Here is a 57,487-nt window from a genome sequence, read left to right as displayed (position 1 = left end):
GGATTTAAATTTAATACAAAATATTGATTTTGCCAATGTAGCGAATGCCTTTGCCTCAGGTACTGGAGATTATGTTCAATTATTCGAACCTACGGCCTCTGTCTTTGAGAAGGAAGGGAAAGGTCATATTATTGCCTCCTTTGGTGAAGAGTCTGGAAGTGTTCCATATACAGATTATATGGCAAAGGAAAGTTATATAAAGGACAATAGTGAAACCCTTGAAAAATTCGTTCGTGCCGTATATAAAGCGGCAAAGTGGATAGAGGAAAATGATTCAAAAGAAGTGGCGAAAGTGGTTCAACCATTTTTTGAGAATATAGACTTAGATATACTAGCTACTTCCATAGAAAGATATCAAAAACAAGGATCTTTCGGAACAGATCTTATTTTAAATGAAGAAGGATGGAATAGACTTCAAGATATTATGGAGGAAGCTGGTGAGCTTCCAAAAAGGGTAGATTATAAAACATTAGTTAATACATCTATTGCTGAAAAAGCATTAAATAACAAATAAAGGAGGTTTTTAGCCTTATGAGCTTCCTAACTGTAGAAAATATCCATCACAGTTATTTCACCCCCAAAACAGTAACAACTGCATTAAAGGACATAAACTTTAGCGTAGAGAAAGGAGAATTTATTTCGTTAGTTGGCCCAAGTGGTTGTGGTAAAACGACTATGTTATCAATTCTATCCGGTTTAATTCAACCGACACAAGGATCTGTCATCATTGACGGTCAGTCCCCGGATAATCAGGTTCGTTCGATCGGTTATATGCTTCAACAAGATTACTTATTCCCCTGGAAAACGATTGAAGAAAATATTTTATTAGGATTAAAACTTAAAAATAAATTATCAATAGAGTCAAAACAAAAATCATTAGAACTATTAAAGGAAATAGGTTTAGAAGGTGTGGAAAAACAATACCCTCGCCAACTTTCTGGAGGGATGAGACAACGTGCTGCTTTAGTTAGAACCCTTGCCATTAATCCTAAAATTTTGTTATTAGATGAACCGTTCTCTGCGCTTGATTACCAAACAAAGTTAAAACTTGAGGATTTAGTATTTGAAACACTGAAAGCCTACCAAAAAACAGCCGTCTTAGTTACACATGATATCGGAGAAGCTATTTCAATGAGTGATCGGATCTTGTTATTTGCTGCTAAACCAGGCAGACTCCATAAAATATTTACTGTACCTGAACAGCTAAGAGAGCTTCGCCCATTCGATGTTAGAAGTAAAGAAGAATATTCTACATTATTTCAAGAAATATGGAAGGAGCTGGAGTCACTTGAAAATAGTGAATAAAACTGATTCCTTTCATCAAAAGTACCTGCAAAATATAAAAAAAGAAAAAAGATGGGTGCGCATGTTTCAAGCAATTATTTTAATTGCCTTCTTCGCACTATGGGAAATGGCGAGCAGACTCCATTGGATTGACCCTCTTATTTTCAGCTCACCTTCTAAGATATGGAATTTATTTATTGATAAGTTAGCTGATGGATCCCTATATATTCATACTGGTGTAACAGTCTATGAAACAATACTAGGCTTTGTATTAGGAACATTATTAGGGGCGATTATTGCAGGAATTCTTTGGTGGTCCCCAATACTCTCAAAAATTTTTGATCCCTATCTAGTTATTTTTAATGCGATGCCTAAAGTTGCATTTGGTCCAATGCTAATAGTTATATTTGGAACTGGAGTATCATCAAGTATTGCTATGGGAATCATCATATCCGTTATTGTAACAACCATAGTCATTTATTCCGGTTTCCGTGATGTAGACCCAAACTATATAAAGGTACTAAAAACATTTGGTGCTACACGAACCCAAATATTCAAGGAAGCCATATTACCAGCCACTTTTCCTACTATTATTTCAACTTTAAAGGTCAATGTAGGATTATCATGGGTTGGAGTAATCGTTGGAGAATATTTAGTCGCTTCTAAAGGACTAGGATATTTAATTATCTATGGATTTCAAGTTTTCAACTTTACCCTTGTTATGCTTTCATTAATGGTAGTGGCCGTTATAGCAACCATTATGTATCAATTAGTAGATCTACTTGAAAAGAAATTGGTGAAAACTGGATCATAGAGACAAATACAGGGTGTCTATTAAATTGGCTTGTCTTTTAATAGATGCCCCTTTTTTCATACATAATTTCCATTTTATTCTAGTTATGTGTGTACATTTCATTATATATATCTTTTCTTTAAAATTTTGTACCATTTTTTGAAACCTTTACCAAATGAATGCGTATAGTTTATAGAATTAGAAAAAGGAGTGGTGTTTTTTTTATGAAAAAAATATTTATTAGTTTCTTATCATTGATGGTGATTTTTGTACTTGCAGCCTGCAGTGATAAGGCGGATCCAGTAAATTCAAATGTAAAATCAAAAAAAGAAGACAGTCTTACTTTACAGGAAGTCTTCGAAAAGACAACAGAAGCTTCAAAAAATCTGAAAAGTGTTCATTCAGATCTGGAACTAAAACAAACGATGAGTGTACCTGGACAATCTGATAATATGAATATTAATTCTACGGTTTCTGTAGATATGGTTTTAGATCCTATTGCGATGCATCAAAAAATGAAAATGAATATTGAAGGTGGAGATGAAAGCGTCCAAGGCCAAGCAATGGATACGGAAGCATACTTATCTAAAGAAGGATTTTTTATGTTTGAACCAACATCAGGAGTGTGGATGCAGTTACCTAAAGAATTATCAGATACTGTATTACAAATGCCTGAACAACAAATGAACCCTGCAGAACAATTAAACCAATTAAAAGAATTTGCAGATGACTTTTCTTTTAAACAAGATGATGCTCAATATATTTTATCTTTAAAGGCTTCAGGTGATAAATTTGATCAGTTCCTAAAAGATAATGCAAAACAATTAATGCCTGATCAATTAAAGGAAAATGAAGAATTGTTTAATAATCTTAAGTTCAAGAATGTAGAATATGAAATATTTATTGATAAAAAAACATTTGATATTACAAAGCTTAATATGACTCAAGAGTTAGAAATGGCTATTGAAGATCAAAAAATGACCATGAAACAAGAAATGAAGAGCACATATACTGAATACAATAAGATTAAAGAGATTAAGGTACCACAAGAAGTGTTAGATAATGCTCAAAAAATAGAGCAATAATTAAAATAACAATAGCTAGGGACTGTCTCAGACAGTCCCTAGTTTTCATTCTGAAGTAAAATCCTTTAGAATGCCAATTTGGTCTATATGCTGTCTAGCTGTTTCATCACCTAAATCATAAATCATTTGATATACCTCAATCATATTTTTATCATAATCATCATTTGATTTATCATGATGATATTCCAATGCAGGAACATGTGATCTGAAAAAATTTGCAATTTCTACATCATAATTCGCATCAAAAATTTGCCTTAGCTTTGTTATTTCATCATCTGTTGCCTCAATTTTAAAATTCCAAGGTGAGTCAGTAGAACTTCTTGAAATTTCTCCACTCCCAATATTTATATAATACGTGTTTTTTGGTTGATCCATTCCCAACACTCCTCGTAAAATTTCTAAAAATGATTCACTATGTATCGTTTCCCACAAACCAAGCCAAAATATTCTTACGAAGATAAAAAGGATGATGAAGATGAGACTTGTAGATGAACTATTTGAAATTTACCATAATCGGCTGACAGCAGATGATGAGGATATAGATATTATTACATTTGCCGTTCTTGAGGAATCTGATCGTGGGGATTTAATGAAAATAGTAGAAGAAATGAAGGATGATGAACTTCAATATTTTATTCGACTCTATTTAATTGAAAGCTTAAAAGGGAAATTTTCTAATCATCCACCGGAATCTGATCCATTCAAAAAAAAATACTTGCATTAAAAGGAAAAGGAAACTGCAATCAATTTACAGTTTCCTTTTCACTTTATTTATTTATTTATTTATTTATTTAGATAAATAAGCATTTAGCATCCATACATGCTTTTCAAGTTTTTCTTGGAAAGCAGTAAACATATCAGCAGTTACATCATCCCCTGCTTCATCCGCTATAGATATTCCCTCTTTAAGCTCCCCAATAATTTGTTTAAAATCACTAACGACCTCTTTTACCATCTCATCTGCAGGAGCTTTCGTTTCTGCTTCCTTTATACTAGCCAATTCTAAAGATCCTTTTAATGTTGATACAGGTTGTCCTTCTATTGCCAATAATCTCTCTGCTATTTCATCAAGGGCAGCGTCTGCTTCATTATATAGTTCCTCAAATTTCTCATGTAAGGAGAAAAAATGATGTCCTTTAACATACCAATGAAAATGATGAAGTTTTGTATACATTACTGTCCAATTTGCTACTTGTTTATTTAATACATCCTGTAATTGTGATTGATTTGCCATATTTAATCATCCTCCTGTTATTTATATACCCTAAATGAAGATGTCAAAACATATACATATATCTTTCACATCTATAGTCCATTCCATGCTAAAATAATGAATAGGAATAAAGAGGTTGTAGGAGGTTTATTCATTGCTTACATTTATTATGATTGTATCCATTATAATCATTATCGTCATTATTGCAGCTGCTGCTATTACAACATCAAAGGCATATGCATTTAAACATACAATCGATCCAATTGAAAATAACCCGAATATTAGAACTGAAATGGATGAAAAAAATAATACTCATGAACGATCCGATACGTAATGGATCGTTTTTTGATTGTTTCTTCATCTTTGACACTTTGAGTATTTGACTGATATGCTAATTGAAACTCACTATAAGGAAGTTTTCCTAATGTTAAAATTTATTTTTATTAAAATCATACGGTTTTATCAAATCTGTATTTCACCATTAAAACCACCATCTTGCCGTTTCTATCCTACATGTTCGCACTATGGACTAGAGGCGATTAAACGCTTCGGAGCCCTACGTGGAGGCTGGTTAGCGGTTAAAAGGATACTAAAATGCCATCCTTTCCATCCTGGTGGATTTGATCCAGTTCCAGAGAAAAAACAGGAAAAAATATAATTAAAGGAACATAAAGCCCTAGACTTTCCAATCATAGTTACCACTCCAATACAAACACTATAGTTGTATCATAAAATCCATTAAGGAGTGAGGTACAATGGCAAAGGACGTCTTATGTGAAGTAAACAATTGTCACTATTGGGCAAAAGGAAACCGTTGTTCTGCAGATGAAATTTATGTTGTCAGCCATAAAGGGGACACCGCAAAGAAAACAGAAGAAACAGACTGTAAAACTTTTAAGCCTGAAGGAAATTGGTAAAGGTTTATTATATAGCTTTTTTGTTTAAAAAGTTAATAAGCGCAGGGTTGAGATCTGCGCTTATTTTTTATATTTTTCTATATATGTCGTTACCTCTTGTAAACGTTTAGTATTTATTTCAAATCCAATCCCCGGTTGAATAGGTGCCTTAACGAACCCATGCTTGACTTCAACTTCTGGAAGGATAATATCCTCATTCCAAAAACGACTGGACGCTGAAATATCTCCAGGGATCGTAAATCCTTCTTTTGTTGATAGCGCAATATTATGGGCTCGCGATATCCCAAATTCAATCATCCCACCACACCAAACTTGAATTTGATGTTTTTGGCATAAATCATGTATAGCTAAAGCATTGCTTAGTCCACCTACTCGGCCAATTTTTATATTAATTACCTTACAACTATTTAATAATATCGCGCTTTTCGCATCATGATAGGTAATGATGCTTTCATCTAAGCAAATAGGAGTTTGTATTTCTTTCTGTAAAAAAGAATGTTCTACAATATCATCGACAGCTAAGGGCTGCTCAATCATCAACAATTCAAATTCATCGAGTGATTTTAATAAATCAATGTCATCAAGTGAATAGGATGAGTTTGCATCTGCCATTAAAGGGATAGTTGGAAAATGGTTGCGAATTTCTTTTAGAAGTTTATAATCCATTCCAGGTTTAATTTTTACTTTTACTCTCTTATAACCTTCTTGCAAATACGAATCAATTTGTGACAGGGCATCCTTTATTTCATGGGTACCAACTACCACACCTGATGGAATTTCACTCTGAACTCCATCAATGAGCTTCCATAAAGGACGATCTACCTTTTTAGCATAAAGATCCCAAATAGCAGTTTCAATCCCTGCTTTAGCCATCTGATTACCTCTTATATGATCAAAATATTTTTTGATCTCATTTGGGTGCTTAATCGGATTGTTCAAGACAATAGGAATGAGGAAATCCTTTAGCATATGATAACTGGTTCTTACCGTTTCCTCTGTATACCACGGAGTAGAGAAAGCGACAACCTCGCCATAACCTGTTCTCCCCTCCTCATCCAATACTTTAATAATAATTCCTTCTCGATCATTCACCGACCCTAAAGCCGTTGAAAAAGGACTTTTTAGTGGCATTTTTATGATAGACAATTGCACTTCTTTTATCATCATCCTCATTCATCCTTTTGGCATTAATTCGTGTAGCTTACGACGAAGCAGTTTATTAGACGCATTTCTTGGCAGTTCATTGACAATATAAATATGATGTGGAATCTTAAATTTAGCTAATTTATCCTTACAATAATTAATTAAATTAGCTTCATCAACTAGCTCAGATACAACAACAAATGCGTAGGGAACCTGTCCCCATTGTGTATGTTCAATTCCCACAACACCCGCTTCTTTTACAGACGAATGAGATAATAAGACCTCCTCAATTTCAGCAGGGTAAATATTTTCTCCTCCAGAAATAATTAAATCAGAGCGACGATCCATTACAAATAGATAGCCATCTTCATCCACATAGCCGATATCACCTGTGTAGAACCAACCATCTTTAAAATTTTTCTTATTTGCTTCGTCTCGATTCAAATACCCTTTTGTCACATTGGGTCCCTTAACAACAATTTCTCCGGGTTGATTTGGTAATAGTTGCATTTGATTATTCATTATTTTTAATTGAGAAGGAAATAATGGCTTTCCAGCTGAACCAAGCTTTACTATACTATCTTCAGGTGCTAGTGTTACAATTTGGGAGGATGTTTCTGTCATCCCATAAGACTGAAATACTGGTATGTTTTTTTCTAGACAAGCATCTAGTAAAGGCTTTGGAGCAGGTCCCCCGCCTAATAGCATACAACGAAAATTTGAATGATATCGCTTATCTCCTAGATCATCAATCATACGAATTAGCATTGTACTTACGACCGACATAATCGTAACCTCACCTGCTTGCAGGACTTGATTGATGGTCTTTTCATTAAATTCCTCATATAAATAAACAGGCATTCCATATATGACACTTCGCATTAGAATGGATAAACCACTTATATGAAATAAAGGAACGGCGCAAAGCCAGCCATCCTTCTCGGTTAACCCAAGATTCAAAGCGGACCCAACAGCACTCCACCAATGGTTCCCATAGGATTGTAATACACCCTTCGGATTACCAGTTGTTCCAGAAGTATACATAATTGAACAAACTTCATCCAAAACAAACTCGTTTACTAAAGGAACCTTTTTAGTCTCGAGATGATCTATTTCTACGATTGTTGTCATTGGAAGCTCATGAAACAATCCTTTAATACCATTCATCTTTTCCTTAAAAGCATCTTCACTTATTAATAACCTTGTACCACTATCTTTTAACTGAAATACCATTTCCTTTGCAGTTAAACGATGATTTAAGAACACCGCTGATACACCTAGTTGTTGCAATGCATGGATAATAAAGACTGTATGGGGACGATTAGTTAGCAGAATAGCAACGGAGTCCTTTGCCTGTATACCTAGAGTTGCAATTTTTTGTGCTAATGTTTCAACCGTACGATACATTTCCATAAAACTCCATCTCTGATTATCAAAAACGAGTGCGAGGCGATTGGGAGTTAAAAAAGCTCTCTGATTTAAAAAATTAGGTAGTTGTTCCATAAAAAATCACCTTTTGTTAAAGAATTCTAAAGAAAAAGGGGCAGTTCCTTTATTGACACCCCCTGGATTGTTACATAATTTCCTTACATTAATACCAGTGGTCTAAATTCTTTTTTAAAACATCTCATATAATATAGCTTTTCAGGTGAAATTTTGAATAATAAAAAGATTGAATACCCTCAAGCATTCCTTCCACTGTGAAAAGAACCACAAACTATGAAAATCTCCTTTGAAAAAAGCTTGATGGATGAAACCACCAAGCCTTTAATTCCCGAGATTGTACGGGAAAACTCATTATATCCCTATTAAATCAAGGGAAGCGAGGGAATTGTCCAAAATCAGGCTTACGTTTTTCTTTGAATGCGTCACGGCCTTCCTTCGCTTCATCCGTTGTATAGTAAAGTAGAGTTGCATCTCCACCAAATTGTTGAAGACCTGCTAAACCATCAGTATCGGCATTAAATGATGCTTTCAAGAAACGAAGCGCAGTTGAACTCTTCTCTAAGATTTCTTCACACCATTTAACTGTTTCTTCTTCAAGTTTTTCTAAAGGAACCACAGTATTGACAAGTCCCATCTCTAATGCATCTTGTGCATTATATTGACGGCAAAGATACCAAATTTCTCTAGCCTTTTTGTGACCTATAATACGAGCTAAATAACCTGCACCATAACCGGCATCAAAGCTACCAACCTTTGGTCCTGTTTGTCCAAAAATAGCATTGTCTGCTGCAATTGTTAGATCACATACAATATGTAGAACATGACCGCCTCCAATAGCATAACCTGCTACCATTGCAATCACTGGTTTTGGTGTAAAGCGAATTAATCTTTGTAAGTCTAATACATTTAGTCTTGGGATATTGTCTTCACCTACATACCCACCATGTCCACGAACCTTTTGATCTCCTCCAGAACAGAATGCTTTCTCTCCAGCTCCAGTTAGGATGATGACACCAATTTTTGAATCATCACGTGCACGTGAGAATGCATCAATCATTTCATTTACTGTTTTAGGAGTAAATGCATTATGTACCTCAGGACGGTTAATTGTTATTTTTGCAATTCCATTATACGATTCATAAAGAATCTCATCATATTCTCTCTCAGTTATCCAATCAATTGCCATTTGAGAATCCTCCTTTTATTTTTATAATTGTAAATGTCGAATATTCTTCACTTATTCGACAAAAACTCCTCTATTATTGTACCAAACTTTCGAGAATCTTCCACATGAATTGCATGACCTGCATCAAGAATAGTTTCATGTCTAGCATTTGGTATCCATTTTTGCATTTCCTTAGCAATAAGACAAAACTTTTCATCTAAACTGCCAGTTATTAGATAAACAGGCATTTCAAGCGTAGAAAGTTTTCTCCATAAAGATGGCATGCTTCCTGTCCCCATACCTATTAGACTATTTGCTAAACCTAAAGGATTATTTTGTAAACGCTGCCATCTAATTTGTTCTATCCTGGCTTTATCTAATCTTTTCTGTGTCTTAAATAATGGAATATCAGTCCAATAATCTACGAAGGATTCAATTCCTTCTTCAATTATTCTCTTCGCTAATCTCTCATCTTGGTGACGTCTTTCAATTCTTGCTTCCTCCGTTTTTAATCCAGGAGAAGCACTTTCTAAAAGAAGCATACTCACCATATCTGGAAAACATGTAGCAAATGTTAGTGCCAATCTACCACCCATAGAATAGCCTAATACTTTTATTTTGTTTATTTTTAATTGAAAGAGAATGTCTTTAATATCATGTGCTACTAGTTCTATCTGATAACGCTCTGCAGCTTTAGGACACTCTGTTTTGCCATGACCGAGTATATCTATAAGGATACATTGATAACGTTTATTTAAAAATTGAACAACTGCGTTCCACGTTGTACAATCTCCAGTAAATCCATGTAAAAGTAATAAGGGCTCACCTGAGCCTATTACTTCTACATGATAGTTTACTCCATTTACATGAATGTTCATAATTGATCACCGCGTAAATAATGATCCACTTCCATTGAGACATGCTTCCACATTTTACGATGAACCTCAACATTCTTTTCACGGTTGGTAGGAACTTCAATTACATGTAAACCTTTAGTTTCAACCGAGGCTTCAATCGATTGTTGGAAGTCATCCCAATTTCTTACTTTAGAATAATTACCATTATACATTTGAACCACATGCTCAAAGGCTAAGTCAGTTGGAGTCCCAAAAAGGACTTCAAAATGCTTTTTTTCACTTGACTGCGGAAGGTAATGAAAAATTCCTCCACCATTATTATTTATAACAATAATGGTGATATTTAATTGATACATTTTAGCAGCAAGTAATCCATTTAAATCATGGAAAAATGATAAATCACCTATTAATAAGAATAGTGGTTCACCATATAGACTTGCGCCCAGTGCACTTGAAACAACCCCATCAATCCCATTTGCTCCTCGATTTGCCATAACACGTATCTTTTTACTGTTAAAATGGAAAAATGTATCAACATCACGAATAGGCATACTATTCCCTACAAATAAAGTACTATTCTCTGGCATACCTTTAATTAATTCTAAGACAACTTTCCCTTCGTCCAATTCATTGATATCTCCAATTTCTTGTATGACAGTACTTCTTGAAATATTATTTAAATGCTGCCACATATCGAGCCACTGAGCATTGTCTTTTTTATTTACTTTCTTACATAGCTCATTACAAAAAAGAGCCTCATCACAATAAATCATTTGCGTTGCTTTCTTGATTGGATCTCTCCAACCTCCATTTCCACTTTCAACAATGAAATGCTCCGTATCAGACAAGCTTTTCATGAATAGTGTAAGTGGCTTCGAAACTGGCATTCCACCGAATCGCAAGATGACATCCGGTTTTAATTTTTCTTTATATTGGGTGTCCTTTAAGATTGCATCATAATTATCAATAATATAGTCCCCGGAAAAATTACCACTTCGTAATTGTGACAATGGATCCGCTAAAATTGGATATCCTAATTTCTCAGCTAATTCTATAATTGAGTCCTGTAGATATGGATGATCAAGCACTCCACAAATAATGAGTCCTTTCTCGGTATTCTTAAGCTTTTCACTTAAATCCAGCATAACGTTCTCATTTGGCATAAGATGCCCGTGAGTCACAGTGACACTTGGCTGATCATCCAAGTCTGCATATGGCGATGGCTCAATAATCGGAATAAGTGGTTCCCTCAATGGAAAGTTCAAATGGACAGGTCCAGCAGGCTCTAATAACGCGATACTTACTGCTCTAGATGCTGTTGTGCGCACAAAGCTAAACATCTCTTCATTCGCTTCTGGAATGGCCATTTCCGTAAACCATTTAACATGTTCACCATATAAATGAATTTGGTTAATAGCTTGGGGCGCACCAATATCCCTCAGCTCATGAGGGCGATCAGCAGTTAATACAACAAGTGGTACTCTTGCTATTCTAGCCTCTACAATTGCTGGGTAATAATTGGCTGCAGCCGTTCCAGAAGTACATAGTAATGCCACAGGCTTTCTAGTTTGTTTTGCTATCCCCAATGCAAAAAAAGCAGCAGAGCGTTCATCAATATTAATGTAATAATTTAGTTTGGGATGCTCAGCAATGAGCATAGCTAACGGTGTTGATCTAGAACCAGGACTAATAACTACATTTTCAATTCCAGCATTCGATAGTTCCTGAATAAACATTGCTAAATATTTTGTTAAAGTTTCTTGATGTATCATAGTTGTTTTCCTCCTAATGCTCGAAGCATCGGACGAAATTTAATTCTTGTCTCAAAATATTCATCCTCCGGGATTGAATCAGCCACTACACCACACCCGGCATATAAAAATGCTTCTTTTCCCTTTATTAGACTTGATCTGATTCCTACTGCAAATTCACCATTTCCCTGATAGTCCAGCCAGCCGATTGGAGCAGCATAGAAGCCACGATCCATATTTTCCACTTCACGAATGATTTGCATCGCATCCGTTGTCGGAACTCCCCCCATAGCTGGTGTCGGATGTAAATCTTTAGCTATAGATAGAATCGATGTATTTTTATTTTTAACTGTCCCTTTCACTGGTGTGAAAAGATGTTGAATGTCGCGCATCTTCATTAACGTCGGTTCGATAGCGATTTCTAAATCCTGACAATATTTATTCATAATCTCTTGGATCATTGATACAACGAATTGGTGCTCTTGTCTATTCTTATCGTCATTTAATAGTGCTTGTCCTAAGGCAACATCTTTTTTCTCATCTTTATCTCTTTTTATTGATCCTGCAATACAGGCAGATAAAATGTTATCCCCTATTTTTTTCACAAGCCTTTCAGGTGAAGCACCTGTAAAACAACTATCTAACCATTCTAACGCAAAGATAAAACTTTCATGCTGTTCATTCCATAAATGATTCAATACATGGTCCGAAGAAATCTCTCCATTAAAGGTTACATTCATTTTTCTAGCCATAACAACTTTTCTTACTTCATTATCATCATTTAATAGACGAACTACATTAGCGACAGCCTTTTTCCACGCATCAGGATTTACTTCTTCTTCTTGATGTATGTCTACCTTTAATATATTTTCTGATGCACTTGATGATAGAATTTGTTCTTTAATTCTAAGTAATTGAGCCAATCTATCTTTATCTTTGATTGAAGAACATCGTATATTTATCGTTAAATACGAACCTTGTTTATCGATTACTAACATTAATTCAGGTAAATGGAATAATGCATTAGTGAATGAACTCCACTCTGGTTCTTCTACACTATCAGGATCAAAAGAAAAGCCTCCGAATATAAGAGGTCCTGTGCCTTGTACGTTATATGGATTAAAAATATGAGCATCTTTAATGAGATCATTCCATTCAGACTGAATCGTTTCAAATCGATGTTCCCCTAAAGATGTTTGTAATGTATAAGTACTTCCTAAACCTACGATGATGGTTTCATCATCAGGTACTTTCCAAAAAAACCTTTTCCCTTGAAATAACTGCTTAGCAGAAGAATAAAATGAAAGGGGGTTCATATTATTCAAAATTTCTGTATAGCTAAATAGAATGGGATACTCTTTATCCTTAGCTCTACCAACAGCAATTTCAAACTCAGTTTCAATTTTTGAATGTTGAATACTTGTCAACTTTATCTCCCCCAAAACTACCTTACGTTAATTACTATGATCATTGCATTCTTGTTCTATATTATGCCCAACTTTTAAGATACACTTCTAAATCGACGGAGTCAACGAACATATCTTATGAAACTTTTTCCCTACCTTATTATATGACAACTAGACAAAAAAGTTCAGTAATCTATGATTCAAATATTGAAATGGGAATTTTTCTTTCCATTACATATAAAAATTGATTGACACCTATCCTTCATTTACCTACACTTTAGAGTGTACTCCTATTGTCATTTCGATGGACAATAGGAGGACTAAATCTGCATTAACAATAGATTTGCACGCCTTATGGATAATGCTGGGGAACAAAACCAGATGAACTTTTTCAAGGTAAAGATATGTAAAGGGAGAGACATAACAATGAGTTCACATTCTTCACCATTGGTGAAACCAGACAAAGGATGGCGAATTTGGTGGCAATTAACGCGACCCCATACGCTTACTGCTTCTTTTGTTCCTGTATTATTAGGGACAGCCTTTGCCATGCAAAACTCAAAGATTGATATTCCAATATTCATTGCAATGCTAGTGGCTTGCCTACTAATACAGGCAGCGACAAATATGTTTAATGAGTATTACGATTATGCTAGAGGACTAGACCATGAAGAATCAGTTGGAATTGGCGGTGCCATTGTCCGAAATGGTGTAAAACCAAAAACTGTTCTAAATCTTGCTCTGATTTTCTATGGGATCTCAGCATTATTAGGACTGTATATTATCATCAGTAGTTCCTGGTGGATTGCAGTTATTGGAGCCATATGTATGGCTGTTGGTTATTTTTATACTGGAGGACCCTTACCAATTGCATATACCCCTTTTGGAGAAATTATTTCAGGGTTCTTTATGGGGATTGTTATTATACTAATTTCTTATTTTATTCAAACCGGTAATATTACGACAGATAGTATTCTTATCTCTATTCCTATATTCATTTTAGTAGGAGCAATTATGTTATCCAATAACATTCGTGATTTAGATGGAGATAAGGAAAATGGACGGAAAACAGTTGCTATTCTAATAGGAAGAAAAAATGCAATTACATTACTTGCTACCATGTTTATAGTCTCATATCTATGGTTAATTGTTTTAGTGCTAATGCAGATCGTCACACCTTGGACTCTCATTACACTTTTAAGCCTTCCAATGCCTATTAAAGCGGTAAGAGGCTTCATAGGAAAGACAGAACCTATTCAAATGGTTCCTGCGATGAAAGCAACAGCTCAAACAAATACTTTCTTTGGTTTACTAGTAACAATTGGGCTTTTCATTTCATTTCTTATCAAGTAGTGAAATTCCATTTTTCATTTTTTGCTATTCCTTATAGCAACATAACATTAAAATGAGATTCAATGCTAAATGTGGGAGAAGTTATTTTTACTTCTCCCCTTTTTCTTTTATTCTAAGAAGATAATAGTTTTTGCTCAAAGCTTTCGTTCAGTTGATTCAACAGTCTCTACCAATTGTTCAAATCATTTCACTTTTGTTAAGGCTATACGTATACCCATGGGCTTTTGACAGACAGGAAAAAGGATTTTTTATAAGCCTGTTGAGATGGGCTTTGATTATTCTCCTATACTTTTTTATAATCAAGTAATATCATGTTAAAATTTCTTATGTATAGTTGATACTGGTTTCTTGAAAACTCACATAATGATTACGAGCATTTTTTATGTCTTAAAATTGTGTAAATCCCTACATCATATAGTATAGAACCAATATTACCTCTAGACAAAAAAAGGTAGTTTAAAAGTTTCTATTTTAGAAATCTTTTAAACTACCTTTTTTCTTAATAATGAATGACCCGTACGGGATTCGAACCCGTGTTACCGCCGTGAAAGGGCGGTGTCTTAACCGCTTGACCAACGGGCCGACAATACGGAGAAGGAGGGATTTGAACCCTCGCGCCGGTTACCCGACCTACACCCTTAGCAGGGGCGCCTCTTCAGCCACTTGAGTACTTCTCCAATTATATGGCTCCGCAGGTAGGATTCGAACCTACGACCGATCGGTTAACAGCCGATAGCTCTACCACTGAGCTACTGCGGAACAAGTAAATTATCATTATGGTGGGCCTAAATGGACTCGAACCATCGACCTCACGCTTATCAGGCGTGCGCTCTAACCAGCTGAGCTATAGGCCCACAAAAATTATGGAGCGGGTGATGGGAATCGAACCCACGACAACAGCTTGGAAGGCTGTAGTTTTACCACTAAACTACACCCGCATGATGGAGCCACTAATCGGAATCGACCTCACAAATGTCTGAGCCACAATCCAATTTTTAACCACTTTGGAATAGCCGTCATGTTCAACTAAACATTGGATTACATGTAGTTATTAGCCACTTAAACACATAAAATGGTGGCTCGGGACGGAATCGAACCGCCGACACATGGATTTTCAGTCCATTGCTCTACCGACTGAGCTACCGAGCCATATTATAAAATGGCGGTCCGGACGGGACTCGAACCCGCGACCTCCTGCGTGACAGGCAGGCATTCTAACCAACTGAACTACCGGACCAAATTTCTTTCAAGTTTACTTGAAAATGATTGCGGAGGCAGGATTTGAACCTGCGACCTTCGGGTTATGAGCCCGACGAGCTACCAGACTGCTCCACCCCGCGATGATAGTATAATAAATTTTTTAATCCAATCTTATCATCAACTGTCCCGATTTCAATATGCTTACTCTAGTAGCAGCTCAATCGGTACAACTCGTAGTTGTTCGATGAAGTAACGCTCGTTGCTCCACCCCGCGACGATAGTATAAAAAATCTTTTAAAGAAATAGTTATGGCGGAGGAAGAGGGATTCGAACCCCCGCGCGGTGTAACCCGCCTGTCGGTTTTCAAGACCGATCCCTTCAGCCAGACTTGGGTATTCCTCCAATTATATATGGTGGACCTTGTAGGACTCGAACCTACGACCGGACGGTTATGAGCCGTCTGCTCTAACCAGCTGAGCTAAAGGTCCTCTATGGTAGCGGCGGAGGGGATCGAACCCACGACCTCACGGGTATGAACCGTACGCTCTAGCCAGCTGAGCTACGCCGCCATAGTATATTTTAATTTTAAATATTGGTGGAGCCTAGCGGGATCGAACCGCTGACCTCCTGCGTGCAAAGCAGGCGCTCTCCCAGCTGAGCTAAGGCCCCAATTATATAATGGTCGGGAAGACAGGATTCGAACCTGCGACCCCATGGTCCCAAACCATGTGCTCTACCAAGCTGAGCTACTTCCCGTTCATGGCGCGCCCGAGAGGAGTCGAACCCCTAACCTTTTGATCCGTAGTCAAACGCTCTATCCAATTGAGCTACGGGCGCATGATTTATATCGTAAGATATTTTATGGAAGAATCTTTTGCTGCGCAAAAATTCTAAATGCCGAGGACCGGAATCGAACCGGTACGGTAGTCACCTACCGCAGGATTTTAAGTCCTGTGCGTCTGCCAGTTCCGCCACCCCGGCAAGGGTTGTTTGGAGCGGAAGACGGGATTCGAACCCGCGACCCCCACCTTGGCAAGGTGGTGTTCTACCACTGAACTACTTCCGCGACTTTATTTTATAATGCGGGTGAAGGGAGTCGAACCCCCACGCCTTGCGGCGCCAGATCCTAAGTCTGGTGCGTCTGCCAATTCCGCCACACCCGCGTTATGAAAAAATGTTTTTCGTTTAACAAAAAGGTAAGTTATGTTTCCTTACAAAAAACAATGGTGAGCCATGAAGGACTCGAACCTTCGACCCTCTGATTAAAAGTCAGATGCTCTACCAACTGAGCTAATGGCTCTTTATGAATATAATTAATAGTATAAGCATGTACTTCGAATATAAATGCATCTACGACGTCCCAATCTCAGCAAGATTATTCAAGCTGTATCTCGATTGGTACGCTGATGTTACTCTTCGTAGCGTACTCGATCGTGCTCTACCAACTGAGCTAATGGCTCGTAATGACCTGAGTGGTGCCGGCCAGAGGACTTGAACCCCCAACCTACTGATTACAAGTCAGTTGCTCTACCAATTGAGCTAGGCCGGCATTAGTATATTATAATCCCCAAACAGAGATTAGTTATAATAGTCGTCCAGCTTTCAGTTTGCTTATTCAAGCAGCAGCTCAAGCTGTACGCTGATGTATTTCAAAGTAGTTTATTCGGTCGTGCTCTACCAATTGAGCTAGGCCGGCATTATATATGGTGGAGGATGACGGGATCGAACCGCCGACCCCCTGCTTGTAAGGCAGGTGCTCTCCCAGCTGAGCTAATCCTCCGTAAATGCCTGGCAACGTCCTACTCTTGCAGGGGGAGAGCCCCCAACTACCATCGGCGCTAAGAAGCTTAACTTCCGTGTTCGGGATGCGAACGGGTGTGACCTTCTTGCCATAGTTACCAGACTATATTTTGTTAAGGGTTTATTCCCTCAAAACTAGATATATAAAGAAGTAACGGTTCATAACCTCAAATCTATTTGGTTAAGTCTTCGATCTATTAGTATTCGTCAGCTCCATGTGTCGCCACACTTCCACCTCGAACCTATCAACCTGATCATCTTTCAGGGATCTTATTTAGATAAACTAAGGGAAATCTCATCTTGAGGGGGGCTTCATGCTTAGATGCTTTCAGCACTTATCCCTTCCGCACATAGCTACCCAGCGATGCCTTTGGCAAGACAACTGGTACACCAGCGGTGCGTCCATCCCGGTCCTCTCGTACTAAGGACAGCTCCTCTCAAATTTCCTACGCCCACGACGGATAGGGACCGAACTGTCTCACGACGTTCTGAACCCAGCTCGCGTACCGCTTTAATGGGCGAACAGCCCAACCCTTGGGACCGACTACAGCCCCAGGATGCGATGAGCCGACATCGAGGTGCCAAACCTCCCCGTCGATGTGGACTCTTGGGGGAGATAAGCCTGTTATCCCCGGGGTAGCTTTTATCCGTTGAGCGATGGCCCTTCCATGCGGAACCACCGGATCACTAAGCCCGACTTTCGTCCCTGCTCGACTTGTAGGTCTCGCAGTCAAGCTCCCTTGTGCCTTTACACTCTGCGAATGATTTCCAACCATTCTGAGGGAACCTTTGGGCGCCTCCGTTACCTTTTAGGAGGCGACCGCCCCAGTCAAACTGCCTGCCTGACACTGTCTCCCACCCCGATTCAGGGGTGCGGGTTAGAATTTCAATACAGCCAGGGTAGTATCCCACCGATGCCTCCACCGAAGCTGGCGCTCCGGCTTCAAAGGCTCCTACCTATCCTGTACAAGCTGTACCAAAATTCAATATCAAGCTGCAGTAAAGCTCCACGGGGTCTTTCCGTCCTGTCGCGGGTAACCTGCATCTTCACAGGTACTATAATTTCACCGAGTCTCTCGTTGAGACAGTGCCCAGATCGTTGCGCCTTTCGTGCGGGTCAGAACTTACCTGACAAGGAATTTCGCTACCTTAGGACCGTTATAGTTACGGCCGCCGTTTACTGGGGCTTCAATTCAAAGCTTCGTCTTGCGACTAACCTCTCCTCTTAACCTTCCAGCACCGGGCAGGCGTCAGCCCCTATACTTCGCCTTACGGCTTCGCAGAGACCTGTGTTTTTGCTAAACAGTCGCCTGGGCCTATTCACTGCGGCTCTCTCGGGCTTGCACCCTAACAGAGCACCCCTTCTCCCGAAGTTACGGGGTCATTTTGCCGAGTTCCTTAACGAGAGTTCTCTCGCTCACCTTAGGATTCTCTCCTCGCCTACCTGTGTCGGTTTGCGGTACGGGCACCTTTCACCTCACTAGAGGATTTTCTAGGCAGTGTGGAATCAGGAACTTCGGTACTAAATTTCCCTCGCCATCACAGCTCAAGGTATCTGGTGACGGGATTTGCCTCGTCACCCCTCTAACTGCTTGGACGCACTATTCCAGCAGTGCGCTTACCCTATCCTCCTGCGTCCCCCCATCGTTCAAACGGTGAAGAGGTGGTACAGGAATATCAACCTGTTGTCCATCGCCTACGCCTTTCGGCCTCGGCTTAGGTCCCGACTAACCCTGAGCGGACGAGCCTTCCTCAGGAAACCTTAGGCATTCGGTGGAAGGGATTCTCACCCTTCTTTCGCTACTCATACCGGCATTCTCACTTCTAAGCGCTCCACCAGTCCTTACGGTCTAGCTTCGCAGCCCTTAGAACGCTCTCCTACCACGGACACCTGACGGTGTCCATCCACAGCTTCGGTGATACGTTTAGCCCCGGTACATTTTCGGCGCAGAGTCACTCGACCAGTGAGCTATTACGCACTCTTTAAATGGTGGCTGCTTCTAAGCCAACATCCTGGTTGTCTAAGCAACTCCACATCCTTTTCCACTTAACGTATACTTTGGGACCTTAGCTGGTGGTCTGGGCTGTTTCCCTCTTGACTACGGATCTTATCACTCGCAGTCTGACTCCTAAGGATAAGTCATTGGCATTCGGAGTTTGTCTGAATTCGGTAACCCGATGAGGGCCCCTAGTCCAAACAGTGCTCTACCTCCAAGACTCTTACCTTAAGGCTAGCCCTAAAGCTATTTCGGAGAGAACCAGCTATCTCCAAGTTCGATTGGAATTTCTCCGCTACCCACACCTCATCCCCGCACTTTTCAACGTGCGTGGGTTCGGGCCTCCAGTAAGTGTTACCTTACCTTCACCCTGGACATGGGTAGATCACCTGGTTTCGGGTCTACGACCTCATACTTAATCGCCCTATTCAGACTCGCTTTCGCTGCGGCTCCGCCTCTTCAGCTTAACCTTGCATGAAATCGTAACTCGCCGGTTCATTCTACAAAAGGCACGCTATCACCCGGCGTTTTTCCAAAGGAAAATACGCACAGGGCTCTAACTACTTGTAGGCACACGGTTTCAGGTTCTCTTTCACTCCCCTTCCGGGGTGCTTTTCACCTTTCCCTCACGGTACTGGTTCACTATCGGTCACTAGGGAGTATTTAGCCTTGGGAGATGGTCCTCCCTGCTTCCGACGGGATTTCACGTGTCCCGCCGTACTCAGGATCCACTCTGGAGGGAACGAAGTTTCAACTACAGGGTTGTTACCTTCTTTGACGGGCCTTTCCAGACCTCTTCATCTACTCCGTTCCTTTGTAACTCCGTATAGAGTGTCCTACAACCCCAAGAGGCAAGCCTCTTGGTTTGGGCTTCTTCCGTTTCGCTCGCCGCTACTCAGGAAATCGCAATTGCTTTCTCTTCCTCCGGGTACTTAGATGTTTCAGTTCCCCGGGTCTGCCTTCCTTACTCTATGTATTCAAGTAAGGATACTACCCCATTACGGGCAGTGGGTTCCCCCATTCGGAAATCTCCGGATCAAAGCTCGCTTACAGCTCCCCGAAGCATATCGGTGTTAGTCCCGTCCTTCATCGGCTCCTAGTGCCAAGGCATTCACCGTGCGCCCTTACTAACTTAACCTAAAAGGTTATTTAAAACTACTTAATGGATTCATCCATAAAGTGGCGATTCTCGGTTATTACTTGGTTACTTCTTATATTATCTAGTTTTCAAAGAACAAACATATCTATTGAAAGGATTAACCTTTCAAAACTGAACAAAACAGAAGACGTCTGAACCACGTAAGTGGTTTTCCATATTCCTTAGAAAGGAGGTGATCCAGCCGCACCTTCCGATACGGCTACCTTGTTACGACTTCACCCCAATCATCTGTCCCACCTTCGGCGGCTGGCTCCAAAAGGTTACCTCACCGACTTCGGGTGTTACAAACTCTCGTGGTGTGACGGGCGGTGTGTACAAGGCCCGGGAACGTATTCACCGCGGCATGCTGATCCGCGATTACTAGCGATTCCGGCTTCATGTAGGCGAGTTGCAGCCTACAATCCGAACTGAGAATGGTTTTATGGGATTGGCTAAACCTCGCGGTCTTGCAGCCCTTTGTACCATCCATTGTAGCACGTGTGTAGCCCAGGTCATAAGGGGCATGATGATTTGACGTCATCCCCACCTTCCTCCGGTTTGTCACCGGCAGTCACCTTAGAGTGCCCAACTAAATGCTGGCAACTAAGGTCAAGGGTTGCGCTCGTTGCGGGACTTAACCCAACATCTCACGACACGAGCTGACGACAACCATGCACCACCTGTCACTCCTGTCCCCGAAGGGAAATCCCTATCTCTAGGGAGGTCAAGAGGATGTCAAGACCTGGTAAGGTTCTTCGCGTTGCTTCGAATTAAACCACATGCTCCACCGCTTGTGCGGGCCCCCGTCAATTCCTTTGAGTTTCAGCCTTGCGGCCGTACTCCCCAGGCGGAGTGCTTAATGCGTTAGCTGCAGCACTAAAGGGCGGAAACCCTCTAACACTTAGCACTCATCGTTTACGGCGTGGACTACCAGGGTATCTAATCCTGTTCGCTCCCCACGCTTTCGCGCCTCAGCGTCAGTTACAGACCAGAGAGTCGCCTTCGCCACTGGTGTTCCTCCACATCTCTACGCATTTCACCGCTACACGTGGAATTCCACTCTCCTCTTCTGCACTCAAGTCTCCCAGTTTCCAATGGCCGCTTGCGGTTGAGCCGCAAGATTTCACATCAGACTTAAGAAACCGCCTGCGCGCGCTTTACGCCCAATAATTCCGGACAACGCTTGCCACCTACGTATTACCGCGGCTGCTGGCACGTAGTTAGCCGTGGCTTTCTGGTTAGGTACCGTCAAGGTACCGCCCTATTCGAACGATACTTGTTCTTCCCTAACAACAGAGTTTTACGATCCGAAAACCTTCATCACTCACGCGGCGTTGCTCCGTCAGACTTTCGTCCATTGCGGAAGATTCCCTACTGCTGCCTCCCGTAGGAGTCTGGGCCGTGTCTCAGTCCCAGTGTGGCCGATCACCCTCTCAAGTCGGCTACGCATCGTCGCCTTGGTGAGCCGTTACCTCACCAACTAGCTAATGCGCCGCGGGTCCATCTGTAAGTGATAGCCGGAGCCATCTTTCAATTCTCCTTCATGCGAAGGAAAAAGTTATCCGGTATTAGCCCCGGTTTCCCGGAGTTATCCCAGTCTTACAGGCAGGTTACCCACGTGTTACTCACCCGTCCGCCGCTAATCATCAGGGAGCAAGCTCCCATCAGATTCGCTCGACTTGCATGTATTAGGCACGCCGCCAGCGTTCGTCCTGAGCCAGGATCAAACTCTCCAAAAAGATGTTTGATATAGCTCTTTATAAATAAAAGTAATTCATTGACGTTTCGTTTTGTTCAGTTTTCAAAGATCAATCATCAGTCTTTTTTCCAAAAAGACGACTTTTATATTCTATCATCCATCCGATTCACTGTCAACATCTTTTTTTACGTATTAAATGAGATTTTTTATTCTTCTGTATCGGACGAATAATAATATAACATGGATAGAATATCATTGCAATACATTTTTATAAATTTAAATTTATAAAAACATAAACATACTTTGTACAATTAATAAATATATTTTATCAAAATCATAAAAATTAAGGAAGGTGTAAATGTGTGAATATTTTAGGATTATTGCTTTCTTTTTCAATGGCTATCTATTTATTCATTTACTCTTTCATTAGTGAATTAAAACGAACTAATCATCATGCTCCACGAGGAACTACATTTCTACTTTCAATGATCATGGCATTTATTTTTTCCGGTTTAACCTATCTTTTTATTCGATAAAATTTATTTCAAAGCTTTATAAAAAAAGGGATTATAATAGTAATTTCATAATCCCTTTTAACAAATCTATTGTGCATGAAGTGCATGTTTATCTAAAGCTTTTGCTTTACTTTTTTTCTCATCGATAATAAATAAAGAAATACTTATTATAATGACTGCACCACCCATTATCTGAGTCCACAAAATTTTCTCTTGTAAAATAAAGTACGCTAGAATAGAAGCACCGATAGGTTCAAATAAAATAGCCATCGAAATAATAGATGTACTCAACCATTTAACAACCCAATTAAAAAGACTATGACCTAATAGCGTTGGTAAAATCGCTAATAGTATAAAATAAATCCAATCAGTTTGTTTAGTAGGTAGTAATGATTCTCCTGCAAACAAAACATAAATAATTAGGACGATTGAACTGATTGCATAAACAATAAATGTATAGGTCATTAGCGACAGCCTCTGACGTACATTTTGGCCAAACAGTAAATATGCTGTTACAAGTATACATGCCAAGAATGCCAAGAGGTCACCAAACAAAGCCATTCCACTAACAGTGAAATCTCCCCAGCTAATTATTACGCTCCCTACGACAGCACAAATACCACACAAAATTGCTTTTAAAGAAAATGATTCTTTGAAGAAGAAGAAGGTTCCTATAAATGCAAATAATGGCTGTAATGTAACTAATACAGTCGAACTAGCAACTGAAGTGTAGTTTAATGATTCAAACCATAGAATAAAATGGAATGCTAAACATACTCCTGAAATTATTGAAAAGATCCAATCCCGCTTAGTTATCCCTTTCAATTCCTTTATATTTTTCATTAGGAATATCGGTAACATGATGATAACCGAAAAGAATAGACGATAAAATGCTATTACTCCTGAATCAGAAGTACATAGTTTTACTAGTATAGCTGATGCGGAGACGGTGATCACCCCTACAACTAAAATAAAATAAGGGTTTATTTTTGGACTGTTCATACAATTCTCCTTCAATATGATAAAATATACTCACTATTTTATATTGTCTTATTAATATTTTCTAGCATTGATTTTTTTATAGGGGAAAAGGGGGATTTAATGGAAGTTATAAATATAGATGTATTCATTAAGCTAGGTATCTCAGCAATACTTGGATTAATAATTGGTTTAGAGAGAGAATTAAAAAGGAAACCGTTAGGATTAAAAACTAGTCTTGTAATCTCAATTATTAGTTGCCTTTTGACCATTGTTTCGATTCAGTCTGCTTATCAATTTCCTCACTCAAATGGAGTTCCTATCCAGATGGATCCATTACGACTTGCTGCACAAATTGTATCAGGAATCGGTTTTCTAGGTGCTGGAGTAATCTTAAAAAAAGGAAACGACAATATCACCGGCCTAACTACTGCGGCAATGATCTGGGGAGCTGGAGGGATTGGTATTGCAGTGGGAGCAGGCTTTTATTATGAAGCAGCTGCAGGAGTTATTTTACTAATGATCAGTGTAGAAATTATTCCATCTATTTTAACAAAATTTGGTCCAAAACAATTAAGGAAAAAGGATCTGCAGCTTAGACTGATTGTTATGGATAAAAGGAATATTGACAAAGTAATAGAAAAACTCGAAGCCAATAAGATAACGATTGAAGGTATAAGAATTAAAGATCTTCAAAATGAAGGTCATCTTATCATTTTAAGGGCTGTTGCAAGCTTCAGAAAGCCAACTACTGAAATCTACCATATTATTTCTAGTTTAAATGAGATTGAAAGTACAGAAATTGAATATTAAAAAATTGAAAGAAACGGCTCTCCAAAATTATGAGCCGCTTTTTTCTTTTGGCTCTTTTCTCAAGCATTGCTGTTATTTAAATAAAGTTTTAATGAATAACGATCGGCTAAAGACCTACACCTTCGTGTCTTCTGAAAAAAGTGCTCCAAACTCTCCATAAGAAAACTGGTCTTCCTTTTACATGATTTAACCTACATGTCTTTTTCCTAAATACGCTTCTTTTATCCGATCATCTTCTAGTAATTCTTTTGAAAAACCTTCAATTATTATCTCTCCCCTTTCCATTACACAGGCACGATCTGAATGTTTGAGCGCTGATTGAACATTTTGCTCAACTAGGATGATTGTCGTACCGAAATTATCTCTTAATTGTATTAATATATTCATAATATCTTTCACAATTAATGGAGCTAGACCAAGGGAGGGTTCATCAAGTAACATTAATTTAGGATTTGCCATTAATCCTCTAGCGATGGCAAGCATTTGTTGTTCCCCACCACTTAATAATCCCCCAAGCCGTTCCTCCATTGACTTTAATGGGGGAAATAGTTCAAAGCACTGGTCCATTTCCTTCATTACAGCTTTTTTCTCTTTTTTATATCGATGATAAGCACCTAATAGAATATTCTCCTTCACTGTTAAGGAATCAAAGATTTGTCTTCTTTCAGGAACAAGACAGACACCCTTTTTAATCATGCTTTCAACCTTTTGTGCTTCTACAGATTCATTTTCAAGAAGAATTTCTCCTTTTTTAGAACGGTACAATCCACAAATCGTACCTAATAATGTACTCTTTCCAGCGCCATTTGAACCAACAATCGCAAAGATTTCCCCTTTAGATAGTTCGAAGCTAACACCCTTTAGCACATGTAAATAACCGTGATACGTATGAATATTCCTTACTTTTAGCATAATGTTAACTCCCCACCTCTTCACCCAAATACGCAGATATAACCCTCTTATTCATATAGATTTCTTCAGGTGTTCCTTCAGCAATTTTCTCACCATAATCCAAGACAATGATTCGATCAGAATTATTCATGACCGTTTCCATATCATGTTCAATAAATAAAAATGTCATCCCATCAGACCTCATTCGGCGAATAACTTCTACTAATTGGCGTGATTCTTCCGGATTTAGTCCAGCCATCGGTTCATCTAATAAAATCATTTTAGGATTAGCTGCGGCAGCTCTAGCAATCTCAACTAATCTAAGATTTCCATATGGTAATGATTTCGTCTCCTCGTATGCTAAATGGCGAATACCAACCATATCTAAACATTCCATTGCAATTTCGATTGCTTGACTTTCTTCCTTTTTTACATGTGGTAACCTAAATCCAGCATGTAAAATCCCTGTTCTAAATCGTATATGCGTTCCCGTCATTACATTCTCAACTACATTCATGTTTTCAAAAATTTGCAGATTTTGAAAGGTCCTTGTAATACCTTCTGCAGCTATAAGAAATGGCTTCATACGTGTAATGTTTCTACGATAAAAAGTTACATAACCTGAACTGGGGGGGATCACACCTGTTATCATATTAAATAAAGTAGTTTTTCCCGCTCCATTTGGCCCGATAATCGCTACAATTTCCTTTTCACTAACGTGAAAATCTACATTATTAATCGCCAATACTCCCCCAAATGATTTGGTCAGCCCCTTAATTTCCAAAATTGGATCAGAAATCATCATTATTCACCTCCTGTTTGATTCTCGATCGCTTTATTTCTACCTTTAAATAAAAAGCTAATTTTATCCCCTAGCTTTTTTAATGGAGATATAAATCCTTTTGGCATAAAAATTAACATCACTACAATTAATAAACCAAAGAAAATGATTTGAAATTCCCCACCCACATTAGGAAAAATAGTTGGGGTAATTTCCTTTAACCATTCACTTAAAAATACATATAATGCTGCACCAATGACACCACCCCAAACACTAGCAGATCCACCTATAACGACAATAATTAAAAAATTGATTGATTCCATTGCTGTAAAAAGATTTGGATTAATAAATGTAATATAATGTGCATATAAGCTACCTGCAATCGAGGCATAGATTGCACTTAACACAAATACTTGAAGCTTATATTTTTGTATATTTATCCCAATAGAACTAGCTGCCACTTCACTTCCATGAATCGAACGTAGCGCTCTACCAACTCTTGATTGAATCATATTATTTGCAAATATAATTCCAAGCAGTACAAGAATCCAGGTTAATAGGTAAAACTTTATGTCCGTATCAAAGAGAAATCCAAATACGTTGAACACGGGGATACCAAAAAAACCGTTAAGTCCCCCTGTCAATCCTTTAAACTCTTTAAAAAAAGTGAAAATAATAATCCCAAACCCTAATGTAGCAAGGGCTAAATAATTTTCCTTCAATTTTAATGTCGGGTGACCGATGATATAAGCAATAATCCCTGCAATGATCAAACCAACAATAATTCCAATTACACTTGGCAAGCCATATGTTCCAGTTATAATTGCGGTTGAATAAGCACCAATTCCATAAAAAGCAGCATGCCCCAAAGAGATTTGACCTGCATATCCCATTAACATTGTCAATCCTGTTCCTACCAATGCATATAAGCCAATAAGTATCATCATACCTAGGAAAAATGAATTCGAGATGAAGGGTAAAATAATAATGACGGCAACTAAAATAATCCATTTAATATAATGTAAAAGATTGCCCATGCGTAACACCCTCCCTAGACTCTTTTTCCTGATCTTTTTGAAAATAGCCCATTAGGCATGAGAAATAAAACAAGCAATAATAAAGCAAAACTAATTGCATCCTTATATCCACTTGACCATAAACCCTCTGTAAATGCTTCTAATAACCCGATTAAAAAGGCACCAATGATTGCAGCTGGAGCATTAGTTAAGCCGCCTATTACTGCAGCAACAAAAGCTTTCATCCCCAATGTTAATCCCATATCATACGAAGCACCAGATATTGGTGCAATAATAATTCCTGCAATGGCACCTAGTCCTGCACTAATAATAATTGATATAAATGACATAAACTCCGGTTTAATCCCCATTAAACGCGCAGCAAACCGATTGACAACGCAAGCTGTTACTGCTTTTCCAATAAGGGTATAATTAAAAAAGTAAAACATTACAAGGAAACTTATTAAGGAAATTCCTATTGCCCATAAGCTTTGTGGTAAAATTACTGCATTTAACATAGTAATCGGATCATTTTTTGAAAAAGCCGGTAGCGCTCTTGATTGGGTTCCCCAAATAAGGATCCCTAGACCTCTAAATGCAATGGCTACACCAATGGTAATAATAATAAGAGTAGGTAAGGAAGCGTTTCTAGCTGGATAAATAGCAGCTCGCTCAAATATGCCACCGATACACGCAACGATCAAAATGCTTAAAATAATAGCTAAAAGCATTGGAACCTTCATTAAAAAAAATGAAATGGCAATCATAGCACCTAGCATCGCGAATTCACCTTGTGCAAAATTTAAAACTCCGGTCATGTTGTACGTTAAAACAAATCCAATGGCAATTAACGCATAGATACTCCCTATAGTTAAACCAGAAAAGATTAGTTGAATGATTTGGCTCGAGACATCCATCCTCAATTCCCCCGTTCGAAATACAGACAAGGATAAATTATCTCCTTGCCTGTCCTGACTTAGTACTTATTCACCGATGCTCCATTTCCCGTCATCATCAATTTTAACCATTATTAAACTATCTGGCCCTAAACCATTATGATCATCACTTGTCATATTAAATTCGCCGGATATTCCAATAAAACTCTGTGTTTTTTCTAATTCATCACGAATTTTTGCTTTATCACCTTTAGATTTTTCAAGAGCTATTTTTAAAATGTGAAAGGCATCCCATGTGTGCCCGCCAAATGTACTTGGTTCCTTATTATATGTCTTTTCAAACGCAGCTTTATATTTAAGTAGTGTCGATTTTTGTTTGTCACTCTCTGCAAGTTCATCGACTACTAATAATTTTCCTGCAGGAAAAATGACCCCATTTGCTGCATCACCAGCTAATTCAATAAAATCTTTTGAACCAATTCCATGACTTTCAATAATCGGCATCTCCATACCTAATTCTCGAATATTCTTCGTAATAACTGCTGATTCTTTTGCTGTTCCCCAAACAATTATTGCTTGAGGGTTCTCCTTCTTAACCTTGGTTAACATTGCTTTTGCATCATTGACCGTTGCTTCGAATTCTTCCTCTACAATGGCTTGAATCCCGTATTCAGGGGCCAATTTTTCAAACTCCTCATGTCCACTAGTACCATAGGAATTGGCTACACCTAACCATGCAACATTCGTTAAATCTTGGGATTTTAAATATTCCAGCAGTTTAGGGATAACAATATCGTCCCCTTGGGCCGTCTTAAAAGTCCACTTTCTTGAAGAACCATCATCAGGGTTATTGACTTGTTTACTTGCAGCTAAAGAGATATATGGAACTCCTGCTTTTTCAATTAGCGGAATCATTGCTAAACTATTGCCACTAATCGTTCCCCCAATAATTGCCTGAACTTTTTCCTGATCAATTAATTTTTTAGTTGCTAAAACAGCTTCATTTTGATCGGATTTGGAATCAATCGAGATTAATTTTATTTTCTTTCCTCCAATTCCTCCTTCCTCATTAACTTGTTCAACAAGCATTTTTAATGTTTCCTCTTCACCTTTTCCTAAAGGTGCCGAACCACCTGAAGAATCAATCACCGCTCCAATCTTAATCGTATCTTCACTGCTTGCTGATTTTTCACTACATGCACTCATCCCAAAAGCAACTAAAACAACCATCAATCCCATCAACCACTTTTTCATACTTTCGACCTCCTTTTTCCATAATCGTCTAAAGTTTTCTTTTATAAGTAATGAAGTTTAATAGCATGATTTGTCCAATCTACAACTAAATTTATTCATCGTTATAAGAAATTATGTTCACCCCAATATATATATAAAGGCTGTTTTCGTATAGTTTGTTGCTTTTGTAAAAGCCTAACTGCCGACTTTTACTCCCAATGAAAGATTCTAGCTGTTCTTATAAAGATTGCAGCTCTTTCTCAGTAAAATGATACGTGTAGCGATCCTCAGTCGATATTTAATAGTTATAACTTAACTTAAATAGCAACAATGTTTGAGAAAAAAAGCCAAAAAAAACGACTCTATCATAGAGTCGTGCTTATCATTTGGATGTAAAAGGAAAAAAGTCCAATTAAGATAGATTTTAATGATATAATTAAATTATACTTCTATTTAAGGAGGAATAACGATGGATATTGCAGCTATGTCAATTGGGATGCACCAAGCACAATTACAACAAAACATTAGCCTAGCGTTAACAAAGAAAGTCATGGATCAATCGGAAACGCAAATGGAGGGATTAGTGCAACTATTACAAACATCTGCACCTGCTCCACATCCGACAACTGGTAATACAATCGATATTAGTATTTAAGGCTGTTTTCGTATAAAGTATTGATCTAATTAAATTTTTTCATCAGTAAAAAAAAAGCAAAGAGGATAACCATATGATTATCCCCTTTGCATTTTTTTGTTATCTTTTTATTTAACCGAACCGACCTGCACATGTACTCTTTCTCTTCTCAGCATAATCATATATAAAATAATTGAAATAACTACTGAGATTGCTGCTGTTTTATATATACTGCCATATCCAAACATATGACCAATTTGTCCAAAAACCATGGCACCAATTCCGACACCTAAATCAAAAAATGAAAAGAAGGTAGCATTCGCCATTCCCTTACGATTCTTCGACGCTTTATCGATCGACCATGCTTGTAAAGCTGGTTGAACAGAGCCGAATCCAAAACCATAAAGAAAGGCAGCAATAAATAATACATACGTGTTTGGGAGCCAGGCTAATAGAATCATCGCAAATACAATCAGTATTGCTCCTGGAATAAAGATGGCACGATGGCCTCTTTTATCATATAATCTTCCAGCAAATGTTCTTGTTAACATTAATGCTAATGCGTAAATAAGGAAGTACCATTGAATACCAGAAATTCCTTTTTCAGCAGTATATAAAGGAAGAAATGATGCTATTCCGCCAAAAGTAACGGTAATAAAAAATAATAATAAAGACGGTGGTAATGCAGATTTTTCATAAAAGTCCCATTTAACCGTTTGTGTTTGAGCTACAGGTTTTTCCACTTTTTTATAACGAATTCTTGATGATAATAATAAAGCAGCTAATCCTAAAATAGCACAAATAAAAAATAACTGTTGAAAGGATAAAACCCCAGACAAAGCTAAACCGAGAGATGGTCCAAATGCCAAGGCTAAATTCCCGGAAAGACCATAGTAGCCCATTCCTTCTCCTCTTCTTTTTGGAGGAATTAAATCAGTGGCAATAGTTCCCGAAGCAGTTGTAGAAAATCCCCAGCCTACCCCTTGGATAACTCGTAATACAAATAAAAAAGCAATGCTAAATGCAAAGCCAAAAGAACCGACCGATAGTACGAAAATGGCAAGACCTATTAAATATACAAAACGTCTCCCCTTTGATTCTAATGCATGACCAGCTATAGGGCGTAAAAGTAATGCAGAGAATGTAAAAATACCAACAACAAATCCAATTAGTTGATCATTACCTCCTAAATGTTCGACAAACAAAGGAATTGTCGGTAATGTCATTTGAAAACCAAGGAAAATAAAAAAGTTAGCTAGACAAATTAATACAAAATCTTTCGTCCAAATCTTTTCCTTTCCTGATTTCATCTGAAGGTCTTCATTATTTAAACTCATGGATGTCCTCCTTCTTATTAAGTTGTCATTTTACATTTTACATAAAATTATTTCGATTGGCTAATTAAATGATTATTTTATTATTTCGGATTTATTACAAAGAACAATATGGTTAATTAAAACAACTTCATTCCTTATCAAAAATAGTTAGTTGTAGAGTAATTTATTTCTAGCCATTAAACAAATCAGACATATTATCTTAAAATTCATAGGATGACAGGTCACAGTTTGATTTACAAATGACATACGAATACCCTCTTGAGTTATCTAATACAAAGTGATTGTCATACAAGACATAACAGAACGAGTAACCGCCTAACTTGTAAATTTACTCAGATTATCACAGATAACAGATTCTTATCCAAGAAATACACAATAAAAAACGACATTGTCTCTCACAAACGAGAAACAATATCGTTAATAAAAAACTGGAGCATAGGGGGATCGAACCCCTGATCTCGACGCTGCCAGCGTAGCAACTCATTTTTGATGGTTTGAGATTATCTTTGAATAAGACTTGATTAAAATTGTTTTCGTAATCGTGTATAGGAGCAAAAGGAACGAAAATGAAGGTTGTTGACAAGTTTAGTCAACAATTCGTCAACAAACCCTTTTATCTCGTTTCTTCTATATTATTACCTGTATCAACGGTATAATGAGAACAGCTAAGATTAAATAATCTGGGGTGAATACTATGACCATAAACATAGATATATATTTAAAGTTAGAGGATAAATATTATCAAAAAGGTGGCAGTTTCTCCACTCTAACACCTTTCAATGGTGCTGTTGATGCTGCTAAATATGCTTATATTTACATTAAACAATTCAAAAAGGAACATGGTAATAAAGAGGTGCAAATTTATAAAGTTATTTATGAGGAAACAATTAATATTACTGAAGAAGTTCAGAAGTTATATAAGAATAGAAATTTATATCTTGTGAAATAAACAAAGACCTCTCTCCATATAGAAAAAATCTATAAATGAGTGGGAAGCAGTAGTGGAAATAGATAGACAACAAATTGACCATTTTACATTCGCGACTTATTATGGAAAATTTATTGATTAATTCAATTTATCTAATTTGTTTTTAATCTACTCACATGTTATACTTACTGTAATATTTTTTATTCACGATTCTTTTTTAAAGAACTCAACCACACTATAAAAGAATTAAATAGTACCATCTTTCTATTAAAAAAATCCATTCATTATTCCACATAACTCAATTAAGATTTATCCATTCAATTATCCACTACCACGAATAAATTTTAATTTTGACTTTTTAATAAGTTTAATTCACACTTCTACGCTCTGGGAATCATTAGGGCGAAAGGAAGATAAGGCATTTTTTTTATTTGATAGGTCAATATTAATTAGGAAGTTACAATTTTATGTGAATTTTAGTATTGAAAGGAAATGATAATTTGGCAGCTACTCATTCATTCTCTAAGGGAGAAGAATTGGCAAACTCAATTACACATGGTATAGGAGCAATATTAAGTATAGTAGCATTAGTTCTGTTAATCATATTTGGAAGTATTAAAGGGAGCGAATTGCATATTGTAAGTTTTGGCATTTTCGGCATTACAATGCTGTTTTTATATATTTCGTCCACACTTGTTCATTCGCTCAGACAAGGCAAGGCAAAAGATATATTTGAAATATTAGACCACTCTGCAATTTATTTTTTTATTGCGGGGACGTATACACCTTATTTATTTATCATTGTCCAAGGATGGCAAGGGTGGACGATATTTGGAATCGTATGGGGTTTAGCCATTTTGGGTACAGTATTTAAGTGTTTTTTTGTTAAGAAATATTTATATACTTCAACTATTTTGTATTTATTAATGGGCTGGTCCATTATAGTGATTTGGAAGCCGATTATACAAAATTTAAGTATAACAGGAATCGTACTTTTAGTTGCAGGTGGGTTAATTTATAGTATTGGTTCCATATTTTATATGTGGAGAGGATTTAAATATCATCATGCCATATGGCATGTCTTTGTAATTGCTGGTAGTGCATGTCACTTTTTCGGAGTATTATTATATTTATAGTTAATTAAATCTCTTTTAAAACAGTATAGTACGCTTAGTTGAATAAGTAATAGCCCCTCTCGATTTGGAGTGACCCCTGTCAAGTAGACAGTATTAAGTAAGCACCACTAAATAACCTGAGTTCTATATTCATAAGGACTCAGGTTATTTAATTTCTTTTGAAACCTCTGATGATTATAAAATCGTATGTATTTTTGTACGGCAAACTTAACGTCTGCAGCTGTTCGGAAAGAATAGAGATTAAAACATTCCGATTTAAAGTGACTAAAGAAGCTCTCCATACATGCATTATCCCAACAGTTCCCTTTCCGAGACATAGACTGTTTCATCTGATTCTTTTTAAGAAGTTGATGATATAAACGCGATGTATATTGAAATCCTTGATCACTATGAAGGAGGATTCCTGTTACATCATGTTTCATTATTGCTTTCTTAAGTGTATCTACTACTAATTTTAAATCATTTCTACTACTAATTTGGAAAGCGACTACCTCATTGTTATATAAATCTATAATGACGGAAAGATAGAGTTTTTGCCCATTAAAAATAAGATATGTAATGTCTGTAATCCATTTCTCATTAGGTTTTGAAGCTTGAAAAGCTCTATTTAAATGGTTGTTTGAAACAATATAAGCTTCCTTTTTTCCGTAGTATGGTCGTTTCTGTCTAATTCTTGCGCGAATGTCAAGTTCATTCATTAAACGTTTCACACGTTTATGATTGATGCACAGATTATAAGTTAAACGTAACCACACTAGTATTCTTCGATATCCGTAAATACCCTTTAATTTTCTATGACACTCTAAGATCTTTTCTTTGATCTCTTCATTTTCTAATTGTTTTGGAGAAAGGCATGACTGCCTTTTAACCCACTTATAATAGCCACTCCTTGAAACTCCGGCAATCTTACATAATAATTGGAGAGAGAAATCTCCTCCAGCCATATCTTGAATCACCTGATACTTCTTTTTCTTAGGTACTTCATCCATTCCTCCTTTCACATTTCTAAGAGCTTTTTTAGCATTTCGTTCTCTGCTTGAAGTAATTTTATTTTAGTTTCTGGATCTTCTGAAAGAGTTCTAGGTCTGCCCATACCGATTCCTTTAGACTTCCCCCGTTTCTCTTCAAGTCCCATCATTCCTTCATTATTAAAGTGGTTCACCCATCTTCTTACTTGATTTTTATCTATCCCTAACTCTTTAGCAATAAGGTTATAACCCATTCCTTCTTCTAGATGGAGGTCCACCACTTTTTTCTTGAAATCTATATCATAAGTTTTTCGCTTTTTCTCCATAAAAAAATCCCCTCCATAGTAGACATTAATGTGCTTTCTTTTTTCTGTCTACTATTAGGGCATCATATCAATTGAGAAGGGCTATTTATGTGGCATCGTGATGTTAATTTATTTTGTGAGACAATCAAACATTCCATATTCCTCCAGTTTTTATTCACTTTATAATCTATTCTAAATTATGTTTATGGATTGTGTAATTCACTTTCCTTTTCAATGTCCTTCAACTTTGCTTCCAATTTTTTAATAACTTCCATATTAGTCAATTAATTGTAAATGTTTTACATATTTGTTCCCAACCGAAGTTACCTTACTTCAATATCTCATTCTTATGATGAATTATTTTTAATATTAAAAGTCGAGACACCCTCGGGAGACATCTTTGTACCGGCTTCCTTGGCGCTCCGTACTGCTATCGTGTTCAAGAAATAGTAGCAGCGAAAAGCATCTTTTTTATCAAGTTCAATGGTAAGTGCTGACCGTATGAGGCAAATAATGCGATAGAATCAGTTGTAGATAGACGAAATCTAAATAGGATCACTTTATGTCTAAATAGTGTATTAAACGCATAAACATAAAGATCATTTTAAATTGAGAAAGGGCTGTAACTTCCCTTAAGTAATTACGTCTTATAGGAAAAGGAGCTGATGTTTTGACAAGATGCATTATCCTTTTATTCGCAATTGGACTTGTATTAGTTGGGTGTAGTTCAGATAAAACAAATGGTAATATCGAAAAAAATACTTCTGTAGTCTCGGGAGATAGCAGCACAGATAGTTCAATAAACACAGAAATTACTCCTAGCATGGGGCAGAATGTATTACAAGATTCACCTGTGTATGTAGCAAAGAGCGAAGGGAAAGTAATTGTTCAGGATTCTGAAGCCGCTTATGAGATGTGTGTTAAAGCGCTGATTGACTATTATAAAGCGGTCTGGAACGGTTCAGACATTAAATTGGATACATTTATCGATAACGATAACCTTAAACAGTATATGCAAATAAAAATTCAATCACAATATGATTTACATTCAGAATTTACTGATTCTAATGAGGTGCAAAATCTTAATATCGGCGCTTGGGAAGTGGAGTATACGGATGATGTGGATGGAGGTTTTCTCTATTTAAAATTACCTGTACAAATTAATAAGACTATAGGTAGTTATGGTGAAGTCACTGAATTTCTCGTACGTAATGTAAACGGGAAGTTAGTTATTGTCGATTGGTATACTGGTGCCAAAGATAGTTATGATTTCCTGGTGCGTGGAGAAAATCTAACGATTGACAACCCAAATATTTGGAATGAAAGTGAATGGGTAAAGAAGTCAGATAGAAAACAAATTGAATTTTCAGGCTCAACTCGATAGCAGTTATTTAATTTATTTAATTCATAATGGTTACAAGTTTTTTAGACTATCAAGCGCTTTATTTACGAATCATCTCTTTTCAAATTCAACTAAAGGGAAATAAAGATGAAAATACGTTTAGTGAAAGGGTCAAATTACTATGTAATATCCCCACTAATCAATAAGTGTTGAGGAAGGCAAATGTCTGATAAGTTACCGAAATTATTCTTTGACCATTTTACAAATACAAGTTTCGTTGTTGAAAAGGTTGGAGAAATTGTAGGTTTCCTAATAGGCTTCCTTTCTCAATCACATTCTAATGAGGCGTATATTCACTTTTTAGGAGTTCATCCTAATTATAGAAAATATAGCCTGGAAAAAATTATACAACGAATGTTCTAATAAAGTTTAACAAAGTGGTTGCAAAATTGTCCGTTGTGTAACGTCTCCTGTCAACAAAGTTTCAATTGCTTATCATACTAAGATGGGGTTTGTCATTGAAAAGGGAGATAAAACAATAAATGATGTTTCCCGTCAATATAGACTATGATGGACCAAATCAAGACAGATTATCATTTATGAAAGAGTTAATTTAATTAATAAGCTATTTATTCCATTTAAAGGGCGCGATTGTGGAATAAAACATAGATTTTTAAATGACCATAATTCAAAATGCAGGACTTGGTTATGTACTTATTCAGGTTCCTCCATTAATACTAAATGTTCTAAAACAAGTATGAAATACGTTTTAAAAATAACAAAAATTTCATTTCGGCGCCAATTCATCAATAAATACAAAATTTTTATGTTTAGAAAAAATAAAAAACCCTTAGAACCTATGTGGCTCTAAGGGTTTATTTATGGAGCATAGGGGGCTCGAACCCCTGACCTCGACGCTGCCAGCGTAGCGCTCTCCCAGCTGAGCTAATGCCCCTTAAGCTTACTCCTTAATTATATTTGATTCTATAAAGCAAGAGCAAGCAAAAATTTTAAAAATGTTATAGATTTGCCTCAAAACGGGGATAATGGTCTATGCAAAGGGTATGAAGGAGCGGGGTATATGTTTCAGCAAATCTATTATCGTTTTTTACGTTGGCCAGTCATTTTTAGAGTTTTCCTTTTAGCTTTATTGGTCATATTTATCTTTGGAGCTGCGATTCATTATATTGAACCTAAATCCTTTCCCTCGATATTCGTAGGAGTGTGGTGGGCTGTGATTACTACAGCCACGGTTGGCTACGGGGATGTCTATCCTGAGACGGTCAAAGGAAGAATTCTTGGAATGCTGCTTGTGTTTATTGGGGCTGGTGTTGTTTCCGCATACTTTGCATCACTTGCAGCAACTACAGTAAGATTACAAAATTCACAAGTAAAAGGAAAAAGCATGTTTAATGGAAAAAATCATATCATTATTATTGGTTGGAATGGCCGATCACAAAGTGTTATTGAGCAGTTATTACAAACTAAATTTCTTCATCCAATTGTTTTAATTGACGATACACTTGAAGAAAATCCTTATCCAAATCGACAAATACACTTCATTAAAGGAAAGCCCTATATAGATCAAACATTAAGAAAGGCAAATATTAGTGAGTCCGAATTTGTTTTAATTACATCAGATCAAAATAAAACTGAGACCCATGCAGATATGGGAACCATTCTTACTTTATTGGCGGTGAAAGGAATCCATCCCGCTGCTTACTGTGTTGTAGAGATTCTAACGAGTGAAAATTTTATGAATGCAAAACGCGGTGGTGCTGATGAAGTGATTCAAACAAATATGCAATCCTCCTATATAATGATGAACAGCATTCTTTCTCATGGTATGTCAGATACAATCATTACTATGCTTGATCATTTAAATGACAATCACTTAAAGTTAATTCCGGTATTACCCGAATGGGAGGGACTCTCTTTTCAAGCATTAAGCAAATTGATCCAAAAAGATGGAATGCTACTTATTGGATATAAACATGGGGAGAATACGAAAATTAATCCTCCCCTCTATTATAGAATTAAAAAATCAGATCAATTATTGGTTATTTCTAAATGATTCAAGATAAAATATGTTCTAATTCGCGAACAAGTTCCTTACCAAAATCAATATACTTTTTGGGAATATCTCCATCTCTATCTTTAGGTTCCGCGAATTGATCAAAGCCTGCAGCTGCCACCCCAACTCCTGCTTCATCATCTACTGCTTCTTGATAGACATGATTCAAGATAAAGGGTTTGCCAAGTTGAACAACGACACCTCTCGTATCCAGTTCTCCATCAACTGGTGTAAAGGGGACTCTTAAAAATTGATAGCCCTCATCATTTGCCATTTTAAAATCAAAATATCCTTGATCATAATCCCAGCCACCACCAATCGAATACCCAATTGGTTTTAATGCTTCTTCCAATTTATATAAAGAATATTGCTTACCTTCTATTTTTGTCGGGATCTCATACATACTCTGCTTACACTCCTTCTTGTTTTTCATAGTTTCCCTAAAGAACGCTTAGCATATTCTAAAAAAATAAAAACCTCCCTTAAGGAGGTTTTCTTTTACTTTAATCGATTTTCTAATTCTATTTTCTTCGCTTCATACCCTGGCTTGCCCAATAGCGCAAACATGTTTACCTTATAAGCTTCAACACCAGGTTGATCAAATGGGTTTACTCCTAATAAATATCCACTGATGGCACATGCTTTTTCAAAGAAATATACTAGATATCCAAATGTATAAGCATCCATTGCAGGAATTTCTACAATTAAATTAGGTACATTGCCATCAGTATGTGCTAACAATGTTCCTTCAAATGCTTTGTTGTTTACGAAATCAATCGTTTTTCCAGCAAGATAATTTAAACCATCCAAATCCTTATCTTCTTTTTCGATAACTATTTCATGTCTAGCTTTCTTTACCTTAATTACTGTTTCAAATAAGTCACGACGTCCTTCTTGAACATATTGACCTAATGAGTGTAAATCAGTAGAGAAATTCGCTGAAGCAGGGAAGATACCTTTTTGATCTTTACCTTCACTTTCTCCAAATAATTGCTTCCACCATTCGGAGAAATATTGCAAACCAGGCTCATAATTAATGAGCATTTCAATTGTTTTTCCTTTATTATAAAGAATATTTCGAACCGCAGCGTATTGATAAGCAGGATTCTCTTTCAATTCCTCTTGAGCAAAGTCACTGCTAGCTTTAGCTGCACCCTCCATCATTTCTTGAATATTTACTCCACTGACAGCTATCGGTAATAATCCTACTGCAGTTAGAACTGAATATCTTCCACCAACATCGTCAGGAATAACAAATGTTTCATATCCTTCTTCATTTGCTAATGTCTTTAAAGCACCCTTAGCTTTATCTGTCGTTGCATAAATACGTTTTTTAGCTTCTTCTTCCCCATATTTCTCCTTTAACAGCTTACTAAAAATACGGAAAGCAATAGCTGGTTCAGTAGTCGTACCGGATTTTGAGATGACATTAATTGAAAAATCCTTACCGTCTAATAATTCAATCACATCTGCCATATATGTTGAACTAATATTATTCCCAACAAATAAAATTTGCGGAGATTGACGTTTTTCTTTTGGTAAAAGATTATTAAAGCTATGATTTAACATTTCAATAGCTGCACGTGCACCTAAATAGGACCCTCCAATACCAATAACTAAAAGGATGTCTGAATCATTTTTTATTTTATTTGAGGCAGTTAAAATGCGGTTAAATTCCTCTTTATCATATTCAGTAGGTAGATTTATCCATCCTAAGAAATCATTACCTGCCCCAGATTTTTCATGTAAAGAACGATGGGCAGCCTTAACAGCTGAATCTAAATATGTAAGTTCATGCTCACCAAAAAAGCTTAATGCCTTTGAATAATCAAAACGAATGTGTGTCAAGGTTAATTCCTCCATTTCATGTTCTACTTTATCACTTTATCCAAAGAAATCATTTTTTTCAAGCATCCACACTTACAGATTGACCAGTTGCATAATATTTATGTATTTACATCATTCTATAAATGTACGAAATCTTTTCTCAGTGGCTTGTCAGATCCAAAGGCTATTTTCGTATAGTTTATTTTATAAAAGCACTTTTCGGCTTTTGTACTATAAGGGAAGTGATTTTTATGAAGTATTGCAACTCTTTTTCAGTGATAGAGGGAGTCAGCAATTTTTTAGCGGATATTTATTAGTTAAAAACTTTACCTAAATAGCAACAATGTTTGAGAAAAGACCCTATCCAAAAAGGAAAGGAGGGAGAAAAAAATGAGTACTACTCAACGTATTGCATTAATTTTCACTATTATTGGGGCTATTAACTGGGGGCTCATTGGCTTTTTCCAATTTAATTTAGTAGCTGCTATTTTTGGTGATAATACGATTTTGTCACGTATCATATATGGATTAGTTGGTATTGCTGGACTTATTAATTTAGGATTGCTATTTAAACCGAATGAGGAAGTAGAGCGTTCACCTGAGGCAAGAACAACAAAATAAGTAAATGAAGAAGTATGAAAGAGGTGGATCAAACAAAAAATGCACTTTGTTTAACCCACCTCTTTTTTTAGTATTATTTCTTTCAACGAAATGACGAAACTTTATTATGTCTTATGATAAATTAAACCCAGCCTCTAAATTTCGATGCCTCAGCAGCATAACGAAGTCCAACCATATATGCAGCTAATCGCATATCCACTTTCCGTGTTTCAGAAGTATGATAAACATTATTAAAAGCATCCACTAGTTTATCACGAAGCTTATCATTCACTTCATCTTCTGACCAATAATATCCTTGGTTATTTTGAACCCATTCGAAATAAGAAACCGTGACTCCTCCAGAGCTTGCAAGTACATCTGGTACAAGGAGAATGCCTCTTTCAGTTAAGATTTTCGTTGCTTCTGTTGTTGTTGGTCCATTAGCTGCTTCAACGACAATAGAAGCTTTGATATTTCCTGCATTCTCTGATGTAATTTGATTTGAAATGGCTGCAGGAACTAAAATATCACAATCCAATTCTAATAATTCCTTATTCGTTATTGTATTTTCAAATAATGTAGTAACTGTACCAAAGCTGTCACGACGATCAAGTAAATAATCGATATCTAAACCATCAGGATCATGAAGTGCACCATACGCATCAGAAATTCCAATTACTTTTGCACCTTCTTCATGCAAAAATTTTGCTAAGAAACTTCCTGCATTTCCGAAACCTTGGATGACGATACGAGCCCCTTTAAGGCTAAAGCCTTTCTTTTTCGCTGCCTCTTCAATACAAATAGTAACTCCCTGAGCAGTTGCCTTTTCACGACCTTCAGACCCTCCAAGAACAATTGGCTTTCCAGTTATAAACCCTGGGGAATCATTCTCACGTAAACGGCTGTATTCATCCATCATCCAAGCCATTATTTGTGAATTGGTATAAACATCAGGTGCAGGAATATCTTTAGTCGGGCCTACGATTTGACTAATCGCTCGAACATAACCGCGGCTTAACCGCTCAATTTCTCCCATTGACATTGTTCTAGGATCACAAATAATCCCACCTTTACCACCACCATATGGAAGACCCACGATTCCACATTTTATCGTCATCCACATTGATAAGGCTCTTACTTCATCTTCATCCACCTCTGGGTGAAAACGAACACCACCCTTTGTAGGGCCCACAGCATCATTATGCTGTGCACGATAGCCAGTAAATACCTTTACTGTTCCATCATCCATTCGAATTGGCATTCTAACCGTAAGCATGCGTAATGGTTCTTTTAATAGTTCATACATTTCTTCATTAAAACCCAACTTAGTTAGTGCTTCTTTTATGACATCCTGTGTCGATGTAAATAGATTTAGATTTTCCATCAATATTTCGCCTCTTTATTTAATAATCGTGTGACAGTACTAAGAAAAATACTCAAAATAAATTAAGAGAGAACTTTTTTAATCCGTTCAATAGCCCAATCTAATTCTTCTTGACTTATTACCAATGGTGGAGCAAAGCGTATTACGTTTTCGTGTGTTTCTTTACATAATAACCCTTCCGCTTTAAGGGCCTCACAATATTTTCTTGCTGGTTCAGTTAAAACAACTCCGATAAACAGTCCCTTACCACGAATTTCTTGAATAATCGGATTTTTAATCCCCCTTAATTGTTTCATAAAGTACTCTCCAAGTTCAAGAGATTTTTCACTTAATTGTTCTTCAATTAGTACATCAAGTGCCGCAATGGATACCGCACATGCCATTGGATTTCCACCAAAAGTAGAACCATGTGAACCCGGATTAAATACACCTAAAATATCTTTATTTGCTACAACACATGAAATAGGGAATACTCCTCCACCAAGTGCCTTTCCTAAAATATATACATCAGGTATGACGTCCTCCCAATCACATGCAAACATTTTACCAGAACGTGCTAATCCCGATTGAATTTCATCAGCAATAAATAAAACATTATTTTCTTTACAAAGCTCATAAGCTGCTTTTAGAAAACCTTCCGGTGGGATAACAATTCCCGCTTCCCCTTGTATCGGCTCAATAATAAACGCCGCTGTATTTGGTGTAATCATTGATTTAAGCGCATCAATATCACCATATGGAACAAGTTTAATTCCTGGCAGCATCGGGCCGAATCCTCTCTTATACTCTTCTTCAGAAGATAGCGATACAGCAGTCATTGTTCGTCCATGAAAGTTTCCTTCACAACCGATGATTTCTGCTTGGTTTTCAGCAACGCCTTTATGATCATATGCCCAACGTCTTGCAGCTTTGATAGCTGTCTCCACTGCTTCTGCACCCGTATTCATCGGAAGGGCCATATCTTTATTAGTTAATTGGCAAACTTTTTCAAACCAAGGCCCTAATTGATCATTATGGAAAGCGCGTGATGTTAATGTCACTCGATCTGCTTGTTGCTTTAATGCTTCAATAATTTTTGGATGTCGGTGCCCTTGATTAACAGCAGAATAAGCACTTAACATATCCATATATTTATTACCCTCAGGATCCTTCACCCAAACTCCTTCTGCTTCAGAAATTACAACTGGCAGTGGATGATAATTATGCGCTCCAAAACGATCCGTTTGTTCAATAATTTGTTCTGATTTTGTAACCATGAAAATTCCTCCATCCCTCTAAGAAAAATTAAGTTATCTAAAATGCAATGGGTTCACGCCGTTTAATAGCCGCCCCTAAAACAAGCTTATTTTTATTTATTAATCACAACATTACAGATGTCGTTTAGATAAGCCAGTTCCATCTATTTGTTTAAAACAAGTGCAAAAAAAATTTGCACTAAGAAAACCCTTACATATATAATAATGCAAAAATATATTGCATTTTTCAAGAGTTTTTTATATTTTCTTTATAGTTTTTAAGGAGGGGGACATGATGCAGATAAATATCGAGAACGACATGTATAAGAGAATTCTTGACTTATTAGATGTTGGTATCCATGTTATCAATGAAACAGGTAAAACGACTATATATAATAAAAAAATGATGGAAATTGAAGGAACTGAGATTGAAGATGTATTAGATAGAAATATTCTTGAAGTCTTTCAATTTTATCAAGGAGAAGCTAGTACTTTATTAAAGGTTTTACATACAGGAAGGTCAATTCTAAATACCCATCAAACCTATTTTAATCACAAAGGACATGAGATAAAAACAATAAACAATACTTATCCATTAATTGTTAATAATCAAATCGTTGGTGCTGTGGAAATTGTTCGTGATGTAACATACCTTGATCGAATGATGAAGAAAAGCATACAACGGAAACAAATAGGATCTACCACCTTTGAAAGCCTAGCCGATAAACAATTTTATCCACATAAAGTTCTTGAAACTGGACAAAAAGTTGCTACAACTTCGTCGTCAATTTTTATAATTGGTGAAGCAGGTACCGGAAAACGTACATTAACTGAATGCATTCATCATGAGGTAAATCAAGATTCAAAGCCTTATTTTATTCATAATTGCACAACTTTATTAGATAACTATGTTGAACAAGCAATTCTCGAATCCATTCATCAGTTGGAAAATGCAGATGGGGGAACATTAGTTATAGAGGACATTCAAAACTTATCTCCTACCAGTCAATTAAAACTGCTAAATTTTTTAAACAAGGCAAGAAACTATAAAATTATTTGCACGACTAATGAGGATCCTATAGATCTGATAGCAAAAGGTCAGTTAAATAAAAAGTTTTATTATCTTCTTAGTGAATTAACAATTTTTATCCCTCCAATACGTGAAAGAAAAAATTCTATTCAAGAACTAGCCTTGTTTTTCATAGAAAAATATAACAGGATCTATCAAGTCAATTTAAAGACAGTCTCAGAAGAAGTGTTTCAAGCATTTATTGATTACGATTGGCCAGGAAATTTGAGAGAGCTGGATCATATTATCGAACGTTCAATGAAAATTATTGATAGTGAAGATACACTCCTATTTCAGCACCTTCCTATGAAATTTAAAAATCGCATTTCACAGGATCATCAATTTCTTATTAACAAAAATCAAGAAATTAAGCCACTGGAAGAGTATATGCAAGAAGCGGAAAAATATTATATTCAAAAAGGATTACAGTACCATAAATTCAATATTACTAAAACTGCCCAAACACTTAAGATGAGTAGACAGAACCTACAATATCGGATGAGGAAATATGGAATAAAAAAACCTTAGCAAAAATAAAAAAACTCTAGCACCTTGATTCTACATGACAAGCAAGGCTGGAGTTCAAGCGTATCAAAAACGAAAAGACCAAATACTTTCTTTTAAATATAATTGGAGCACTCTAATATAAAAATATCTGAGTGCTCCACTATTTTTGTATATTATTTCTTAATTAAATCTGATTGATTAATCCACTCTTGAAGCTTATCTTTAAGAGTATTGAAGCCTTCAGTAGGTTCTTCACTAATAACATTAGCTTGGCGACGGCGAGCTGGTTTTTTCTCTTGCTTTGGAGCTTCCTCTGTCGCACGAATAGATAAACTGATTTTTCCGCTCTCTTCGTCAACAGTAAGAACTTTTACTTTCACTTCATCTCCAATTTTTAAATGTTCATTGATATCTTTTACATAACCATGCTTTATTTCAGAAATATGAACTAATCCTTGAGTTTCTTCATCAAGTGCGATGAATGCACCATAAGGCTGGATTCCAGCCACTTTTCCAGTTAATACGCTACCTACTTCATAATTTGTCGTCATAGAAACACTCCTATTTTTATATTTATTTTTCTCCTATATATACGCAATAAAAAATTATACCACAATTGAAAAGATGACGCAAAAATAACAAATTACCATTCAATCACAAAAGTTTCATAAATCGGAAATACCTGATTTTATTAATATTGTGATACAATATACTGAGAAATACTGAAGCAGATAAGTGATGAAGCTGGATAGAGAAGAACCAACTTAACATTAATGACTAAATGAAAGTTTCTATAAAATAAAGTGGATAATGGAGGGATTTTGATGGCTTCCTTTGCTCAAAATTTAAAATTTTACCGTGAACAAAAAAATTTATCACAGGAAGAACTAGCATTGAAAGCAAGATTAGGGGCGAAAATTATTGAAAAATATGAAAATGGGGAGCAAATTCCAACTACTCAAACCATTTTAAAATTATCTACTGTTCTAGACGTACCAGCATCAGTTTTGACAACTGATACAAAAGAATAATATTTTTAATTATTTATGTTTAAAAAGTTGGAAATCTGGAAATCCTTTATAACACAAGGCTTTCTGTGTAGCATTGATAGAAAGTTTTCATCAATGTTAGCACACTAGTATTCCCCCTTTTTATTTTTATTTTGACGAGAGTAAATGCTCGTCCTTTTTTTTGCAAAAAATTTGTAATAGGAGTGAATTAAATGTCCATCACTGTATCAAAAATGAAGAGAAATATTGATGGAATCGATCTCTATTATGAAGAATATATCAACGAAAAGGCAGAAGATACTTTCGTCCTCATACACGGTTTTCTTTCGTCTACATTTAGCTATAGAAGATTAATCCCCCTTTTAGCAGAAAGCTATAATATTATTTCTGTTGATCTTCCACCATTTGGCCAAAGTGGAAAACACTACTTATATCAATATTCCTATAGAAATATGGCACATTCAGTTCTTCATTTAATCCAGTCACTTGATTATTCACGTATATATATTATTGGTCATTCAATGGGAGGACAAATCGCACTACATATGATGAAGCAAAAGCCTTATATGATCAATAAAGGGATTCTTCTTTGCAGTTCAGGATATTTAAAGCCAGTAAAATCCTCTTTAAAACTGCTGAGTCACCTACCGTTTTTCCACCATTTTGTCAGATACTATTTAGAAAAATCCGGTGTTCAAAAGAATGTTGAAAATGTAGTTTATGATCACGCTTTGATTGATGAGGAAATGTTAAGAGGATATGGGGAACCTTTTACCGATAAAAATATTTTCAAAGGACTAGCGAAAATGGTTAGGGATCATGAAGGAGATTTACTATCGGATGATTTAAAAAACATCCAAATTCCCTGCCTCCTTATATGGGGTGAACAAGATCGAGTCGTACCTTTGGCCATAGGAGAAAAACTATCCAAAGATCTCCCCGATGCTCAACTTGTTATTTTAAAGAACACTGGCCACTTAATTCCAGAAGAGAAGCCAAATGTAGTCTATACTTATATTCAACATTTTGTTAAGCAAGCTTAGTATCTCTTGCACTGACCTATAGTTCACAGGATTCACGTATTAAAGTTCCAGCCATTATTTGTCACTTAGTTAACGGGATCCGTTACACAAAAGCAAACTCATTTATTGATCTCCACTATATCGTGCACAGCTTGATGTACATTAACCATTTCTGTTTCATATGACCCTTAACCGGCGGATCCCAATTGTGTAATACCTCTCTGAATTTTACATTCTTTCTCTATTGCATCTTCACACCTTATCTCTTTATGTTCTAGTCACATTATAATAACATATTGGTAGGCTTTCTTCTTAACATGATTGCTGCTTAAAATCTTATTTCAAGAAATCAAAGCCTTAAAGAAGATAATAGGATGGTGATTTAGATGGCTATTTTTGATCAATTTATTGAACGAAAAGGAACCTCTTCCGTTAAATGGGATCAGATGAAATTTGTTTTTGGTGAAGAAGACCTGCTACCAATGTGGGTAGCAGACATGGATTTCAAGCCACCAGAAGCGGTTACTCAAGCCTTACAGAAAAGACTCAGCCATGAAATTTTTGGTTATACTTCCATTCCAGAAAGTACAGGTGAAGCAATACGTGAATGGATGAAAAAACGTCATGATTGGGAAATTGAAGCAGACTGGATTTTGTATAATCATGGCGTTGTACCATCTTTAGGACTTGCCATTTTAGCTTTTACTGAGCCAGGTGATCACATTCTCTTGCAATCGCCTGTTTATACACCATTTTTTACAATGATCGAAGCAAATGACCGGAAAGTGACAAACTGTCCGTTACATTTAGTCAACAATAGATATGAGATTGATTTTGAGCAATTCGAAGAGACATTAAAAAATAATCCTGTAAAACTGTTTTTCTTATGCAACCCACATAATCCTAGTGGACGGGTCTGGAAACGCGAAGAACTAAAAAAATTAGCTGAACTTTGTCAGAAATACCATGTGATTATTCTCTCAGACGAAATCCATTCTGACCTAGTAGGTGCTCCAAACAAACATTTTTCGATCGCATCTATTGATGCATCCTATCGTGAATTTGTTATCACTTGTATCGCACCCACAAAAACATTTAATTTAGCGGGACTACAAGCGTCAAGCTTAATTGTTCCAAATCCTACATTACGAAAGAAAATCGAAACCATTCAACATCAACAAGGATTTCACACTTTGAATGCTTTTGGAATCATCGGAATGGAAGCTGCCTATAAATATGGTGAGGATTGGCTAAATCAGCTTCTATTCTACATAAAAGAAAATGTTCAACTCGTCAAAGAAACGGTCGAAGCTGAATTGCCAGCAGTAAAAGTGATGGATCCTGAAGGTGGTTATTTAATATGGATCGATTGTCGAGATACCGGTTTATCTGATGAGGAACTAAAAACACGTCTAATTGAAAAAGGACGTCTTGCTTTAGAGCCAGGGAAGAAATACGGCCCTGGTGGAGAAGGTTTTTTAAGAATGAATGTAGGTTGTTCAAGGGAAACGGTTAAAGAGGGAATTGCTCGATTCATAAAAGCATTGAGTTGATGAACGAGTCTGGAGGCAATATTCCCATCAAAGTAGGGGATTGCCTCCCTTTAACTAATTTTTATTTTTTATTACACCACAAGCGATTCGATCCCCTGCATTACCTGCTGGTTGGGACTTTCCATCATCTTTCATTTGATGAATAACAATGGACGTCCCCTCTTTTTTCAATAAGGAGTTTTTTCCATTTTGAAGTGTTATTTGATCGGACAGTATTTCTGTACTAACTTTTCCATCAGCCTTAACTGTGATATTTGGTAAGTCACCAGCGTGCGCTCCTTTATTATTAAGGAGGCCATGCTCCTTATTCATTGGATTAAAATGCCCCCCAGCAGAAGTAAAGTCAGGTGCAGTACAACTCCCTATTTCGTGAATATGGATGGCATGCTCTCCAGGGGATATTCCCTTTAAATCCATTTGAAGCTTTACACCCTTGGAACTCTCTTGTAAATGGATCATTCCAATCGTCTCACCGGAAGTATTTTTCATTTCAACATCTGCCTCTATCGGATTACCTAGTGTACCCGTACTCAAAAATACAGTTGTAAATAGAACTGAAAGCAACTTCATCCAAAAAACCTCCAATATTTATTAGCCAAGGCTCTTTTCTATTAGACTAACTCGAATTCATTACTTAGATTCAACGATCTATTTGAAAAGCTCTTTTCTCAAACATTGTTACTATATTTAGGTAAAATTATAACTAATAAATAGCAACTGAGGATCGCTACACGCCTCATTTTACTGAGAAAAGAGCTACAATCTCCATAAGAACCGCTAGAATCCTTTATTGAGAGTAAAAAGCCGGTAGTTGGGCTTTTACCAAAGCAGCAAACGATACGAAATCGGCTATTAGAAAAAAAGCTATGGTCCATAAACATTGTAGCCATGAAAGTCTCTTTCTATTACAAAGAAAAAGAGGTTATCTGAAAGTATAGTATCAGATAACCTCTTAAAGGATTACTTCAATGTTTTCTTTAAATTTTCTTCGAATTCTTTCGCTTTTTTTAATTGCTTTTTATTTACTTTGAGAATCCAAACGAAGGTCAACACACAAAAAACCATAAAAATAGAAAAAGAGATAAATGCTGGTATGTACTCTCTCTTATCCTCAGGAAAATACAAAAATAAATTCAATACAAAAAAATTCAAAGGGTTAATCACGGAAAAACTCCCTTTCATGAATAGCATCTTTTTATTATTTATTCATATTATACCAATTACAAATAGGTAAAACCAATAACAGTGATTGACAATTTCTTAACAATCCTAGGAAAACTGCAACCAGCACGATAAGTAGAAGGAAAATTTCCATTTGATATTCCAGTAGAGGCTAAATTTTTGTTATCACTATTAAGTATTAAGCATCTACTCCTAAAAGGCTAATTTTGTATCCTTTTTTGTTGCTATAGTAAAATGCCCCTTTTTCCCACTTTTACACCTAGCTAACTTAATATATATATATATATATATATTGAGAAAAGTGAATAATAAAAAAAGCTGTCAATTATTGAACTGCGCCCTAAATTTCGGACAGTTTAATAAAAGTAACCCTGCTATTTAAGCAGCGATTAGATGACTTCGGTATTCTGCCGGAGTCATCTTTTTTAAATTCCATTGTCTTCTTGATGCATTATAGAAAATCATATATTGATTAACTAATTGTTTTAGTTCTTCAAATGTATGAACTTCTTTATAGTCCATTTCATCTTTCATATGTCCAAAGAAGGATTCCATTGGTGCATTATCGATACAGTTCCCTCTACGTGACATAGATTGTTTCAAATTCATCTGTTTCACCCTTTTTTGAAATTCTGGATGCGTGTAATGGAAACCTTGATCAGAGTGTATCATGGCTTCTGGATGTATATTATTCCCTAATTTCTCTTCTAATTTTGCTAGAGTATTGTAAACAATCGACATTTTCAATGTTTGTGATAATTCATATGCCACTATTTCACGTGTAGCGACATCCTTAACACAGGATAGATAGGCTGTTTTTCCTCGATACTTTAAATAGGTAATGTCAGTTAAAAATACTTTTTCCGGCTCGTCTTGTGTAAATTCACGGTTTAATCTATTTGGTAATGTCTTATGTTCTTGAGTAGCTTTTGCAATATTTTTATATGGGTTTGCACGTCGCACTTTCGCAAAGAAATTATACTTGCGCATTAGACGGCGTATTTTCTTTGGGTTCATTGGGTTTTCAAGTAATTCACATACTTTCATATAAAGTCCACGATAGCCAACTTTCCCTTTGAATGCATCATAGATGCACTTTAAAAAGAGATAATCCTCATAATCATTGTTCTCTCGAATGGCATGTTTTTCAGTATTCCGCAGCCATGCATAATAACCACTGCGACTAACATGTGCGACAGTACATAGCTCAGAGACACTATTGATTAGTTGATATTTACGAATTACTTCATTGATGACTGCGTATTTTTCATGTGGAGCTACTTGTGTTTCTTCGCCTTCCTTTCGAGTTCCTCTAGCTTTTTTAGTAATTCAATTTCAGCTTCGAGATAACGAATACGAGCCTCTGCTTTTTCTAGCTTCTTATCAGCGGATAACTCACTAGTTGTTGGTCTTCCCGTACTTCCTTTTCCTCGACGTTCTTCCAAAAAACCATTTTCTCCATATTGATTAAAAGTATTTCTCCAACGCTTCAAAGCTGATTTAGCTTTTTTAGGGCCAATCATTTCAAGATCAAACCCATTTTCTATAAAGATTTGAGTAGGTCCTTTCCCAGCTAAGTTCTCATTTACTGCTTTAATTTTAAATTCAGGTGTATATTGAATCGCTCGGTCAGATACTGAAGCAACATTGGGATTGGCTTCTAATAGTTGACGTTGATGTTCATTAAAATAGATTTTACTCATAAGATAACTCCCGTTCAAATTAATTATGTTAAGTATAACGGGCTTTTCCCATAGAAAAAACCCCGAATAGGGCACTTTTTTTTAAGTGTCTACTATTCGGGGTTCAGTTCATATGACAGCTTTCCTTATTATTTTAATACATTAATTTTTTCAATCACGACATCAAATTGCACTGGACGATCTTGCATATCCGTTTTTACTTCTGCAATCTTATCAACAACATCCATACCCTCAACCACATGTCCAAATACAGTATGACGGAAATCTAAGTGAGGAGTACCACCTAGGTCTTCATATGCTTTTATTGCTTCTTCTGGGTAGCCAGCCTGCTCCATTTGTTTTAACATTCTTGGATCAACTGCTACACTTTGTACGATAAAAAATTGACTACCATTCGTATTTGGACCTGCGTTTGCCATTGATAAAGCACCACGGAAATTGAATAATTCTCTTGAAAATTCATCTTCAAAAGAACCGCCATAAATACTTTGACCACCTGTACCATTACCTAATGGATCTCCACCTTGGATCATAAAACCATTAATAACACGGTGAAAAATTACTCCATCGTAATATCCATCTTGACTATGCTTAATGAAGTTTTCTACAGCCTTAGGTGCGTGCTCTGGAAACAACTTTATTTTAATATTTCCCATATTTGTCTGCATTTCGATAAGTCTTTCATTGTCCATTACTTCTTTTGTTAATTGAGGATATGTCATTATCACTATCTCCTTTATGTATCTTTTAATACTTTCTCAACTACTTTACTAAATTCCTATAGGGGCGCGCAACTTTTTACCTGTCTTTATGATCTATCATTTTTCTTTTTTGATATTGTAGCTCATAATATATATATAGATAGTAGTAAATGGGAGGAATAAACGTGGAACTAGAACAAACGGTCACATTTTTTAACAAAACAGGAAAATACATTGGAGAAATAACTGCCATATATCCGGATCATTATGTTGTTCGAACTCTAGCTGTATTAAAACATCCAATGCAAGGAGATTTACACAACCCTAAACAAGTTAATGTAGACTTTTTTCATGAGAGAAAAGCATTGGCATTTCGCGAGCAAACGAATATACCATTAAAAATGGTTAAACCGTATGAGGGTGAAGTACCAGAATATAAATTCTCTTTAAAAGAAGCAGTTGATAAAATGATTCAAGAACTTTCAACCAGTGATGATGATTTTTCTCAAAAAAGCCTTGATTGTTTGAAAAGCATCCAACAAGAATATGGTTGGATGTATAATATTCAGTGGTAAAAAGGATGAACTCGGAGATGATGAAAATATCATCTCCCTTTTTAATGCGCTTAAAGTAAATAAGCACCTGAATTTTAAGCGTTTTCATAAGATAAAAGGGCAAATTTCTAAGTTGTATTTTTTTATAAAACTAATATAATATTTAGGAAAGCTAAATTTTAGTAAAACAAAATTATTTATAAATGATTGTTAATAGGAATTAGAGATTAATTTTTTTATGAATCTAGAATTAAAAATTTACAAAGAAGGTGTCTTTTATCAGTATTGAAAAGCGCAACTTAGTAATAATGTGGTTTTGTAATTTTTTAGTTGGAGCAAGTACGACAATGATCATGCCATTCCTTTCATTGTATATTGAATCATTTGGGCATTTTAATGATGAATACGTCCAAAGATGGGCAGGATTTGTATTTGGAGTGACCTTTTTGGTGGCTTTTTTCATTTCACCTGTTTGGGGAAGATTTGGAGATCGTTATGGGTTTAAACCGATCCTATTGATTACTGGATATGGGATTGCAGCAAGTATTTTTTTCATGGGAATGGTCCATCATGTCATTGGACTATTCATTTTAAGGATTATGATGGGGATTGTTACAGGATTTATTCCTACCTCCATTGCTTTAATATCTGCTCAAACACCAAAGGAAAGTGCAGGAAAGACTTTAGGTACCTTACAAATGGGAACCGTTTCGGGAACTTTATTTGGTCCGCTCATCGGCGGTGCAATGGCAGATACGTTTGGTTTTAAATATACATTCATAATTACTTCCATTTCAATTGCTATCGCAACAACAGGAGTATTATTCGGTATCGTAGAAAAGCGTAAACAAACATCTTCTGCACAAGAAAAAACATTTAGCAGAAAAGATGTGATTAAGCGAATTTTTAATCACAGAATATTAATCACTGTAATGATTATTGCATTACTTATCCAAGTAGCTAATTTTAGTATCCAACCGTTACTTGCTCTTTATGTCAGTCAATTAAGCAGTGCTGGAAGTGTAGCCCTATTAGCCGGAATGGCATTTTCTGCAACAGGGTTTGGAAATTTATTAATGACTCGTCAATGGGGGAAACTAGGAGATCGTATCGGACACGAAAAAGTACTAATGTGTTTACTTTTACTTGCAGCTATATTTATTATTCCACAAGCTCTAGCCCAACAATTATGGCAGCTTGTTATTTTTAGATTCCTATTCGGTATGGCCATTGGTGGTATGCTCCCAAGTATTACGGCCTTTATCCGTAGAGAAGCACCTCTTGAAATGCAAGGTGAAGTTCTTGGATATAATCAGAGCTTTCGCTTTTTAGGAAATGTAGTGGGGCCTGTCTTAGGTGGAATAGTTTCGGGGTATAGCGGAATATCCTCCGTTTTTTATGTGACAAGCGCCTTATTTATCATTGCATTTGGTATTCTTTTGTATAGTATTAAGCATGACCATCGTCAGTTTAAGGAAAGCTATTAATATATTTACAGAGGGGACACGATGTGCCCCCTCTTTTTTTTTGAATTCCAACCCATAATAATATTATTATGCAGTATAAAATGATGGTTATTATATATTTTATTTAAAGAAAAAAAGAGAGAAATACTCATTGTTAAATGAATGCACCTTATTTTTTTGGTACAACTGCCATTGTGCATCTAGACATACAAATGAGTTGCTCCTCTTCGTCTCTAATTTTAATGTCCCATACTTGAGTACTTTTCCCCTGATGAACGACTTCTGCTGTTGCAGTAACTATCCCATCTCGTTTTGATCGAATATGATTTGCATTAATTTCAAGACCAAAGCATATTTCTTTTTCTGAATCGATAATAGCCGCAGCACCTACACTTGCTACTGTCTCCGCAAGAGCAACAGATGCTCCGCCATGTAAATAACCGAACGGCTGTCGCGTACGTTCATCAACTGGCATCGTAGCAATTACTTTCCCTTGACCAACTTCAAGAAATTCCATTCCGAGAGCCGCTATAAGTGTGTTTTTTAATTCCATATGAATCCCCCCTCACTTTTTCTAATATTCAAGATCTAATCTCAGGAATCCTTCTTTTTAAAAGCTCTTTTCTCAAATATTGTTACTTATTTATGTGAAATTTAACTAATAAATTCGATTGAGGAATGACGTCCTGCATTCTACAGAGAAAAGAGCTACAAACTCAATAAGTACAAAACATTTATGGGATGTAAAAGCAGGCAGTTTGGCTTTTACAGACACAACAGACTTTACGAAAACTGTCTTTTAAAATTTATCATTAACAACGGAATTGTATTTCATATATATGTAGTTTACCGCATAATGTGGTTAAGAAAGATCATTATTTATAGTCGAAAGGATAGATTGCCGTGAATAAGGATCATCCTAATTATTATATACGCTCCCCCAACCCATACCTTCACTATCCTTATCCATACCATTACCCTTATCGCCAATACCAGCCCGTCAACCCACAAAGATTTATTGATTCAGCGAATAAAATGATACCAATATTAAAAGATGCAGAAAAGATTACAACTCATATATCGAAATCCTTTGATTTTTCAAAGCGTTTAATGACATTAGCACAAGAATCCAAAATAAATGAAGTGAAAAATATGTTATATCAAATTGGATTATCAACAAAACCCGACGTTCGTTTCACACCTAGTGGGCTTGTGTTAAATTTCTCAAATAGCAAAGATGCCTCCAATTGCTGTTTGCTGCAACTAAAAATTCGCTGGGCTGAATAGAAGAGGGAGAACACTTCTCCCTCTATTTATCCATTAATATCCATATGGTCCCGGTCCATATCCTCCCCCATAAGGACCATACGGATAAGGGCCATATGGTGGTGGATACGGATATGGTCTCGGTCTAGCTAGTGCGCTTCCCAATAGGCCTCCGACGAATCCTCCTAGTAGTGGAGCACCGAAAAGAAAAGGAAAGAACTGTCTTGATTGATTTGGTACAGGTACATTACGATAATAATACATTTAAGGTATACCTCCTTTATAAAAAGACACTCTTTATCTTTCTATGCAATAAGGAGGCGAATGGCCTAGGCAAATATAACAAAAGCGAAGAAAAGAATCGATTCATTCGATTCTTTTTCTTTTTTTATTATTTTATTGGCTCAAATCTTTCGACTAATAAGGCTAATGTGCGAACCATTACACCTGTTGCACCAGCAGGACCAAGATCATATTCTTTTTTGGTATCAGCTGTTCCTGCAATATCTAAGTGTACCCACGGTGTCTCTTCAGCAAATTCTCCAATGAATGCTCCACCCATGATCGCGTGTCCCTCACTGCCCGGAGAATTGTTTAGGTCTGCAATTTTACTTCCACGAACACGCTTCCTATCATTTTCAGTTAATGGAAGACGCCAAATAAATTCACCAGATTCATGAGAAGCTTCAAGTACCTGTTCAAAGAAGGCTTCATGATTCGTAATAGCACCTGTTTTATCCAATCCTAATGCAGTAATTACTCCACCTGTAAGTGTTGCAACATCCACAATGTAATTGGCACCATGATGCTTTGCATATGTAACTGCATCTGCTAATGCTAAACGGCCCTCTGCATCCGTGTTTAATACTTCAATCGTTTTACCACTCATCGAAGTAATCACATCATCTGGCTTAAATGCTGAACCACTAATCATGTTGTCAGTTGATGGGATGACAGCTACTACATTCTGCTCAGGTCTTAACTCACCGATAACTTCCATCGCACCTAAAACTGCGGCTGCTCCCCCCATATCTGTCTTCATCCCAACGATCCCTGTTTTTGTTTTTAAGGAATAGCCACCAGTATCAAAAGTAATTCCTTTTCCAACTAAAGCGATTACATCTTCCCACTGTTCTTTACCTTGATATTTCAATACAATCATTTTAGGTGGCTCAATGGAACCTTGATTAACGGCTAGAAGTGCGCCCATACCCAATTTTTCCATTTCTTCTTTTTCAAGAATCTCTACCTCAAACTCATATTTCTTACCAAGTTCCTCTGCATAATTTGCTAAATCAGTCGCTGTAAGCATATTCCCAGGTAAATTAACTAGTGTACGTGCCGAATTGGTAGCTTTTCCATATGCGTAACCAACCGTTACAGCAGCCTCTATTTCCTCTTGATCCGCTTCGCTTATTATTTTCACTTCTTCTATTCTTTTCTCTGGCTCATTCGATTTTTTCTTATATCCAGTAAATTCATATGTAGAAAGAGCGAATGCCTCACTTAGAGCGGTAGCAACATCATCATATGAAATAGAATCAGTAAAAAATGTATCTAACGCAATTGCAATAGATTGAATCCCATTTGCATGGACCTTTTTAAAGGCTTTACCAAAAGCTTCTTTTAACACATCAAATGTTAATTCTTTTTCCTTTCCTAGTCCAATACATACTAAACGTTTTGCACCAATTTTTTTAAAGGTATGTACATAAGAGATTTTTTTTGATTTTGCAGAAATATCACCAGATTTAACAAGTTCAGTTAATTCATTTTCAAACTTCTCATCTAATTGAGCAAGTAATCCATCAAATTTCTCTGGTGTATCTTTCACTCCTATAAATAAACATTCTTGACTTTCTTCAAATGGATTTACATTCATTATTTTAAACATTAACTCCACCTCCAATCCTAATTATAACGAAAAGAAAGGATGATTACATTATTCCGCCATAAAATAAAATTCAATTTAGAATATCTTGAAATTAAATAATGCGCAGATAATATGATAATATTTCTGCGCATCCGTAGGATTTGTATTATTCATCCTTCGTTTTTATATATTGTTGACGAAAAACTTGCATCGATTCATTTTCATTAAGTGCCGTTAAATCATTTTCGGAAAGTTTACCATTTCCCATTTGAACGATGTAAACATTAACTGTTCTTTTTCCCCATTGCTCATATACATCTTTCACGGTTTCATAGTACAAATCTAATTTGTTGCCCTTGATCGCTGAACCAGTATCAGCGACCACTCCATAACCATATCCTGGTATAAATAAAATAGTTCCAATAGGGAAAACACTAGTAT

The 57,487-nt window shown here is 36.5% G+C and carries 53 protein-coding genes, 21 tRNA genes, 3 rRNA genes and 1 pseudogene (2 of these 78 only partly in view); 25 read left to right on the top strand and 53 right to left on the bottom strand.

The features are described 5' to 3' along the window. The 4 genes from NST63_RS07505 to NST63_RS07490 all read left to right on the top strand — a co-directional run. Positions 1-514, top strand: partial view of an ABC transporter substrate-binding protein gene (locus NST63_RS07505; RefSeq protein WP_071976907.1) — the 3' portion only. It extends 491 nt beyond the left edge of the window; only the last 514 of its 1,005 coding nucleotides appear in the window; its start codon lies off the left edge, out of view; it ends in the stop codon at positions 512-514. Between the two features lie 17 nt (positions 515-531). After that, complete coding sequence (locus NST63_RS07500) at positions 532-1,305, top strand: ABC transporter ATP-binding protein (protein ID WP_071976906.1); 774 nt, start codon at positions 532-534, stop codon at positions 1,303-1,305. Further along, positions 1,289-2,098 (top strand): ABC transporter permease, encoded by an 810-nt coding sequence (locus NST63_RS07495; RefSeq protein WP_071976905.1) that lies wholly within the window; start codon positions 1,289-1,291, stop codon positions 2,096-2,098. Before NST63_RS07500 ends, NST63_RS07495 begins: the two co-directional genes overlap by 17 nt. Before the next feature lie 203 nt (positions 2,099-2,301). Beyond that, positions 2,302-3,162 (top strand): DUF6612 family protein, encoded by an 861-nt coding sequence (locus NST63_RS07490; protein ID WP_341041722.1) that lies wholly within the window; start codon positions 2,302-2,304, stop codon positions 3,160-3,162. 45 nt (positions 3,163-3,207) lie between these two features. Here the strand turns inward: NST63_RS07490 and NST63_RS07485 are convergent, their stop codons facing one another. After that, the gene (locus tag NST63_RS07485; RefSeq protein WP_341041721.1) at positions 3,208-3,537 is read right to left on the bottom strand and encodes a hydrolase; all 330 of its coding nucleotides are present in this window, start codon (positions 3,535-3,537) and stop codon (positions 3,208-3,210) included. A gap of 100 nt (positions 3,538-3,637) precedes the next feature. Here NST63_RS07485 and NST63_RS07480 point away from each other — a divergent pair, with 100 nt between their 5' ends. Then, positions 3,638-3,886, top strand: coding sequence for a DUF6154 family protein (locus tag NST63_RS07480; RefSeq protein WP_071976903.1), 249 nt, complete (start codon positions 3,638-3,640; stop codon positions 3,884-3,886). A gap of 63 nt (positions 3,887-3,949) precedes the next feature. Here the strand turns inward: NST63_RS07480 and NST63_RS07475 are convergent, their stop codons facing one another. Next, the gene (locus NST63_RS07475; protein ID WP_071976902.1) at positions 3,950-4,396 is read right to left on the bottom strand and encodes a Dps family protein; all 447 of its coding nucleotides are present in this window, start codon (positions 4,394-4,396) and stop codon (positions 3,950-3,952) included. 133 nt (positions 4,397-4,529) lie between these two features. On the opposite strand from NST63_RS07475, the gene ytzI reads away from it, so the two are divergent. The 3 genes from ytzI to NST63_RS07460 all read left to right on the top strand — a co-directional run bounded on the left by ytzI (position 4,530) and on the right by NST63_RS07460 (position 5,292). Beyond that, a complete protein-coding gene (ytzI, locus tag NST63_RS07470) occupies positions 4,530-4,709 on the top strand; it encodes a YtzI protein (RefSeq protein WP_058005640.1) in 180 nt (59 codons plus the stop codon). 90 nt (positions 4,710-4,799) lie between these two features. Next, a complete protein-coding gene (yidD, locus tag NST63_RS07465) occupies positions 4,800-5,033 on the top strand; it encodes a membrane protein insertion efficiency factor YidD (protein WP_058005641.1) in 234 nt (77 codons plus the stop codon). A 97-nt stretch (positions 5,034-5,130) separates the two neighbouring features. After that, positions 5,131-5,292: a DUF1540 domain-containing protein gene (locus tag NST63_RS07460; RefSeq protein WP_065107321.1), complete on the top strand. Its 162-nt coding sequence runs from the start codon at positions 5,131-5,133 to the stop codon at positions 5,290-5,292. Between the two features lie 60 nt (positions 5,293-5,352). Here NST63_RS07460 and menC read toward each other — a convergent pair whose 3' ends face one another. From menC to NST63_RS07430, 6 genes are all read right to left on the bottom strand, one after another. After that, positions 5,353-6,459 carry an o-succinylbenzoate synthase gene (gene menC / locus NST63_RS07455; RefSeq protein ID WP_180211634.1) on the bottom strand — a complete coding sequence of 369 codons (1,107 nt, stop codon included), beginning with the start codon at positions 6,457-6,459 and terminating at the stop codon, positions 5,353-5,355. A gap of 6 nt (positions 6,460-6,465) precedes the next feature. After that, positions 6,466-7,938 (bottom strand): o-succinylbenzoate--CoA ligase, encoded by a 1,473-nt coding sequence (locus NST63_RS07450; protein ID WP_071976900.1) that lies wholly within the window; start codon positions 7,936-7,938, stop codon positions 6,466-6,468. A 310-nt stretch (positions 7,939-8,248) separates the two neighbouring features. Then, positions 8,249-9,067 (bottom strand): 1,4-dihydroxy-2-naphthoyl-CoA synthase, encoded by an 819-nt coding sequence (gene menB / locus NST63_RS07445; protein WP_071976899.1) that lies wholly within the window; start codon positions 9,065-9,067, stop codon positions 8,249-8,251. A gap of 47 nt (positions 9,068-9,114) precedes the next feature. Next, positions 9,115-9,924, bottom strand: coding sequence for a 2-succinyl-6-hydroxy-2,4-cyclohexadiene-1-carboxylate synthase (gene menH / locus NST63_RS07440; protein WP_071976898.1), 810 nt, complete (start codon positions 9,922-9,924; stop codon positions 9,115-9,117). Continuing rightward, complete coding sequence (gene menD, locus NST63_RS07435; protein ID WP_341041713.1) at positions 9,921-11,675, bottom strand: 2-succinyl-5-enolpyruvyl-6-hydroxy-3-cyclohexene-1-carboxylic-acid synthase; 1,755 nt, start codon at positions 11,673-11,675, stop codon at positions 9,921-9,923. The genes menH and menD overlap by 4 nt, the downstream gene beginning before the upstream one ends. After that, the gene (locus NST63_RS07430) at positions 11,672-13,081 is read right to left on the bottom strand and encodes an isochorismate synthase (RefSeq protein ID WP_242598377.1); all 1,410 of its coding nucleotides are present in this window, start codon (positions 13,079-13,081) and stop codon (positions 11,672-11,674) included. Before NST63_RS07430 ends, menD begins: the two co-directional genes overlap by 4 nt. 405 nt (positions 13,082-13,486) lie before the next feature. On the opposite strand from NST63_RS07430, the gene NST63_RS07425 reads away from it, so the two are divergent. After that, a complete protein-coding gene (locus NST63_RS07425) occupies positions 13,487-14,413 on the top strand; it encodes a 1,4-dihydroxy-2-naphthoate polyprenyltransferase (RefSeq protein ID WP_058005648.1) in 927 nt (308 codons plus the stop codon). A 510-nt stretch (positions 14,414-14,923) separates the two neighbouring features. On the opposite strand, the gene NST63_RS07420 is transcribed toward NST63_RS07425, so the two are convergent. The 23 genes from NST63_RS07420 to NST63_RS07310 all read right to left on the bottom strand — a co-directional run bounded on the left by NST63_RS07420 (position 14,924) and on the right by NST63_RS07310 (position 22,287). Further along, positions 14,924-14,995, bottom strand: a tRNA-Glu gene (locus tag NST63_RS07420). 7 nt (positions 14,996-15,002) lie between these two features. Next, positions 15,003-15,090 (bottom strand) — tRNA-Ser (locus NST63_RS07415). A 7-nt stretch (positions 15,091-15,097) separates the two neighbouring features. After that, positions 15,098-15,172: transfer RNA gene (locus NST63_RS07410), tRNA-Asn, on the bottom strand. A gap of 18 nt (positions 15,173-15,190) precedes the next feature. Continuing rightward, positions 15,191-15,267: transfer RNA gene (locus NST63_RS07405), tRNA-Ile, on the bottom strand. Positions 15,268-15,277: 10 nt separating this feature from the next. Further along, a tRNA-Gly gene (locus NST63_RS07400) sits at positions 15,278-15,351 on the bottom strand. A gap of 135 nt (positions 15,352-15,486) precedes the next feature. After that, a tRNA-Phe gene (locus NST63_RS07395) sits at positions 15,487-15,562 on the bottom strand. Positions 15,563-15,573: 11 nt separating this feature from the next. Further along, positions 15,574-15,650: transfer RNA gene (locus NST63_RS07390), tRNA-Asp, on the bottom strand. A 29-nt stretch (positions 15,651-15,679) separates the two neighbouring features. Beyond that, positions 15,680-15,753 (bottom strand) — tRNA-Met (locus NST63_RS07385). A gap of 169 nt (positions 15,754-15,922) precedes the next feature. Further along, positions 15,923-16,015 (bottom strand) — tRNA-Ser (locus NST63_RS07380). A gap of 9 nt (positions 16,016-16,024) precedes the next feature. Then, a tRNA-Ile gene (locus tag NST63_RS07375) sits at positions 16,025-16,101 on the bottom strand. 4 nt (positions 16,102-16,105) lie between these two features. After that, positions 16,106-16,182 (bottom strand) — tRNA-Met (locus NST63_RS07370). A 24-nt stretch (positions 16,183-16,206) separates the two neighbouring features. Then, positions 16,207-16,282 (bottom strand) — tRNA-Ala (locus tag NST63_RS07365). A 10-nt stretch (positions 16,283-16,292) separates the two neighbouring features. Further along, a tRNA-Pro gene (locus tag NST63_RS07360) sits at positions 16,293-16,369 on the bottom strand. A 4-nt stretch (positions 16,370-16,373) separates the two neighbouring features. After that, positions 16,374-16,450: transfer RNA gene (locus NST63_RS07355), tRNA-Arg, on the bottom strand. Between the two features lie 58 nt (positions 16,451-16,508). Then, positions 16,509-16,594, bottom strand: a tRNA-Leu gene (locus NST63_RS07350). Between the two features lie 10 nt (positions 16,595-16,604). Beyond that, a tRNA-Gly gene (locus tag NST63_RS07345) sits at positions 16,605-16,679 on the bottom strand. Between the two features lie 15 nt (positions 16,680-16,694). Further along, positions 16,695-16,776: transfer RNA gene (locus NST63_RS07340), tRNA-Leu, on the bottom strand. Positions 16,777-16,837: 61 nt separating this feature from the next. Then, positions 16,838-16,913, bottom strand: a tRNA-Lys gene (locus NST63_RS07335). A 173-nt stretch (positions 16,914-17,086) separates the two neighbouring features. Continuing rightward, positions 17,087-17,162, bottom strand: a tRNA-Thr gene (locus tag NST63_RS07330). 155 nt (positions 17,163-17,317) lie between these two features. Further along, a tRNA-Val gene (locus NST63_RS07325) sits at positions 17,318-17,393 on the bottom strand. 6 nt (positions 17,394-17,399) lie between these two features. Further along, positions 17,400-17,516, bottom strand: a 5S ribosomal RNA gene (rrf, locus tag NST63_RS07320). A 74-nt stretch (positions 17,517-17,590) separates the two neighbouring features. Next, positions 17,591-20,548, bottom strand: a 23S ribosomal RNA gene (locus NST63_RS07315). Between the two features lie 186 nt (positions 20,549-20,734). Next, a 16S ribosomal RNA gene (locus NST63_RS07310) occupies positions 20,735-22,287 on the bottom strand. The 16S, 23S and 5S rRNA genes sit together here with 20 tRNA genes alongside, the layout of an rRNA operon. Before the next feature lie 322 nt (positions 22,288-22,609). On the opposite strand from NST63_RS07310, the gene NST63_RS07305 reads away from it, so the two are divergent. After that, entirely contained in the window at positions 22,610-22,783 is a 174-nt protein-coding gene (locus tag NST63_RS07305) for a hypothetical protein (protein ID WP_341041709.1), read from the top strand. 66 nt (positions 22,784-22,849) lie between these two features. Here NST63_RS07305 and NST63_RS07300 read toward each other — a convergent pair whose 3' ends face one another. Next, entirely contained in the window at positions 22,850-23,764 is a 915-nt protein-coding gene (locus NST63_RS07300; RefSeq protein WP_341041707.1) for a DMT family transporter, read from the bottom strand. Between the two features lie 99 nt (positions 23,765-23,863). Here NST63_RS07300 and NST63_RS07295 point away from each other — a divergent pair, with 99 nt between their 5' ends. Continuing rightward, positions 23,864-24,553, top strand: coding sequence for an MgtC/SapB family protein (locus tag NST63_RS07295; protein WP_212946399.1), 690 nt, complete (start codon positions 23,864-23,866; stop codon positions 24,551-24,553). Between the two features lie 186 nt (positions 24,554-24,739). Here the strand turns inward: NST63_RS07295 and NST63_RS07290 are convergent, their stop codons facing one another. The 5 genes from NST63_RS07290 to NST63_RS07270 all read right to left on the bottom strand — a co-directional run bounded on the left by NST63_RS07290 (position 24,740) and on the right by NST63_RS07270 (position 29,391). Beyond that, positions 24,740-25,465 carry an ABC transporter ATP-binding protein gene (locus tag NST63_RS07290; protein WP_212946398.1) on the bottom strand — a complete coding sequence of 242 codons (726 nt, stop codon included), beginning with the start codon at positions 25,463-25,465 and terminating at the stop codon, positions 24,740-24,742. Positions 25,466-25,469: 4 nt separating this feature from the next. Beyond that, a complete protein-coding gene (locus NST63_RS07285) occupies positions 25,470-26,246 on the bottom strand; it encodes an ABC transporter ATP-binding protein (RefSeq protein ID WP_341044158.1) in 777 nt (258 codons plus the stop codon). Between the two features lie 2 nt (positions 26,247-26,248). Then, positions 26,249-27,262, bottom strand: coding sequence for a branched-chain amino acid ABC transporter permease (locus NST63_RS07280; protein WP_212946397.1), 1,014 nt, complete (start codon positions 27,260-27,262; stop codon positions 26,249-26,251). A gap of 14 nt (positions 27,263-27,276) precedes the next feature. Continuing rightward, positions 27,277-28,158 carry a branched-chain amino acid ABC transporter permease gene (locus tag NST63_RS07275; protein WP_078111248.1) on the bottom strand — a complete coding sequence of 294 codons (882 nt, stop codon included), beginning with the start codon at positions 28,156-28,158 and terminating at the stop codon, positions 27,277-27,279. Positions 28,159-28,224: 66 nt separating this feature from the next. Beyond that, positions 28,225-29,391: an ABC transporter substrate-binding protein gene (locus NST63_RS07270; RefSeq protein WP_078111249.1), complete on the bottom strand. Its 1,167-nt coding sequence runs from the start codon at positions 29,389-29,391 to the stop codon at positions 28,225-28,227. Positions 29,392-29,839: 448 nt separating this feature from the next. Here NST63_RS07270 and NST63_RS07265 point away from each other — a divergent pair, with 448 nt between their 5' ends. After that, positions 29,840-30,025 carry a YjfB family protein gene (locus NST63_RS07265; RefSeq protein WP_071977802.1) on the top strand — a complete coding sequence of 62 codons (186 nt, stop codon included), beginning with the start codon at positions 29,840-29,842 and terminating at the stop codon, positions 30,023-30,025. A gap of 107 nt (positions 30,026-30,132) precedes the next feature. Here NST63_RS07265 and NST63_RS07260 read toward each other — a convergent pair whose 3' ends face one another. Next, positions 30,133-31,341 (bottom strand): MFS transporter, encoded by a 1,209-nt coding sequence (locus tag NST63_RS07260; RefSeq protein ID WP_071977801.1) that lies wholly within the window; start codon positions 31,339-31,341, stop codon positions 30,133-30,135. A 694-nt stretch (positions 31,342-32,035) separates the two neighbouring features. On the opposite strand from NST63_RS07260, the gene NST63_RS07255 reads away from it, so the two are divergent. Together NST63_RS07255 and trhA are read left to right on the top strand one after the other, a co-directional pair. Continuing rightward, positions 32,036-32,290 (top strand): hypothetical protein, encoded by a 255-nt coding sequence (locus NST63_RS07255; RefSeq protein ID WP_212946395.1) that lies wholly within the window; start codon positions 32,036-32,038, stop codon positions 32,288-32,290. A 479-nt stretch (positions 32,291-32,769) separates the two neighbouring features. After that, positions 32,770-33,405: a PAQR family membrane homeostasis protein TrhA gene (trhA, locus tag NST63_RS07250; protein ID WP_212946394.1), complete on the top strand. Its 636-nt coding sequence runs from the start codon at positions 32,770-32,772 to the stop codon at positions 33,403-33,405. A gap of 107 nt (positions 33,406-33,512) precedes the next feature. Here the strand turns inward: trhA and NST63_RS07245 are convergent, their stop codons facing one another. Both NST63_RS07245 and NST63_RS07240 read right to left on the bottom strand, forming a co-directional pair. Continuing rightward, positions 33,513-34,394: an IS3 family transposase gene (locus NST63_RS07245; protein ID WP_341041706.1), complete on the bottom strand. Its 882-nt coding sequence runs from the start codon at positions 34,392-34,394 to the stop codon at positions 33,513-33,515. 8 nt (positions 34,395-34,402) lie between these two features. Continuing rightward, positions 34,403-34,699, bottom strand: a complete 297-nt coding sequence (locus tag NST63_RS07240) for a transposase (RefSeq protein WP_071977797.1) — start codon at positions 34,697-34,699, stop codon at positions 34,403-34,405. Between the two features lie 649 nt (positions 34,700-35,348). On the opposite strand from NST63_RS07240, the gene NST63_RS07235 reads away from it, so the two are divergent. After that, positions 35,349-36,062 carry a hypothetical protein gene (locus tag NST63_RS07235; RefSeq protein WP_212946391.1) on the top strand — a complete coding sequence of 238 codons (714 nt, stop codon included), beginning with the start codon at positions 35,349-35,351 and terminating at the stop codon, positions 36,060-36,062. A gap of 105 nt (positions 36,063-36,167) precedes the next feature. Beyond that, positions 36,168-36,637: pseudogene (locus NST63_RS07230) on the top strand (GNAT family N-acetyltransferase). Positions 36,638-36,902: 265 nt separating this feature from the next. Here NST63_RS07230 and NST63_RS07225 read toward each other — a convergent pair. Beyond that, positions 36,903-36,975 (bottom strand) — tRNA-Ala (locus NST63_RS07225). A 126-nt stretch (positions 36,976-37,101) separates the two neighbouring features. Between NST63_RS07225 and NST63_RS07220 the strand changes: the two genes are divergently transcribed. Continuing rightward, positions 37,102-38,094, top strand: coding sequence for a potassium channel family protein (locus tag NST63_RS07220; protein ID WP_212946390.1), 993 nt, complete (start codon positions 37,102-37,104; stop codon positions 38,092-38,094). Between the two features lies 1 nt (position 38,095). Here the strand turns inward: NST63_RS07220 and NST63_RS07215 are convergent, their stop codons facing one another. Both NST63_RS07215 and NST63_RS07210 read right to left on the bottom strand, forming a co-directional pair. Next, the gene (locus tag NST63_RS07215; protein ID WP_212946389.1) at positions 38,096-38,497 is read right to left on the bottom strand and encodes a YugN-like family protein; all 402 of its coding nucleotides are present in this window, start codon (positions 38,495-38,497) and stop codon (positions 38,096-38,098) included. A gap of 95 nt (positions 38,498-38,592) precedes the next feature. Beyond that, positions 38,593-39,942 (bottom strand): glucose-6-phosphate isomerase, encoded by a 1,350-nt coding sequence (locus NST63_RS07210; RefSeq protein WP_058002751.1) that lies wholly within the window; start codon positions 39,940-39,942, stop codon positions 38,593-38,595. Positions 39,943-40,311: 369 nt separating this feature from the next. On the opposite strand from NST63_RS07210, the gene NST63_RS07205 reads away from it, so the two are divergent. Beyond that, positions 40,312-40,542: a DUF378 domain-containing protein gene (locus tag NST63_RS07205; protein ID WP_058002752.1), complete on the top strand. Its 231-nt coding sequence runs from the start codon at positions 40,312-40,314 to the stop codon at positions 40,540-40,542. 121 nt (positions 40,543-40,663) lie between these two features. On the opposite strand, the gene NST63_RS07200 is transcribed toward NST63_RS07205, so the two are convergent. Both NST63_RS07200 and NST63_RS07195 read right to left on the bottom strand, forming a co-directional pair. Next, the gene (locus NST63_RS07200; protein WP_058002753.1) at positions 40,664-41,908 is read right to left on the bottom strand and encodes a Glu/Leu/Phe/Val family dehydrogenase; all 1,245 of its coding nucleotides are present in this window, start codon (positions 41,906-41,908) and stop codon (positions 40,664-40,666) included. 59 nt (positions 41,909-41,967) lie between these two features. After that, positions 41,968-43,161 carry an ornithine--oxo-acid transaminase gene (locus NST63_RS07195; RefSeq protein WP_242598359.1) on the bottom strand — a complete coding sequence of 398 codons (1,194 nt, stop codon included), beginning with the start codon at positions 43,159-43,161 and terminating at the stop codon, positions 41,968-41,970. A 274-nt stretch (positions 43,162-43,435) separates the two neighbouring features. Here NST63_RS07195 and NST63_RS07190 point away from each other — a divergent pair, with 274 nt between their 5' ends. Further along, a complete protein-coding gene (locus NST63_RS07190) occupies positions 43,436-44,737 on the top strand; it encodes a sigma 54-interacting transcriptional regulator (RefSeq protein WP_341041702.1) in 1,302 nt (433 codons plus the stop codon). Between the two features lie 152 nt (positions 44,738-44,889). Here NST63_RS07190 and yugI read toward each other — a convergent pair whose 3' ends face one another. After that, positions 44,890-45,267, bottom strand: coding sequence for a S1 domain-containing post-transcriptional regulator GSP13 (gene yugI, locus NST63_RS07185; protein ID WP_058002756.1), 378 nt, complete (start codon positions 45,265-45,267; stop codon positions 44,890-44,892). Positions 45,268-45,540: 273 nt separating this feature from the next. Here yugI and NST63_RS07180 point away from each other — a divergent pair, with 273 nt between their 5' ends. From NST63_RS07180 to NST63_RS07170, 3 genes are all read left to right on the top strand, one after another. Further along, the gene (locus tag NST63_RS07180; RefSeq protein WP_058002757.1) at positions 45,541-45,747 is read left to right on the top strand and encodes a helix-turn-helix domain-containing protein; all 207 of its coding nucleotides are present in this window, start codon (positions 45,541-45,543) and stop codon (positions 45,745-45,747) included. A gap of 191 nt (positions 45,748-45,938) precedes the next feature. Beyond that, positions 45,939-46,769, top strand: coding sequence for an alpha/beta hydrolase (locus NST63_RS07175; RefSeq protein ID WP_341041701.1), 831 nt, complete (start codon positions 45,939-45,941; stop codon positions 46,767-46,769). Positions 46,770-47,134: 365 nt separating this feature from the next. Then, positions 47,135-48,301 (top strand): MalY/PatB family protein, encoded by a 1,167-nt coding sequence (locus tag NST63_RS07170; protein ID WP_341041700.1) that lies wholly within the window; start codon positions 47,135-47,137, stop codon positions 48,299-48,301. 54 nt (positions 48,302-48,355) lie between these two features. On the opposite strand, the gene NST63_RS07165 is transcribed toward NST63_RS07170, so the two are convergent. The 3 genes from NST63_RS07165 to NST63_RS07155 all read right to left on the bottom strand — a co-directional run bounded on the left by NST63_RS07165 (position 48,356) and on the right by NST63_RS07155 (position 51,908). Continuing rightward, positions 48,356-48,871 carry a superoxide dismutase family protein gene (locus NST63_RS07165; RefSeq protein ID WP_212946383.1) on the bottom strand — a complete coding sequence of 172 codons (516 nt, stop codon included), beginning with the start codon at positions 48,869-48,871 and terminating at the stop codon, positions 48,356-48,358. A gap of 990 nt (positions 48,872-49,861) precedes the next feature. After that, a protein-coding gene (locus NST63_RS07160) for an IS3 family transposase (RefSeq protein ID WP_139254896.1) occupies positions 49,862-51,186 on the bottom strand; the annotation gives its coding sequence in 2 pieces (ribosomal slippage) (positions 49,862-50,808 and positions 50,808-51,186; 1,326 coding nt in all). Positions 51,187-51,314: 128 nt separating this feature from the next. Continuing rightward, positions 51,315-51,908, bottom strand: a complete 594-nt coding sequence (locus NST63_RS07155) for a peptidylprolyl isomerase (protein WP_058002762.1) — start codon at positions 51,906-51,908, stop codon at positions 51,315-51,317. A 149-nt stretch (positions 51,909-52,057) separates the two neighbouring features. Here NST63_RS07155 and NST63_RS07150 point away from each other — a divergent pair, with 149 nt between their 5' ends. Beyond that, positions 52,058-52,462: a kinase-associated lipoprotein B gene (locus NST63_RS07150; RefSeq protein ID WP_212946382.1), complete on the top strand. Its 405-nt coding sequence runs from the start codon at positions 52,058-52,060 to the stop codon at positions 52,460-52,462. 257 nt (positions 52,463-52,719) lie between these two features. Further along, on the top strand, positions 52,720-53,928 hold the full coding sequence (locus NST63_RS07145; RefSeq protein ID WP_212946406.1) for an MFS transporter: 1,209 nt from the start codon (positions 52,720-52,722) through the stop codon (positions 53,926-53,928). A gap of 148 nt (positions 53,929-54,076) precedes the next feature. Here NST63_RS07145 and NST63_RS07140 read toward each other — a convergent pair whose 3' ends face one another. Beyond that, the gene (locus NST63_RS07140; protein WP_058002764.1) at positions 54,077-54,460 is read right to left on the bottom strand and encodes a hotdog fold thioesterase; all 384 of its coding nucleotides are present in this window, start codon (positions 54,458-54,460) and stop codon (positions 54,077-54,079) included. Between the two features lie 350 nt (positions 54,461-54,810). Between NST63_RS07140 and NST63_RS07135 the strand changes: the two genes are divergently transcribed. Next, positions 54,811-55,194, top strand: a complete 384-nt coding sequence (locus NST63_RS07135) for a hypothetical protein (protein ID WP_212946381.1) — start codon at positions 54,811-54,813, stop codon at positions 55,192-55,194. A gap of 33 nt (positions 55,195-55,227) precedes the next feature. On the opposite strand, the gene NST63_RS07130 is transcribed toward NST63_RS07135, so the two are convergent. The 3 genes from NST63_RS07130 to NST63_RS07120 form a co-directional block, all read right to left on the bottom strand. Beyond that, positions 55,228-55,437 (bottom strand): hypothetical protein, encoded by a 210-nt coding sequence (locus NST63_RS07130; protein WP_212946380.1) that lies wholly within the window; start codon positions 55,435-55,437, stop codon positions 55,228-55,230. A 127-nt stretch (positions 55,438-55,564) separates the two neighbouring features. Next, the gene (locus tag NST63_RS07125) at positions 55,565-57,067 is read right to left on the bottom strand and encodes a leucyl aminopeptidase (protein ID WP_212946379.1); all 1,503 of its coding nucleotides are present in this window, start codon (positions 57,065-57,067) and stop codon (positions 55,565-55,567) included. A 145-nt stretch (positions 57,068-57,212) separates the two neighbouring features. Beyond that, positions 57,213-57,487 carry the end of a 3D domain-containing protein gene (locus NST63_RS07120; RefSeq protein WP_280616733.1) on the bottom strand. The gene runs 442 nt beyond the window's last position, so 275 of the gene's 717 nt are visible here — the last part of the coding sequence; its start codon lies beyond the right edge, outside the window; the stop codon is at positions 57,213-57,215.

Origin of the sequence: Heyndrickxia sp. FSL W8-0496 (assembly GCF_038007825.1) — a bacterium.
Classification (GTDB): Bacteria; Bacillota; Bacilli; order Bacillales; family Bacillaceae_C; genus Heyndrickxia; species Heyndrickxia oleronia.
This window is presented reverse-complemented; position numbering and strand designations above follow the sequence as displayed.

What these genes read in the sequence shown, in the direction of transcription:
- NST63_RS07275 (WP_078111248.1), bottom strand. Translation starts at nt 28,158, where the DNA reads ATGGATGTCTCGAGCCAAATCATTCAACTAATCTTTTCTGGTTTAACT.
- NST63_RS07295 (WP_212946399.1), top strand. Translation starts at nt 23,864, where the DNA reads ATGGAAGTTATAAATATAGATGTATTCATTAAGCTAGGTATCTCAGCA.
- yidD (WP_058005641.1), top strand. Translation starts at nt 4,800, where the DNA reads ATGTTAAAATTTATTTTTATTAAAATCATACGGTTTTATCAAATCTGT.
- NST63_RS07175 (WP_341041701.1), top strand. Translation starts at nt 45,939, where the DNA reads ATGTCCATCACTGTATCAAAAATGAAGAGAAATATTGATGGAATCGAT.
- NST63_RS07285 (WP_341044158.1), bottom strand. Translation starts at nt 26,246, where the DNA reads ATGATTTCTGATCCAATTTTGGAAATTAAGGGGCTGACCAAATCATTT.
- NST63_RS07245 (WP_341041706.1), bottom strand. Translation starts at nt 34,394, where the DNA reads ATGGATGAAGTACCTAAGAAAAAGAAGTATCAGGTGATTCAAGATATG.
- yugI (WP_058002756.1), bottom strand. Translation starts at nt 45,267, where the DNA reads ATGACGACAAATTATGAAGTAGGTAGCGTATTAACTGGAAAAGTGGCT.
- menD (WP_341041713.1), bottom strand. Translation starts at nt 11,675, where the DNA reads ATGATACATCAAGAAACTTTAACAAAATATTTAGCAATGTTTATTCAG.
- NST63_RS07170 (WP_341041700.1), top strand. Translation starts at nt 47,135, where the DNA reads ATGGCTATTTTTGATCAATTTATTGAACGAAAAGGAACCTCTTCCGTT.
- NST63_RS07155 (WP_058002762.1), bottom strand. Translation starts at nt 51,908, where the DNA reads ATGACATATCCTCAATTAACAAAAGAAGTAATGGACAATGAAAGACTT.
- NST63_RS07205 (WP_058002752.1), top strand. Translation starts at nt 40,312, where the DNA reads ATGAGTACTACTCAACGTATTGCATTAATTTTCACTATTATTGGGGCT.
- NST63_RS07500 (WP_071976906.1), top strand. Translation starts at nt 532, where the DNA reads ATGAGCTTCCTAACTGTAGAAAATATCCATCACAGTTATTTCACCCCC.
- NST63_RS07125 (WP_212946379.1), bottom strand. Translation starts at nt 57,067, where the DNA reads ATGTTTAAAATAATGAATGTAAATCCATTTGAAGAAAGTCAAGAATGT.
- NST63_RS07290 (WP_212946398.1), bottom strand. Translation starts at nt 25,465, where the DNA reads ATGCTAAAAGTAAGGAATATTCATACGTATCACGGTTATTTACATGTG.
- menB (WP_071976899.1), bottom strand. Translation starts at nt 9,067, where the DNA reads ATGGCAATTGATTGGATAACTGAGAGAGAATATGATGAGATTCTTTAT.
- NST63_RS07150 (WP_212946382.1), top strand. Translation starts at nt 52,058, where the DNA reads ATGGGAGGAATAAACGTGGAACTAGAACAAACGGTCACATTTTTTAAC.
- NST63_RS07195 (WP_242598359.1), bottom strand. Translation starts at nt 43,161, where the DNA reads ATGGTTACAAAATCAGAACAAATTATTGAACAAACGGATCGTTTTGGA.
- NST63_RS07220 (WP_212946390.1), top strand. Translation starts at nt 37,102, where the DNA reads ATGTTTCAGCAAATCTATTATCGTTTTTTACGTTGGCCAGTCATTTTT.
- NST63_RS07180 (WP_058002757.1), top strand. Translation starts at nt 45,541, where the DNA reads ATGGCTTCCTTTGCTCAAAATTTAAAATTTTACCGTGAACAAAAAAAT.
- NST63_RS07300 (WP_341041707.1), bottom strand. Translation starts at nt 23,764, where the DNA reads ATGAACAGTCCAAAAATAAACCCTTATTTTATTTTAGTTGTAGGGGTG.
- NST63_RS07280 (WP_212946397.1), bottom strand. Translation starts at nt 27,262, where the DNA reads ATGGGCAATCTTTTACATTATATTAAATGGATTATTTTAGTTGCCGTC.
- NST63_RS07425 (WP_058005648.1), top strand. Translation starts at nt 13,487, where the DNA reads ATGAGTTCACATTCTTCACCATTGGTGAAACCAGACAAAGGATGGCGA.
- NST63_RS07215 (WP_212946389.1), bottom strand. Translation starts at nt 38,497, where the DNA reads ATGTATGAGATCCCGACAAAAATAGAAGGTAAGCAATATTCTTTATAT.
- NST63_RS07165 (WP_212946383.1), bottom strand. Translation starts at nt 48,871, where the DNA reads ATGAAGTTGCTTTCAGTTCTATTTACAACTGTATTTTTGAGTACGGGT.
- NST63_RS07480 (WP_071976903.1), top strand. Translation starts at nt 3,638, where the DNA reads ATGAGACTTGTAGATGAACTATTTGAAATTTACCATAATCGGCTGACA.
- NST63_RS07140 (WP_058002764.1), bottom strand. Translation starts at nt 54,460, where the DNA reads ATGGAATTAAAAAACACACTTATAGCGGCTCTCGGAATGGAATTTCTT.
- menH (WP_071976898.1), bottom strand. Translation starts at nt 9,924, where the DNA reads ATGAACATTCATGTAAATGGAGTAAACTATCATGTAGAAGTAATAGGC.
- NST63_RS07485 (WP_341041721.1), bottom strand. Translation starts at nt 3,537, where the DNA reads ATGGATCAACCAAAAAACACGTATTATATAAATATTGGGAGTGGAGAA.
- menC (WP_180211634.1), bottom strand. Translation starts at nt 6,459, where the DNA reads ATGATGATAAAAGAAGTGCAATTGTCTATCATAAAAATGCCACTAAAA.
- NST63_RS07260 (WP_071977801.1), bottom strand. Translation starts at nt 31,341, where the DNA reads ATGAGTTTAAATAATGAAGACCTTCAGATGAAATCAGGAAAGGAAAAG.
- NST63_RS07270 (WP_078111249.1), bottom strand. Translation starts at nt 29,391, where the DNA reads ATGAAAAAGTGGTTGATGGGATTGATGGTTGTTTTAGTTGCTTTTGGG.
- NST63_RS07475 (WP_071976902.1), bottom strand. Translation starts at nt 4,396, where the DNA reads ATGGCAAATCAATCACAATTACAGGATGTATTAAATAAACAAGTAGCA.
- NST63_RS07265 (WP_071977802.1), top strand. Translation starts at nt 29,840, where the DNA reads ATGGATATTGCAGCTATGTCAATTGGGATGCACCAAGCACAATTACAA.
- NST63_RS07450 (WP_071976900.1), bottom strand. Translation starts at nt 7,938, where the DNA reads ATGGAACAACTACCTAATTTTTTAAATCAGAGAGCTTTTTTAACTCCC.
- NST63_RS07460 (WP_065107321.1), top strand. Translation starts at nt 5,131, where the DNA reads ATGGCAAAGGACGTCTTATGTGAAGTAAACAATTGTCACTATTGGGCA.
- NST63_RS07255 (WP_212946395.1), top strand. Translation starts at nt 32,036, where the DNA reads ATGACCATAAACATAGATATATATTTAAAGTTAGAGGATAAATATTAT.
- NST63_RS07190 (WP_341041702.1), top strand. Translation starts at nt 43,436, where the DNA reads ATGCAGATAAATATCGAGAACGACATGTATAAGAGAATTCTTGACTTA.
- NST63_RS07240 (WP_071977797.1), bottom strand. Translation starts at nt 34,699, where the DNA reads ATGGAGAAAAAGCGAAAAACTTATGATATAGATTTCAAGAAAAAAGTG.
- NST63_RS07490 (WP_341041722.1), top strand. Translation starts at nt 2,302, where the DNA reads ATGAAAAAAATATTTATTAGTTTCTTATCATTGATGGTGATTTTTGTA.
- NST63_RS07130 (WP_212946380.1), bottom strand. Translation starts at nt 55,437, where the DNA reads ATGTATTATTATCGTAATGTACCTGTACCAAATCAATCAAGACAGTTC.